The 57,671-nt window shown below is 39.7% G+C and carries 47 protein-coding genes and 2 pseudogenes (1 of these 49 cut by a window edge); 35 read left to right on the top strand and 14 right to left on the bottom strand.

Features of this window, described 5'->3' with window-relative positions:
• Window positions 1–14, bottom strand: the beginning of a protein-coding gene (locus BAA9072_RS02345) for a hypothetical protein (RefSeq protein ID WP_201713061.1). The gene continues 175 nt to the left of window position 1, outside the view; only the first 14 of its 189 coding nucleotides appear in the window; it begins with the start codon at window positions 12–14; the stop codon falls past the left edge of the window.
• Window positions 15–548: 534 nt separating this feature from the next.
• Between BAA9072_RS02345 and BAA9072_RS02340 the strand changes: the two genes are divergently transcribed.
• The 21 genes from BAA9072_RS02340 to vanZ-A all read left to right on the top strand — a co-directional run bounded on the left by BAA9072_RS02340 (window position 549) and on the right by vanZ-A (window position 22,198).
• A complete protein-coding gene (locus tag BAA9072_RS02340) occupies window positions 549–2,594 on the top strand; it encodes a sigma 54-interacting transcriptional regulator (RefSeq protein ID WP_230980738.1) in 2,046 nt (681 codons plus the stop codon).
• On the top strand, window positions 2,591–4,009 hold the full coding sequence (locus BAA9072_RS02335; RefSeq protein ID WP_201713059.1) for a CoA-binding protein: 1,419 nt from the start codon (window positions 2,591–2,593) through the stop codon (window positions 4,007–4,009). Before BAA9072_RS02340 ends, BAA9072_RS02335 begins: the two co-directional genes overlap by 4 nt.
• Window positions 3,984–4,670: a CoA transferase subunit A gene (locus tag BAA9072_RS02330; protein ID WP_201713058.1), complete on the top strand. Its 687-nt coding sequence runs from the start codon at window positions 3,984–3,986 to the stop codon at window positions 4,668–4,670. Before BAA9072_RS02335 ends, BAA9072_RS02330 begins: the two co-directional genes overlap by 26 nt.
• A complete protein-coding gene (locus BAA9072_RS02325) occupies window positions 4,657–5,313 on the top strand; it encodes a 3-oxoacid CoA-transferase subunit B (protein ID WP_201713057.1) in 657 nt (218 codons plus the stop codon). Before BAA9072_RS02330 ends, BAA9072_RS02325 begins: the two co-directional genes overlap by 14 nt.
• A 10-nt stretch (window positions 5,314–5,323) precedes the next feature.
• Complete coding sequence (locus BAA9072_RS02320) at window positions 5,324–6,313, top strand: TAXI family TRAP transporter solute-binding subunit (RefSeq protein WP_230980725.1); 990 nt, start codon at window positions 5,324–5,326, stop codon at window positions 6,311–6,313.
• Window positions 6,314–6,353: 40 nt separating this feature from the next.
• Complete coding sequence (locus BAA9072_RS02315) at window positions 6,354–8,324, top strand: TRAP transporter permease (RefSeq protein ID WP_201713056.1); 1,971 nt, start codon at window positions 6,354–6,356, stop codon at window positions 8,322–8,324.
• A gap of 12 nt (window positions 8,325–8,336) precedes the next feature.
• Entirely contained in the window at window positions 8,337–9,182 is an 846-nt protein-coding gene (locus BAA9072_RS02310) for a 3-hydroxyacyl-CoA dehydrogenase (protein WP_201713055.1), read from the top strand.
• Window positions 9,183–9,195: 13 nt separating this feature from the next.
• A complete protein-coding gene (locus BAA9072_RS02305; RefSeq protein WP_201713054.1) occupies window positions 9,196–9,975 on the top strand; it encodes an enoyl-CoA hydratase/isomerase family protein in 780 nt (259 codons plus the stop codon).
• A gap of 13 nt (window positions 9,976–9,988) precedes the next feature.
• Window positions 9,989–11,149: an acyl-CoA dehydrogenase family protein gene (locus BAA9072_RS02300; protein WP_201713053.1), complete on the top strand. Its 1,161-nt coding sequence runs from the start codon at window positions 9,989–9,991 to the stop codon at window positions 11,147–11,149.
• Between the two features lie 3 nt (window positions 11,150–11,152).
• Window positions 11,153–12,343, top strand: coding sequence for a thiolase family protein (locus BAA9072_RS02295; RefSeq protein WP_201713052.1), 1,191 nt, complete (start codon window positions 11,153–11,155; stop codon window positions 12,341–12,343).
• A 29-nt stretch (window positions 12,344–12,372) separates the two neighbouring features.
• Window positions 12,373–13,383 (top strand): NAD(P)-dependent oxidoreductase, encoded by a 1,011-nt coding sequence (locus BAA9072_RS02290; protein ID WP_201713051.1) that lies wholly within the window; start codon window positions 12,373–12,375, stop codon window positions 13,381–13,383.
• Window positions 13,380–13,793: a PaaI family thioesterase gene (locus BAA9072_RS02285; protein ID WP_201713050.1), complete on the top strand. Its 414-nt coding sequence runs from the start codon at window positions 13,380–13,382 to the stop codon at window positions 13,791–13,793. Before BAA9072_RS02290 ends, BAA9072_RS02285 begins: the two co-directional genes overlap by 4 nt.
• On the top strand, window positions 13,790–14,755 hold the full coding sequence (locus BAA9072_RS02280; RefSeq protein WP_201713049.1) for an NAD(P)H-dependent flavin oxidoreductase: 966 nt from the start codon (window positions 13,790–13,792) through the stop codon (window positions 14,753–14,755). The genes BAA9072_RS02285 and BAA9072_RS02280 overlap by 4 nt, the downstream gene beginning before the upstream one ends.
• Window positions 14,756–14,759: 4 nt before the next feature.
• Window positions 14,760–15,521 carry a 3-oxoacyl-ACP reductase FabG gene (gene fabG, locus BAA9072_RS02275; protein WP_201713048.1) on the top strand — a complete coding sequence of 254 codons (762 nt, stop codon included), beginning with the start codon at window positions 14,760–14,762 and terminating at the stop codon, window positions 15,519–15,521.
• A gap of 13 nt (window positions 15,522–15,534) precedes the next feature.
• The gene (locus BAA9072_RS02270; protein ID WP_330999258.1) at window positions 15,535–16,632 is read left to right on the top strand and encodes a tartrate dehydrogenase; all 1,098 of its coding nucleotides are present in this window, start codon (window positions 15,535–15,537) and stop codon (window positions 16,630–16,632) included.
• Window positions 16,633–16,688: 56 nt separating this feature from the next.
• Window positions 16,689–18,032 carry a hypothetical protein gene (locus BAA9072_RS02265; protein WP_201713046.1) on the top strand — a complete coding sequence of 448 codons (1,344 nt, stop codon included), beginning with the start codon at window positions 16,689–16,691 and terminating at the stop codon, window positions 18,030–18,032.
• A 176-nt stretch (window positions 18,033–18,208) separates the two neighbouring features.
• The gene (locus BAA9072_RS02260; protein ID WP_201713045.1) at window positions 18,209–18,706 is read left to right on the top strand and encodes an LURP-one-related/scramblase family protein; all 498 of its coding nucleotides are present in this window, start codon (window positions 18,209–18,211) and stop codon (window positions 18,704–18,706) included.
• A 206-nt stretch (window positions 18,707–18,912) separates the two neighbouring features.
• Entirely contained in the window at window positions 18,913–19,611 is a 699-nt protein-coding gene (gene vanR, locus BAA9072_RS02255; RefSeq protein ID WP_201713044.1) for a vancomycin resistance response regulator transcription factor, VanR-F/VanR-M family, read from the top strand.
• Entirely contained in the window at window positions 19,604–20,725 is a 1,122-nt protein-coding gene (locus tag BAA9072_RS02250) for a HAMP domain-containing sensor histidine kinase (RefSeq protein ID WP_201713043.1), read from the top strand. Before vanR ends, BAA9072_RS02250 begins: the two co-directional genes overlap by 8 nt.
• A gap of 86 nt (window positions 20,726–20,811) precedes the next feature.
• Window positions 20,812–21,678 (top strand): VanY-A/VanY-F/VanY-M family D-Ala-D-Ala carboxypeptidase, encoded by an 867-nt coding sequence (vanY, locus tag BAA9072_RS02245; protein ID WP_201713042.1) that lies wholly within the window; start codon window positions 20,812–20,814, stop codon window positions 21,676–21,678.
• A gap of 34 nt (window positions 21,679–21,712) precedes the next feature.
• Window positions 21,713–22,198: a glycopeptide resistance protein VanZ-A gene (vanZ-A, locus tag BAA9072_RS02240; RefSeq protein ID WP_201713041.1), complete on the top strand. Its 486-nt coding sequence runs from the start codon at window positions 21,713–21,715 to the stop codon at window positions 22,196–22,198.
• A gap of 200 nt (window positions 22,199–22,398) precedes the next feature.
• Here vanZ-A and BAA9072_RS02235 read toward each other — a convergent pair whose 3' ends face one another.
• A complete protein-coding gene (locus tag BAA9072_RS02235) occupies window positions 22,399–22,572 on the bottom strand; it encodes a hypothetical protein (protein WP_201713040.1) in 174 nt (57 codons plus the stop codon).
• Window positions 22,573–23,453: 881 nt separating this feature from the next.
• Between BAA9072_RS02235 and BAA9072_RS02230 the strand changes: the two genes are divergently transcribed.
• Both BAA9072_RS02230 and BAA9072_RS02225 read left to right on the top strand, forming a co-directional pair.
• Window positions 23,454–24,452: a thermonuclease family protein gene (locus tag BAA9072_RS02230; RefSeq protein WP_201713039.1), complete on the top strand. Its 999-nt coding sequence runs from the start codon at window positions 23,454–23,456 to the stop codon at window positions 24,450–24,452.
• 112 nt (window positions 24,453–24,564) lie between these two features.
• Window positions 24,565–25,052 (top strand): annotated as a pseudogene (locus BAA9072_RS02225) (LURP-one-related/scramblase family protein).
• A 131-nt stretch (window positions 25,053–25,183) separates the two neighbouring features.
• Here the strand turns inward: BAA9072_RS02225 and BAA9072_RS02220 are convergent.
• The 6 genes from BAA9072_RS02220 to BAA9072_RS02195 form a co-directional block, all read right to left on the bottom strand.
• Complete coding sequence (locus BAA9072_RS02220; protein ID WP_201713038.1) at window positions 25,184–25,711, bottom strand: hypothetical protein; 528 nt, start codon at window positions 25,709–25,711, stop codon at window positions 25,184–25,186.
• A gap of 163 nt (window positions 25,712–25,874) precedes the next feature.
• Window positions 25,875–27,104 (bottom strand): MFS transporter, encoded by a 1,230-nt coding sequence (locus BAA9072_RS02215; protein WP_201713037.1) that lies wholly within the window; start codon window positions 27,102–27,104, stop codon window positions 25,875–25,877.
• 182 nt (window positions 27,105–27,286) lie between these two features.
• On the bottom strand, window positions 27,287–27,973 hold the full coding sequence (locus BAA9072_RS02210; RefSeq protein WP_201713036.1) for an alpha/beta fold hydrolase: 687 nt from the start codon (window positions 27,971–27,973) through the stop codon (window positions 27,287–27,289).
• Between the two features lie 338 nt (window positions 27,974–28,311).
• The gene (locus tag BAA9072_RS02205; RefSeq protein ID WP_230980724.1) at window positions 28,312–28,959 is read right to left on the bottom strand and encodes a nuclease-related domain-containing protein; all 648 of its coding nucleotides are present in this window, start codon (window positions 28,957–28,959) and stop codon (window positions 28,312–28,314) included.
• Window positions 28,944–29,147: a hypothetical protein gene (locus BAA9072_RS02200; RefSeq protein WP_201713035.1), complete on the bottom strand. Its 204-nt coding sequence runs from the start codon at window positions 29,145–29,147 to the stop codon at window positions 28,944–28,946. Before BAA9072_RS02200 ends, BAA9072_RS02205 begins: the two co-directional genes overlap by 16 nt.
• Window position 29,148: 1 nt before the next feature.
• Window positions 29,149–29,763, bottom strand: coding sequence for a hypothetical protein (locus BAA9072_RS02195; RefSeq protein WP_201713034.1), 615 nt, complete (start codon window positions 29,761–29,763; stop codon window positions 29,149–29,151).
• Between the two features lie 112 nt (window positions 29,764–29,875).
• Between BAA9072_RS02195 and BAA9072_RS24120 the strand changes: the two genes are divergently transcribed.
• The 8 genes and pseudogenes from BAA9072_RS24120 to BAA9072_RS24115 form a co-directional block, all read left to right on the top strand.
• Window positions 29,876–30,976 carry a DUF6946 family protein gene (locus tag BAA9072_RS24120; RefSeq protein WP_230980723.1) on the top strand — a complete coding sequence of 367 codons (1,101 nt, stop codon included), beginning with the start codon at window positions 29,876–29,878 and terminating at the stop codon, window positions 30,974–30,976.
• 93 nt (window positions 30,977–31,069) lie between these two features.
• Complete coding sequence (locus tag BAA9072_RS02185; RefSeq protein WP_201713033.1) at window positions 31,070–32,173, top strand: DUF4145 domain-containing protein; 1,104 nt, start codon at window positions 31,070–31,072, stop codon at window positions 32,171–32,173.
• A 23-nt stretch (window positions 32,174–32,196) separates the two neighbouring features.
• Window positions 32,197–32,865 carry a hypothetical protein gene (locus BAA9072_RS02180; protein WP_201713032.1) on the top strand — a complete coding sequence of 223 codons (669 nt, stop codon included), beginning with the start codon at window positions 32,197–32,199 and terminating at the stop codon, window positions 32,863–32,865.
• A 45-nt stretch (window positions 32,866–32,910) separates the two neighbouring features.
• Window positions 32,911–35,010: a DUF262 domain-containing protein gene (locus BAA9072_RS02175; protein ID WP_201713031.1), complete on the top strand. Its 2,100-nt coding sequence runs from the start codon at window positions 32,911–32,913 to the stop codon at window positions 35,008–35,010.
• Window positions 35,011–35,222: 212 nt separating this feature from the next.
• Window positions 35,223–37,637: a UvrD-helicase domain-containing protein gene (locus tag BAA9072_RS02170; protein WP_201713030.1), complete on the top strand. Its 2,415-nt coding sequence runs from the start codon at window positions 35,223–35,225 to the stop codon at window positions 37,635–37,637.
• Window positions 37,615–40,113: a hypothetical protein gene (locus BAA9072_RS02165; RefSeq protein ID WP_201713029.1), complete on the top strand. Its 2,499-nt coding sequence runs from the start codon at window positions 37,615–37,617 to the stop codon at window positions 40,111–40,113. Before BAA9072_RS02170 ends, BAA9072_RS02165 begins: the two co-directional genes overlap by 23 nt.
• Window positions 40,100–41,767 (top strand): UvrD-helicase domain-containing protein, encoded by a 1,668-nt coding sequence (locus tag BAA9072_RS02160; RefSeq protein ID WP_201713199.1) that lies wholly within the window; start codon window positions 40,100–40,102, stop codon window positions 41,765–41,767. Before BAA9072_RS02165 ends, BAA9072_RS02160 begins: the two co-directional genes overlap by 14 nt.
• A gap of 18 nt (window positions 41,768–41,785) precedes the next feature.
• A pseudogene (locus tag BAA9072_RS24115) lies at window positions 41,786–41,989 on the top strand (YdbC family protein); the annotation flags it as partial.
• Between the two features lie 494 nt (window positions 41,990–42,483).
• Here BAA9072_RS24115 and BAA9072_RS02150 read toward each other — a convergent pair.
• The 4 genes from BAA9072_RS02150 to BAA9072_RS02135 form a co-directional block, all read right to left on the bottom strand.
• The gene (locus BAA9072_RS02150) at window positions 42,484–43,683 is read right to left on the bottom strand and encodes a restriction endonuclease subunit S (protein ID WP_201713027.1); all 1,200 of its coding nucleotides are present in this window, start codon (window positions 43,681–43,683) and stop codon (window positions 42,484–42,486) included.
• Between the two features lie 3 nt (window positions 43,684–43,686).
• Complete coding sequence (locus tag BAA9072_RS02145; RefSeq protein ID WP_201713026.1) at window positions 43,687–45,240, bottom strand: type I restriction-modification system subunit M; 1,554 nt, start codon at window positions 45,238–45,240, stop codon at window positions 43,687–43,689.
• Window positions 45,227–45,841: a restriction endonuclease subunit S domain-containing protein gene (locus BAA9072_RS02140; protein WP_201713025.1), complete on the bottom strand. Its 615-nt coding sequence runs from the start codon at window positions 45,839–45,841 to the stop codon at window positions 45,227–45,229. The genes BAA9072_RS02145 and BAA9072_RS02140 overlap by 14 nt, the downstream gene beginning before the upstream one ends.
• A gap of 121 nt (window positions 45,842–45,962) precedes the next feature.
• Window positions 45,963–48,716 (bottom strand): type I restriction endonuclease subunit R, encoded by a 2,754-nt coding sequence (locus BAA9072_RS02135; RefSeq protein ID WP_201713024.1) that lies wholly within the window; start codon window positions 48,714–48,716, stop codon window positions 45,963–45,965.
• A gap of 349 nt (window positions 48,717–49,065) precedes the next feature.
• On the opposite strand from BAA9072_RS02135, the gene BAA9072_RS02130 reads away from it, so the two are divergent.
• On the top strand, window positions 49,066–50,883 hold the full coding sequence (locus tag BAA9072_RS02130) for an ATP-dependent nuclease (protein WP_201713023.1): 1,818 nt from the start codon (window positions 49,066–49,068) through the stop codon (window positions 50,881–50,883).
• Window positions 50,884–51,061: 178 nt separating this feature from the next.
• On the opposite strand, the gene BAA9072_RS02125 is transcribed toward BAA9072_RS02130, so the two are convergent.
• Both BAA9072_RS02125 and BAA9072_RS02120 read right to left on the bottom strand, forming a co-directional pair.
• On the bottom strand, window positions 51,062–51,253 hold the full coding sequence (locus BAA9072_RS02125; RefSeq protein ID WP_201713022.1) for a hypothetical protein: 192 nt from the start codon (window positions 51,251–51,253) through the stop codon (window positions 51,062–51,064).
• Between the two features lie 40 nt (window positions 51,254–51,293).
• Window positions 51,294–51,578 carry a helix-turn-helix domain-containing protein gene (locus BAA9072_RS02120; RefSeq protein WP_201713021.1) on the bottom strand — a complete coding sequence of 95 codons (285 nt, stop codon included), beginning with the start codon at window positions 51,576–51,578 and terminating at the stop codon, window positions 51,294–51,296.
• Window positions 51,579–51,763: 185 nt separating this feature from the next.
• On the opposite strand from BAA9072_RS02120, the gene BAA9072_RS02115 reads away from it, so the two are divergent.
• From BAA9072_RS02115 to BAA9072_RS02105, 3 genes are all read left to right on the top strand, one after another.
• Window positions 51,764–52,087 (top strand): nucleoside triphosphate pyrophosphohydrolase, encoded by a 324-nt coding sequence (locus BAA9072_RS02115; RefSeq protein ID WP_201713020.1) that lies wholly within the window; start codon window positions 51,764–51,766, stop codon window positions 52,085–52,087.
• A 202-nt stretch (window positions 52,088–52,289) separates the two neighbouring features.
• Window positions 52,290–54,857, top strand: coding sequence for an MrcB family domain-containing protein (locus tag BAA9072_RS02110; protein ID WP_201713019.1), 2,568 nt, complete (start codon window positions 52,290–52,292; stop codon window positions 54,855–54,857).
• Window positions 54,858–54,859: 2 nt separating this feature from the next.
• Entirely contained in the window at window positions 54,860–57,328 is a 2,469-nt protein-coding gene (locus tag BAA9072_RS02105; protein WP_201713018.1) for a DUF2357 domain-containing protein, read from the top strand.
• Window positions 57,329–57,671 lie beyond the last annotated feature (343 nt).

Genomic DNA, 57,671 nt, shown 5'->3' with positions numbered 1-57,671 from the left:
ACTATGTATTTCATTTCAGTCACACCTTTCTAGATTGTAAATAAAAGCATGATGCTTGTTGACTATGTCGTCGTTCCCAGTATAAATCATTTCATTGGTTTCGTTCTATGATTTATTTCTCATTAAAGCAAGTACATTAAAACTGATGATTAAGAGACCCTAAATCCCTTCATTCTCTTGTTATACAATTTCTCAAGGAAGAGCTAGGGGGTCCTTGGCTCAATTTTATTAGCAATAAGTAGAAGCACCGTCTCCATACTCCTAATCTTCTAACGAATAAAATTAGTAAACTGTTGCTCAAACGCAACGGTTTTTTTATGAATAAAAGACATATAGGTCTTTTTCCTATTTTTCGACCTTATTCTCTACTGGATGATGGCACTCACGCAACACTTGTTGCGCTATTGCAACATAATAGGATCTGTTTTATAGTTTAAATATTGTAAAACATTAGAATAATCAGTATTTTATGGTCTTTTTAATGTTGGCACACTTCTTGCAATAGTAATAAATGAGTGGATCACTCAGAGGGAGCGAGCGCATTGTTAGTGAAAGATGCAATGACTAGTACTTCAATAAAATATTTTGAAAACGATTACATTGAAGCTGTTGCAAATCGTTTACTAGAATCTCGAGTGAAGGGCGGGTTGGTTTATAACATTAAGGATGAGCTGGCGGGGTGTTTCACAGAGAATGATCTTTTAAGTGGATTACTAAAAAAGAAAAGAACACTATCTGACATTCATATAAAGAACTTTCATTTTCTAAAGGAAACAGATGAATTAAAACATATAACAGAAGTGGATCACGATATTTGGCCGGTAATCAATAAGAACGGTCAGATTTCTGGGTTTTTGACGAAAGATCAGTATTTGGCTTCCTATGCAAAGTTCTCTCAACTGGAAGTCAGCCGTTGGGATGCGATTTTCAAGTCGGCCCATAATGGTATCCTCTCAATTGATCTTGAAGGGAAAATCACATCGATCAACCCTCCTGCAGAAAAAATGGCCATGACGTCAAAAGAGAAAGCAATCGGCAAATTTTTGACGGATGTCGTAACACCGAGTGGCTTGCTGAATGTCATCCGAACTGGTAAAGGACACACGGAAAAATATCGTGTGGGAAGAAGAATGTATTTAACGCACCGAACACCACTCTATGATGGTGAAACCCTTACTGGGGCAGTAGGCGTCTTTCAGGATATTTCAGAAATAGAATTTGTTTCGAATGAACTTGAATCCGTTAAACAGCTCTTAAGGGAGCAGGAAAGTGTACTGGAAAACTCAACCGATGGAATCTGTATTACAGATGGAGAAGGAATGATTATTAAAAGTAATCAAAGCTTTTGTTCTCTTTTTAATCTCGATTCCGACACACATGAGACACCAGACTTTATTAAAGAGATCGTCAACAAAGTGATTGCGAAGGGCAAACGACATAATGTCATGGAAACAAGCGTCGGCAGCGATAATTCTTTAATCATTACCGCAAACCCCATTAAAAATAGTAGCAATCAAATGATCGAGAGAATTGTCATTTATGTGAAAGATATGTCTGAGATTGATGCGTTGAGGAGTGAGCTTGAGAAAGCAAAGTCACTATTGGAGACTTTACACTTATCTGAGAAAACAGGTTCCTTCATAGCAGAATCTTCAGAGATGAAGAGGTTGATCGAAACCGTTGAACAAGTGGCTAAAGTAGATGTCACCGTTTTATTAACAGGAGAATCGGGAGTAGGAAAAGAGGAAATAGCCAAATTGATTCAACAGGCCAGTCCAAGGATGGAACAGCCATTCATTAAAGTGAACTGCGGAGCGATACCGGAAACCCTTATGGAATCAGAGTTGTTTGGGTATGAGGGAGGAGCATTTACGGGTGCATTAAAAAAAGGGAAAGCCGGATTGTTTGAACAAGCAAACAATGGAACGATTTTTCTCGATGAGATTGGAGAGATCCCTACCCATCTTCAAGTGAAACTGTTACGGGTCCTTCAGGAAATGGAGATAACCCGGGTAGGTTCGTCAGCTCCCAAGAAAATAGATGTCCGTGTGATTGCTGCCACCAATAAAGACCTGCAAGAACTGGTCCAAGAAGGGAACTTTCGTGAAGATTTATTCTATCGGTTGAATGTTATACCGATAGCCATCCCTCCTTTGAGAAAGAGATTGGAAGATATACCACTCCTGGTCGATACGTATTCAAGAATGTTTGCTTCTAAATATGATAAGCATCTTAGATTTTCGACGAAAGCCATACAGGTTCTCAGCGACTACAGATGGCCGGGGAATGTGAGGGAGCTTGTCAATATACTTGAAAGATTATATGTAACAGCTACCAACCATGAAGTTAGTGAAAACGATGTACTTTCGTTGTTTAATAAAACGGATGAACGAAAAGCGGGTACTGACAAGGCGATTGTTGTGAATGAGATTTTACCACTGAAGGAAGCGATAGAAGAGCTGGAAAGAGAGCTTATTTATAAGGCGTCACTCACAGAAAAGTCTTACCGTGGCATAGCCCGGGCTCTTAAGGTGAATCCTTCTACCATTGTAAGGAAGGTTAAAAAATTAGAAGGGGGATCATTAAAATCATGAGAACACTACAACCCATCGTTTCCCCTAAAAGCATTGCAATCATAGGTGCATCTGAGAGATTTCATCAGAATGCCGGACGTGTGATGGTCAATCTTCAAAAATCAAAATTTGCTGGGGATATCTTTCTGGTGAATCCCAATTATGATTCGATTTCAGGCATGGCTTGTTATCCAAGTGTACTGGAGATCAAAGAAGAGATTGATTTGGCATGTATAATCATCCCTTTTATACATACCCCAAAAATAGTAAAAGAATGCGTAGAAAAACAAGTGAAAAATGTGATCATCCTAAGCTCAGGATTTTCTGAAAGTGGTCCGGATGGAATCACCAGGGAAGAAGAACTTAAAGCGATTGTAAGGGGTACAAATACAAGGGTTTATGGACCGAATTCACCTGGTTTCTATCATTTTATTGGCAATTGGGGAATCTCGTTTTCACCTCGATTCGAACCGAAAAATTTTCATAAAGGCTCCGTTGGTTTGATCAGTCATGGAGGGAGCATCGGTAGGGCCATACTGGATGCCAACGAGAAAGGTCTTGGCTTCTCCTATTGGCTTTCTCCGGGGAATGAGATGGATATCAACATGAATGATTGCTTTGAGTTTTTGATTCATGATCCTGATACAGAAACGATTCTATTGGTGATTGAATCGATTACAGAAGAAGAGCGGTTTTTTCGTCTGCTACATCAAGCTTATCTTCAGCGTAAGCCTGTTATCTTACTTCCAATTGGTCACTCGAAGATATCGAGAATTGCGGTGAAGCATCATCTGGGCAGGAATAATGATTATGCCATTCCATGGGAGATGGTCAATCATCCAGGGTTAATAAAGGCAGAGAGTATTGATGAAGTGGTAGCGATCTCCTGGCTTTTCGACTCGTACAAGAAAGCAAAGGGAGGACGAACCGTCATTTTCTCATGGGCTGGTGCTACTTCCATTTACTTGGCAGATTTATGCGATAAATATGGGATTGATCTGCCACCACTATCTGAGTTCTTGCAGAAAGAAATGATTCACATTACAGGAATCGATAAGGCCTTTATGAACCCTTTAGATGTCACCACGATTGTTTATGACGATCTATCCAAGCTGACTTCATGCTTGGAGGTACTACATGAATCAGGAGACTATGACAATATCATCGTTCCGTTTCCGTTCCAAGTAGACTATCAAAATGAAATATTATCAGGTCAAATCCAACAGTTGATGAAAGAGAGTAATTGTATATTTTTACCTATATTTATGTCACAGGGTTATAACGATGAGCTGGCGATCGACATTTTGAAGAAGACAAAGAAGCCATATTTCTTTCAAGAAAGTACAGCCATCAAATCATTTTCTGCCTATGTGAATTACTCGGCATCTCAAAAACAAGGGGAGGAACAAAATGAAGAAACGATTAAGTCTGGATGACGCGCTGCTTCACATTCATAGTGGAGACACATTGTTGGTCGGAGGTTTTGGTCTTTCCGGGACACCCCTGACACTGATCGATGAACTGGTGAATTCAGATAAAGACAATCTAACGATCATCAGTAATAACCTGGGAGAGGAAGGGCGTGGCCTTGGGAAACTCCTGATTGCCGGAAAGCTCAAAAAAGCAAAAGGATCCTATTTCACTACCAACCGGGACGCAGTCAAAGCCTGGTCAAAAGGTGAATTGGAAATTGAACTTATTCCCCAGGGGACATTAGCAGAAGCGATTCGCTGCGGTGGAGCCGGAATCGGTGGCTTCTATACGAAGACCGGTGTGGGGACGAAGCTGGCTGAAGGAAAGGAAGAAAAAGTGATTGATGGTGAAACCTACATCTTTGAAAAAGCAATCAAAGGAGATGTAGCCATTATCAAGGCACTGAAGGCTGATACGCTGGGGAATTTAGTTTATGACAAGACTGCAAGGAATTTCAATCCAGTGATGGCAACGGCTGCCAAGATCGTCATCGCCGAGGTGGATGAAATAGTAGAAGCAGGATCATTTGCTCCAGAGGAAGTCGTGACACCTCACTTATACGTGGATTATATCGTTCAAAACCGCCATGTGAAGGAAGGGGGAAGATACGTTGAGTCATTCTAACAGAATCACAATTGCTAAAAGGGTTGCTCAAGAATTAAACGAAGATGAAATCGTGAATTTAGGAGTCGGCATCCCCACTCTCATTCCGGATTATCTCGGAGATAAAAAAGTATACCTTCAATCAGAAAATGGACTGCTTGGTATGGGACCTACTCCAACTGGTGATGAAGTGGATATGGACTTAATCAGTGCGAGTAAAAAACCTGTTTCCATGGATATCGGTTCTTCATTATTTGACAGCTCTGATTCTTTCTTGATGATCAGGGGAGGGCATATTGATACAGCAGTTCTTGGTGCTTTACAGGTTGATCAAACCGGAGAAGTTGCCAACTGGGCAGTACCGGGTGAAACCATCCTGGGGGTTGGTGGTGCCATGGACCTTGTTGCAGGAGCGAAACGCATGATCATCGCTTCGATGCATTTGTCCAAAAATGGGAGTCCAAAACTTGTGAAAAAGCTTTCTTATCCAAGTAGCGGAGTGAGAAAAGCGGACATGATCGTAACAGAGCATGCGGTATTCAAGTTTATGGAAGAAAAGATGTTCTTGGTTGAAATTCTCTCGGACATTTCTGTAGATGGATTAAGAGAAATAACAGATGCACCATTTCATTTAATAGAAAAAACAAAAATCAAAGCAAAATAAGGGGGACGTAATGATGAAAAAATATTTAATCGTATTGGTAACCTTATTATTAATGACATTAGCAGCATGTTCTTCAGATGAAGCTGGCAGTACTAAAAAGGATAGCGCTGATGGCCCGCCTAAAGATATGGCTTTCGGGTCGGCTACAGTGGGTGGCTTCTGGTACACATTATCCGGTTCAATGGGGGAAAAAATGAGTGAAGTCTTCCCGGATTCATCTGTAACAGTGGTCGAAGGTGGATCTGTTTCCAACCTATTGGGGCTAAGTCAAGGTACATTTGCTCTTGGATTCAGTAATGGTCAGACGGTCCCGGAAGCTTTAAAAGGAGAAAATGCTTTTAAAGAAAAAGTGGACAATGTCAGCACCGTTGCAACCCTTTATCCGAATGTGTTCCATATCGTCGTTCGTGCCGATTCTGATATCAAATCTGTAAAGGACTTAAAAGGGAAGAAAGTAAGCCCTGGGATTAAAGGATATAGTGGAGAACTTGCCTTTCAGGATATTTTAAAGCTGAATGATATGTCCTACGATGACCTTGGCGGGATCGAGTATATTGGTACTGCTGACGGAGCAGATCTTCTTCGTGACGGTCATATCGATGCCATTGTAGGGATGGTGGCAGCGCCGGTCTCCACGTTCCAGGAACTTGATACGACACTAGGAATCCGCTTAATTCCTTTAGATGATGAAACGATTAAAGGTCTGCATGATAAGAATGAAGGCTATTTGGAATATACGGTTGAAGGCGGAACGTATTCCAATGTGAAGGAAGATGTCAACACAGTTGCCGGCTATACGGTTCTATTAGTCAATGATGACCTTATGGATGAAGAGACGGTGTATAAGCTTACGAAAATGATGGTAGAAGAAAAAGATACGTGGACAACGTTATCACCGATTATGAAAGACTTTGATGAAGAGTATTCAGTGAAAAACAATGTAGGTAAGCTTCATCCTGGCGCAGAGAAGTATTATAAGGAAGTCGGGGCTCTTGAGTAAGTAATATACACAATATATCCATGAAAAAGAAGGTGAAAGTATGGCTAAAAAGGATTCGTCACCAGAAATAGAAGCATCGGAAATAGTAAACCAATATGATGAAGACGGCAACCTTAACAGCAAGCTGCGCTCTTTAAAGGGCGCAGCAGCCAAGATCATTTCCATTGTTGCTGTCCTTATGTCTTTGTTTCATTTATACACGGCATTCTTTGGCGTATTTGAGTCGATTCTACAGCGGTCTGCCCATTTGGCGTTTGCTCTGATCCTTACATTTGCGATTTATAAGCCAACCAAAAAAGCAGTGAAAAATGAGAGCATTCCCTGGTATGACTGGCTGTTTATGATTTTGTCGATTGCTTGTTATTCCTATTATGTGATGAACGCACAGGTGATCTCGTCACGGATGAGTTATATTGAACCGCTCACCATGCTTGAAATCACGATTGGGATCGTATCAGGGTTGTTGCTAATCGAAGCGACCCGCCGTGTGATAGGGAATACGCTGATCCTGATTATTTTCATTTGTTTGGTGTACGGGATATTTGGACATCTCATCACAGGTGAACTCTCCCATCGTGAATTTACCGCTATGTGGATAGTGGATCACCTATTCTACACAGTGACTGGCATTTTCAGTGTCCCTCTTGGAGTATCAGCCACGTTTATCTTCCTGTTCATCTTATTTGGGAAGTTTCTGGAGGTTTCCGGAGCAGGACAATTCTTCATTGATTTATCTGTTGCAGGTATGGGGAAGTATCGCGGAGGTCCTGCCAAAACAGCCATTGTGGCTAGTTCTATCTTGGGAACCATTTCTGGAAGTGCTGTAGCCAACACGGTGACAACGGGTGCCTTCACGATTCCATTAATGAAGAAGACGGGATATAGAAGTCATTTTGCAGCTGCTGTGGAAGCGGTTTCTTCGACAGGAGGACAGATCATGCCTCCGATCATGGGAGCTTCCGCTTTCATCATTGCTTCCTATTTAGGGGTTCCTTATATGGATATAGCAGTGGCTGCCATTATACCAGCAGTTCTATATTACTGCTGCTTATACTTTCAAGTTGATTTACGAGCGAAGCGACTGGGACTGAATGGCTTAAAGAAGGAAGATCTGCCAAAGGTTTCAACCGTATTAAAGACGGGATTTATGTTCTTTGTACCGTTAGTCGTGATCGTCGTGATGCTGGCATCAGGTACTTCTCCTATGCGAGCCGGATTATTTTCAATCGGCGTGACGATCGTCGTGGCAGCTTTTAAAAAGTCTACAAGACTATCATTCTCAAAAATGTATAAAGCTCTCGATTTAGGGGCAAGGGCTGCCGTTGAAACCGCCGTTGCATGTGCTGCGTCAGGTTTTATTATCGGGATTATCGGCTTGACTGGAATTGGGCTGAAATTCAGTGGGATGATCATTGATATCTCAGGTGGGATTTTAATTGTGACTCTTATTTTCACTATGATTACGAGCATTATCCTGGGGATGGGACTTCCGACGGTTGCAGCTTACATCGTTCAAGTACCTCTCACCATTCCAGCGTTGATTGCACTGGGTGTATCACCGCTTGCTGCCCATATGTTCGTGTTCTACTTTGCCGCTTTATCTGCGATTACACCACCAGTGGCATTGGCCGCATTTGCTGCAGCAGGACTTTCTGGATCGGATCCGATGAAAACAGGAATGACAGCTGTCAGACTAGGGCTTGCCGCCTTCATCGTTCCGTATATGTTTGTTTATGGAGAGACATTGCTCCTTGTAGGGGATGCTCCTCATATTATTCTATCAGTGATCACATCCATTATTGGAATCATAGGGGTTGCTTGTGCGGCAGAAGGATGGCTTCTAAGAAATGCGCTTTGGTATGAGAGAATCATCCTATTCATTGGGGCAATCCTCATGATCAATCCGGGGATTGTAACGGATATAATTGGATTCGCCATTCTGGCACTCGTATTCTTCTATCAAAAATTCAATCCGAAAAGCACGACTGTTGAACATACTATATCCAGCTAAGGGGGCTTTTAGGTGCAAACTATTACAGTGGTAGGCTCGGGAGTCATGGGAAAAGGAATTGCGTATACCTGTGCGGTTTCGGGTTTTAATGTTTACTTGAATGATATAAATGAAGAAATCCTGGAGAAAGCAAAGAACGATATCTTTAGCCTTTTGGAAGGCAGCTTACAAAAAGGATTTATTTCAGAAGACCAATATGGGAAAGCAAAAGACCGTCTTCAATTTGAAGCAAATTTGGAATCAGCGGCAAATAACGCCGACCTCGTTATTGAGGCAGTGCTTGAAAAGATGGAATTAAAGATTGATATTTTCAAAAGGTTGGATTCGATTTGTTCTGAAGAAACCATTCTAGCCACTAATACGTCTACCATGAGTCCCACAGAAATCGGGGCTCAGACGTCACGCCCTGATAAAGTGGTGGCGATGCATTTCTTTAATCCAGTTCATAAAATGAAGCTGATTGAAGTCATCCGGGGCTTGGAAACGTCAGATGAAACAGTGAAGACTGTGAAGGAAGTCGGCGAGAGACTCAAGAAGGAAACGGTCGAAGTAAATGAATTACCTGGGTTTGTGACTTCCAGGATGAACTGCCTGATTGGAAATGAGGCCATGAATATGCTGATGGAAGGGGTAGCATCGGCTGAAGATATTGATAAAGCATTGAAGCTTGGACTCAATCATCCGATGGGGCCACTTGAGTTGGCTGATTTAGTAGGGTTGGATACCCGGCTTAGGAATATGGAGTACTTACATCAGACACTGGGTGAAAAATATCGACCTAGTCCTATCTTACTTAAATACGTAAAAGCGGGCCGGTTTGGGAAAAAGAGCGGAAGTGGTTTCTATCACTACACTTAAGGGAGATGAGAGCGTGCATCAATATGAGAATTTGCTTGTTCAAATCGAACAGGGGGCGATGTGGCTGACGATCAACCGCCCGGAATTCCGGAATGCCCTCAACCTTGAAACCCTTCAAGAGATGGAGGATGCTTTCGGATGGGCAGAGGCAAGCGATGAAGTAAAGGTCATCGTGGTGAAAGGGGCAGGGGAAAAGTCGTTCGCTGCAGGAGCGGATATTAAGCAGCTGCAGCAAAAGAATATGCTGGATGCCCTGATACCAGGGATGCAGGGACTTTATAAAAAAATACAACAATGCAGCAAAGTGACGATCGCAGCTGTAGAGGGCTATGCACTTGGTGGAGGATGCGAGCTTGCTCTAGCCTGTGATATACGGGTTGCTACAAAAAGAGCAACGTTCGGTTTACCTGAGCTCAACCTTGGAATCATTCCCGGAGCAGGAGGGACGCAGAACCTGTCCAGGATTATTGGGAAGGGACGGGCACTTGATATGATTCTCACCGGTAAGATGATTGATGGAGAGGAAGCAGAAAGGATCGGCCTTGTTTCCTATCTTGCTCCTAATGGTGAATTGGATAGGCAAGTAGAAGAGGTGGCCGCTCAGATTTATAAAAAAGGTCCGGTTGCTATTAAACTGGCAAAACTAGTTGTTCATAAAGGCTTTGATATTGATCTCGAGACAGCGATGCTGATGGAGAAGCTTTCACAGGCGGTAGCATTTGGGACAGAGGATAAACAGGAAGGCACTTCGGCATTTTTGGAAAAACGAGCAACGGAATTTACTAATCAATAAGGGAGAGGTACAGATGGACTTTAATTTTTCAGAAGATATAAAATTTTTAAGGGATAATGTACGGAAGTTTGTGAAAGAAGCAGCAGAACCTTTGGCGATGGAAATTGAAGAGAAAGATATGATCCCGGAGAAACTGGTTGAAATGTCGAAGGAAATGGGACTCTTCGGTTTGAGTATCCCGGAAGAATACGGTGGCCTGGGACTCGATATGGTGGGGAAATGCGCCATATATGAGGAGCTTGGTAAAACACATAATGGCTATACAACTCTGATCGGGGCTCATACGGGAATCGGGTCCGTAGGGATCGTTGAGTTAGGGACAGAAGCACAAAAGCAGAAATACTTGCCTAAAATGGCCACTGGAGAATGGATTGGTGCATTTGCCTTAACCGAACCAAGTGCAGGCTCCAATGCAGCATCGTTGAAAACGACTGCGGTCAGAAAAGGTGATAAATACATCCTGAACGGTTCCAAGCATTATATTACCAACGCAGTCGATGGACATGTATTTACAGTAATGGCTGTTACAGATCGTGCCAAAGGAGCGAAGGGGATCACTTCCTTTATCGTAGAAAAGGATTTCCCAGGCTTCGTATTAGGAAAGGTAGAACAGAAAATGGGGTTGAAGGGATCTCATTCAGCTGAGCTTTTCTTCGAAAATATGGAAGTTCCTGCAGAGAATGTCCTTGGAGCAGAAGGGCAGGGCTATATCAATGCGTTGAAAATCCTGGCGAATGGTCGCGCGGGTCTTGCGGCAAGAAACCTTGGTTCCTGTGTCAAGCTCCTTGAACATTGCCTGCAGTATACACAGGAACGTGAACAGTTCGGCAAGCCGATCATCGAAGTACAGGCCGTTCAGCATATGCTTGCAGAAATCAGCATGCAGATCGAGGTTCTTCGATCGATGACATATCGAGTTGCCTGGATGACCGATCAAAAGATGAGGGTAGTGAAAGAAGCGGCCATAGCGAAACTATTTGCGTCGGAAGTATATAACAAGGTGGCGGATTTAGCGGTCCAAATCCACGGTGGAATCGGATATATGAGTGATTATCCAATTGAGCGTTACTACCGTGATGCCCGAATTACAAAAATTTATGAAGGAACGTCTGAAATTCAGCGCAACATCATCGCGAATGAGCTGAAGCGCGAATCTTCATACGTGGGGGTGTAAGGAATGAATCAGCCATATATCGTTGAATCGGTCCGGACGGCGATTGGAAGAATGGGAGGAACGATAAAAGGTGTTCCTGTAGACCATCTTGCTGAGAAAGTCATTAGGGAAGTAATGAATCGAAGTCAGTCTGAAGTGGAAGTAGATGAAGTCATTCTCGGTCAGGCAAAGCAAAGTGCAGATACCTCAAATCTTGCCCGTCTCGCTGCATTGCGGGCGGAGCTCCCGATTGAGGTTACAGGCTATACCGTCCATAGACAGTGCGGATCGGGACTTCAAGCGATTAATAATGCGGATATGCAAATTCGGCTTGGCTATTCGGATGTGGTCGTAGCCGGGGGAGCGGAAAGCATGAGTACAGCCCCCTACTATATTCGAAATGCCCGTTATGGTTTTCAAGTCGGTAACTCGCAGGTACTGGATCCGAATACGGAAAGCCAACCGTGCTCCCAGCCAATCGAAAAATACGGCAACTTAACGATGGGTCTGACAGCAGAAAACCTTGCTGACAAATATAACATCAGCAGATCGGAGCAGGATGAGTTTGCTCTCAGAAGCCAGGAACTTGCTCAGTCTGCCATCGAATCCGGCCGATTTGAAAAGGAAATTGTTCCAGTTGAATATAAGGAAAAAAGAAACACTCTTCAATTTAGTACAGACGAACATCCCCGGAGTACGACCATCGAAAAGCTCTCAAAGTTGAAGGCGGTCTTTAAGGAAAACGGCACCGTGACAGCCGGTAATGCGAGTGGAAGGAATGATGGTGCTTCCGCGATCCTCATGATGAATGAAGAGAAAGTGAATGAGTATGGGATAAAGCCGAAAGCCAAAATCATCGCCCAGGCGGTGAGCGGAGTTTCTCCTGAAATCATGGGAATCGGGCCAGTGACTTCAACCTTTAAAGCTTTAAAGCAATGCGGACTATCGATCAATGATATGGGTCTGATCGAGCTGAACGAAGCGTTTGCTGCACAGGCGCTGTCAGTAATTCGTGGATCAGGGATGGATATCAACAAAGTGAACGTCAATGGAGGGGCCATTGCGTTGGGTCATCCAATTGGAGCGACTGGAGCGATCCTGATGACGAAGCTTCTTCACGAAATGGAACGTAGGGGTGAAAAATACGGATTAGTCACGCTTTGTATTGGTGGTGGTCAGGGAATCTCGACTATCATTGAGAATCTTCAAGTCTAAGAGGTGACGTGTCAAAAGGGAGTGATGAAATGAATAAGCCACATATCGTTCAAATCCTGCCCATGTACCATCCGGATGGGGAGGAGCGATTGAACAAATACGCCGAAGTAAAGAAGTTCACGGAGTTTAACGAAGCGGAAATATGCGATTACCTTCACCATCATTATGTGGATGGAATCATCCTCCGGGCTCCTGCCAGGATCACACCTGCAATTTTGGATCGTTGCCAGCAAGTAAAAGCCATTTCCGGGGCGGGTGTCGGACTTGATAATATCGATGTGCGTTATGCCACGACAAAGAGGATTCCCGTTTTACATGCACCAAAGCTGAATAGTACGGCAACCGCTGAACATGCGGTGAGCCTGCTATTGGCGGTCATGAAAAAAACAGCTTTTTTTGATAGAGAAACCAAAGTAGGAAACTTTCAATCCAGGGATGGAGAATATACCCATGAACTGGAAGGGAAACATTTAGGCATTGTTGGATTCGGCAGCATAGCTCAAAAAGTTGCTAAGATATTAGTACATGGTTTCGGAATGAAAGCGATGGCGTATGTAAGGAAAATAGACGAAGTGAAACAGCAGGCTGCTGATCAAATTGGGGTGGAATTAACCACTTCCTTAGAGAAAATATTCTCCGAAAGTGATGCAGTGAGTTTACATATCCCTCTTACGAAAGAAACTGAAAAGCTAGTAGATCATCGATTGCTGACGCTTATGAAAGAAACGGCCGTCCTTATTAATACAGCCCGGGGCGGTGTGGTGAATGAGGCGGATTTAGTAGATGTTCTGAAACGGAAGCAGATTCTTGGAGCGGGAATTGATGTATTTTCCAATGAACCGCCACCTGAGGACCATCCGTTCTTTCATTTGAAACAAGTGACGATGAGCCCGCATATCGGGGGTATCAGCCTTGAGGCAGCCCGTCAGACTTCGATCCTGATTGCAGAGAATCTGATCCGTGTGATCAATGGAGAAAAGCTTTCAGTCATTGCCAATCAAGATGAACTTTCAGAAGCCGGAAAGGGTGCTTTTTCATGACAAAAGAACATTTACAGATAGTAAGATCAGACTTTGAAAATAGCCCATTCTGGAATTTTATCGGATTGGAACTCAAAGAATTGAAAAAAGGTCATGTTTTACTGGCTCTTCCCATCCAGAAAGAGTTTATTAATGTGAGGAATTCAGTTCATGGAGGCATTTATGCGTCGGTACTTGATACAGCCATGGGCATGGCTGGCAGGTCACTGGGTTTTGATGAAGTAGCAACGCTCCATTTAGATATTCAATATCTCAAGTCAGTCATGGACGGGACGGTTTATTCAGAAGCATCGATTATTCATCAAAACCGGAATACGGTCTTCATTGAAGGAAGGCTGAAAAATGAAGATGGTGAACTCCTTGGCCACTGTACTGGAACATTTAAGCTCTCAAAGGGTGAACGAATATGATGAATACAGCAATAACAAAGATGTTTAACATTCGCTATCCCATCATCCAAGGCGGGCTACAGGGACTTGGGACCTCGTCGCTCGTTTCCGCAGTATCAGAAGCAGGGGGGCTCGGGCTCATCACAGCAGGGAGCTATTCGTCCAAGGAAGAGATGCTGGAGGATATCGCAGTTGCCAGAAGACTCACCTCTAAGCCATTTGGAGTCAATATTGCCATCGGGATCCGTAAACCGATGGATGAATTCGTTGAGGCTTCCATAGAAGCACGTGTACCGGTTGTCTTTACTTCAGGGAACAATCCTGAGAAATATATGGAGAGTCTGAAAGGAAACGGGATCAAGGTGGTCCATGTCGTCCCATCCGTCAGGTTTGCCAAAAAGGCGGAAGCGATCGGCTGTGATGCGGTGGTGGTGGTTGGATATGAGTGTGGAGGCCACCCGGGAAGAGAAGACGTCACCAGTCTTACGTTAATACAGAAGGCTGTGGAGGAACTTTCCATACCAGTCATTGCAGCAGGAGGATTTTCAACAGGGAAATCCGCTCTTGCTGCTTTTGCTTTAGGGGCAGAAGGCATCCAGATGGGTACAAGGTTTCTAGCTTCAAAGGAAGTGGTCCTCCATGAATCGATTAAAAGAAGATTACTCGATTCACAGGAAACCGATACCATCCTTGTCAAAAAATCGATTGGAAAAGCCATGAGAGTGATGAAAACCGAACGGGCCGTTGAACTGGTAGAAAAGGAGAGAGCAGGAGCCACGCTTGAAGAGATCTTCCCTTATATTAGCGGTGAATCTTATCAGGAATTACTCTCTACGGGAAATGACCATTCAGGCGTCATTTCATTGGGCCAGACAATCGGATTAATCAACGAAATTAGAAGCGCCAAAGAAATCATCCAGAATATCGTGGGAGAATACGAGCAGCAGCTTGAACGATTATATCAGAATCATAGAGGGGAGTGAGGTCATGGTGAAATTAGAGAATCAGGTAGCCATCGTAACTGGTGCAAGCAGGGGCATCGGCAGGGAGATATCCAAAAAGCTAGCCTTTGAAGGTGCCACAGTTTATTTAGTAGACATACAGGAACAGGCTTTATTGGAGACATATAATCAGTTCACGGAAGAGAATTTTTCAGTTAAGGCCATAACCGCAGATGTCACCAATGAAGCGGAAGTGGAAAAGCTATTCGCCGAGGTAGAAGGGGATCACGGGAAGGTAGATATCGTCATTAATAATGCCGGGATCATTCGTGACAATCTATTATATAAAATGAGCTTAAGTGACTGGGACGATGTAATGAATGTTCATTTGAAAGGGACGTTCCTTTGCAGTAAATATGCCCAGAAATCAATGGTGAAAAATCAGTATGGACGAATCATTAATCTATCTTCCGTTTCAGCACTCGGGAGCAGAGGTCAAGCGAATTATGCTGCAGCGAAGGCAGGTATACAGGGTTTTACAAAGACGTTAGCCATTGAGCTTGGGAAATATAATATCACGGTTAACGCGATTGCTCCCGGCTTTATCATGACAGACATGACCAAAAGAGTAGCAGAACGGCTGGGGATCCCTTTCGAAGAGCTGATAGAAGCCAAAGTAAAACAAATCCCGGTCAACAGAGCTGGTACACCGGAAGACATCGCACAAGCAGCAAGCTTTTTTGCGAGCCCTGATTCTTCCTTTATAAACGGTCAGGTGTTATATGTTGCCGGGGGACCAAAAGCATAGGAGGTCAAGGATGATGAAACAGAAGAATATTGCCCTTATCCCAGGGGATGGGATAGGACCTGAAGTCGTAGCGGAAGGTGTAAAGGTACTAAAAATGATTGAGGAAGTCGATTCACGAATCTCTTTCAGCTTTACGGAGTTCCCTTGGGGATGTGAGTATTATGTGGACACCGGGAAGATGATGGCTGAAGACGGGATCAGTCAATTGAAGGAATTCGATGCCATCTACTTGGGAGCGGTAGGATACCCGGGGGTTCCCGACCACATCTCCCTTTGGGAATTACTATTGGAAATACGCAAGAAGTTTGATCAGTATGTAAACCTCAGGCCGATTAAACTCCTACATCCTGATTTAACCCCCCTTAAGAATAAAAGTGAAAAAGAAATAGACTTCCTGGTGATCCGTGAGAACAGTGAAGGGGAATATGCCGGAGCGGGTGACTGGCTCTTTAAAGGAAAGGCGGAGGAAGTGGTCCTGCAGACGGGCGTCTTTTCCCGGAAAGGGACGGAACGGATTATCCGCTATGCTTATGAAGAGGCACGAAAACAGAAGAAGACACTGACGAGCATCAGCAAAGCGAATGCCCTTAATTATTCCATGGTATTCTGGGATGAAGTATTTAACGAAGTAGGCAAAGAATATCCTGATGTCCAAACGTATTCATATCTTGTGGACGCGGCTAGCCTTTACTTCGTCCTTCAGCCGGAAAGGTTCGAAATTGTCGTGACATCCAATCTTTTCGGAGATATCCTGACGGACTTAGGTGCGGCCATTACAGGTGGACTTGGTTTGGCGGCTGGGGCCAATATCAACCCGGAACGAACGTATCCTTCCATGTTCGAACCCATTCACGGCTCCGCTCCTGATATTGCAGGCAAGGGACTTGCCAATCCCCTGGCTGCCATATGGTCTGTCAGTCAGATGATGGATCATTTTGGTGAAGAAGAATGGGGGAGTGCGATTTTGTCGAGCATTCAGGAGATTCTTTCCCGGAAGGAAACTCTCACCCCTGATCTCGGAGGCGGGGCAACGACTGAACAACTCGGGAATGAATTCAGGAATCGATTAAAGCATCATGCCCCTCTTCCGGACAAAGTACAAAGGGGATAAAGACCCGGTATTTTGCAGTAGTAGATTGTTAGAGACTTAAAGAGAGAAGGGACAACATGTTACGTTTTTCTCTCATCATGAGCATGTGTTTTCTTTATATTGTCGAGGCTTTTATGCCAAACGTGTATATTGGTTTGGTTTTTAACATAGTGGCCACTGCCGTATTTTTACTATTCCTTCCTTTATTAGAATGGAAAGGACGGATATTCACACTGGGTCTGTTTACTGCAGGGGGAATCATTCACTATACAGTTGGAGATACAGGCTTTGATCTGTTCCAGGGAATCACGCAGAATATGCCCCTGTTATCGATCCTCATTTTAGCTCCACTTCTGTCAGTGCCATTGAGAAGAGAAGGAATCATTGATTCTGTTATCCTCTATTTGAACGAGTTGAAGAACAACCCACGAAAAACGTTTTATGGAATTAGTACATTTATGCTGACCCTGGCACCTATCTTGAATATGGGTGCCTTAAGGATTGTTCACGGGTTTGTGGAAAGTATACACCTTCCGTCCAAGTTACTATCGAGATCCTATTATGTAGGCTTTACCCCGGCGGTTATTTGGTCACCATTCTTTGCTTCTGTAGGGATTGTACTATTTTATTTAGATATTACCTATCTCTCATATGTCGCCGTCGGAGTCATGTTTGCCGTCATTCAAATGACGGTGGGGCTCGTTCTTTTCCGACCTAAAATCGCAGAAGAGACTGCTGCTGCCGAGGAAAAAAACGAGATGATATTACATGATAAAGCACCTAAAAAGGATATGTATCTCCTCTTAGGTTTTGTCCTTGGATTGGTTGTACTGTTGATTGTCATGGAGCAGGTCTTTCAAAAGTCCATGCTACTCCTGGTCAGCATCATTTGTTTTCTGGTTCCTATGGCCTGGGTGATCTTCCGGAAAAGGAAATCGATCGTTAAGGAAGAAGTCATTCTCTATAAGAACAAACTCCACTCGCAAAAAATGGAGATTTGCCTCTTCTTAAGTGCAGGGATGTTCGGGAATGCGGTGTCCCATACACCCGTCAAGGAACTATTGGAGAGGTCCATACAGTGGTCGGCCACACAATCCATTGGCGTTTTGTTTCTCTTCATCATCCTTTTGGTAACCTGCATGGCATTTCTCGGAGTGCATCAGATTATCGTAACACCGTTAATTCTAACCTCGCTTGATTTCGGGGAAATGCCTAATGTAGCGGTCGCCAGTGTAGCGTTTATGTGTATATTTACCTGGATGCTCTCATCCGCCATCTCGCCGCTGAATGCTATGAATATTATCATCAGTCAGTGTGTTCAGAGAAATGGGGTCACCGTTGCCTTTAAGTGGAATGGGGCGTATTTTCTTTCGATCACAGGTTTGGCATTTGTGTATGTGTACGTTTTGAATTGGATATGACGAAGCACGGGGACGGTTCTCGTGCTTCTTTTTATAATAATAGGAAGCAGCGGAACCGTCCCCGTGCTTTTGCCCGTGCTTTTGGCAGGTTAGTGCTTCTGGAATAATACTGAAACCAAATCCCCCCTCAAACGTAAATAAAGGAAAGACCTAAGTAAGCCAAGGGAGGAATCATCATGAGGCAGCTTTATATCAAACAAAAGGTATTCAGTCTCAGTGAAAAATTCACGGTGAAGGATCAGGAGGAGAAGGACACGTATTATGTCGAGGGAAGCTTTATGCGGGTCCCGAAGACGTTCTCCATCATGGATACAAGCAGGGAAGAAGTGGCCCTTATTACGAAGAAGGTATTCAGCTTTTTACCGAAGTTTTTTGTTGAGGTGAATGGTCAAGAGGTATTGACGATCAAGAAGGAATTCTCCTTTTTAAAAGCACGCTATTCGATTGATGCGGCAGGCATTGAAGTGCAGGGAAACTGGCTGGATATGGACTTTCAGGTTTTACACAATGGGAGAGTCGTAGGCGAAGTGGGCAAGGAGTGGTTCAGTTGGGGCGACAGCTATAGGGTTGAGATACTGGATGAAGAGATGGAAACGATTATCATTGCCCTTGTTATTGCGATTGATTGTGTAAAGGCTGATCAGGCGGCTGCTTCTTCGGGAGCGTCGGTTTAAGGAAGAAGGAAGCATAGGGAAGCATGGGGACGGTTCTCATGCTTCCTTTTTCTATATAAAAGAAGCAACAGAACCGTCCCCATGCTTACCTTGAATAATCAAAGGAAATAGTAGAGAATAAAGTACAGGTTTTACATTATGCGGTGTTCCCCACCAAGAAATGGGGCTATGATAATCGAAGGTGACTTGATATAGGAGTGGGATAGATGAAGAGTATTTCGATTTTGGTTGCGGATGATGAGGAGGAAATAGCGGACCTGGTTGCCATCCATCTGGAAAAAGAAGGATACGATGTTGTGAAAGTACATAATGGGCAGGAAGCCATACGTGTGATCGAGACTCGCTCGATTGATTTGTTGATTTTGGATATTATGATGCCGGAGATGGATGGGTATGATGCTACTCGTTTGATTCGGGAACGGTATAATATGCCGATTATTTTTTTGAGTGCGAAAACGTCTGATTTTGATAAGGTCCATGGGCTGGTGATTGGAGCGGATGATTATATAACAAAGCCGTTTACTCCCATTGAATTGGTTGCGCGTGTGAATGCGCATTTGCGACGGTTTATGAAGTTGAATCAACCTAAGGCATCTGGTAAGAAAGCGACGTTGGAATTTGGTGAAATCGTGATTTCTCCTGATCAGCGTACGGTTTTCCTTTATGGTGAAAATATTGAGCTGACGCCGAAAGAGTTTGATATTTTGTATTTATTGGCCAGTCATCCAAAGAAGGTTTATAGTGTAGAAAATATTTTTCAGCACGTATGGGATGATGCATACTTTGAAGGCGGCAACACGGTAATGGTGCATATTCGTACGTTACGGAAGAAACTTGGGGAAGATAAGAGAAAGAACAAGTTAATCAAAACGGTCTGGGGAGTGGGGTATACATTTAATGGCTAAATTTATACACAGTTTTCGCGCCAAAGTCCTCGTATTATTTGGTTTAAGTATGCTTCTCGGCGGTGTGATTACTTACATCCTTTTTAGAGGATTACAGCTTTATTATCATACGGTGGTCCGTCGTGGAGAACCATTGGCCCAACTCCGTCAATTCATTGACAGCATTGGAGATTTTAACGTCTTTTTTATCCTGTTTATTTCCCTTTCGCTCTTATTTTTCTATATGCTTACGAAGCCGATTTCTACCTATTTCAGTGATCTATCAACGGGAATTCAGTATCTCGCCAGTGGCGACTTTAAACATCGGGTGAATATCGAGTCAAATGATGAATTTGGTGATATTGCGCAGGCCATTAATCTCGCAAGTGAAAAGCTGGAAGAAGCGATACAAAGAGGGGATTTCTCAGAAAATAGTAAAGAACAGTTAGTGGTGAATTTGGCTCATGATTTGCGTACGCCCCTCACGTCTGTTTTAGGTTATTTAGATTTGATCCTTAAGGATGAGAAGCTGACCAAGGAACAGGTCCGACATTATTTAACGATTACCTTTACGAAGTCTCAGCGATTAGAACGGCTTATTGACGAATTATTTGAAATAACGCGAATGAATTATGGCATGCTGCCTTTAGATAAGAAGCAGATTAATTTATCGAATCTTCTTAATCAATTGAAGGAAGAATTGTATCCTGTTTTCGAAAAAAATCATTTGATCGCCCGAATGACGATTCCGCCCCAATTGCCTATTTGGGCTGACGGTGAGCTATTGGCCCGTGTGTTTGAAAATCTTTTAACCAATGCCAATCGTTATGGATATGATGGTCAGTTTGTAGATATTAACGGGTTTGTCGATGGAGGAGAGGTGGTCGTTCAGGTTATGAATTATGGAGACCGGATTCCTCCGAATGAACTTCCCTATCTTTTTGATATGTTTTACACCGGTGACAAAGCCCGAACTCATCAAGAAGATGGCACAGGGCTTGGTTTATTTATTGCAAAAAATATCGTAGAGCAACATAATGGGACGATTACGGTGGAAAGCAGTCTCATACGGACGGTATTTGAAGTTCGTTTACCACAGGAAAACGTTGAACCTGACCAAGATTCCATTTCATAAAGGATTTAAGAAAAATTTAAAATTTACCCCACTCTTTTTTTAAACAGTTTTTCCTATTCTATAGTAAGAATAAGGAGGAACGTGAAATGAAGAAGTGGGGATTTTTATTGTTATTGGCATTATGTTTGGGTTTCACATTTGTTTATAAGGAATCAACGATTCAAGATCAAGTAGAGATTCATCGTAACGATGATCAGGTAGAAAATAGCGGGACGTCTGAACCCTTTCAAACGATCGAGATAAAAGAAGAACAAGTCTTTCAAGGGGATTTACTCTTGGTGAATAATGAATATCCGGTTCAGCAGGAGAGTATAACATCAGACGTTGTCAATTTATTTACCCATGAAGAACTGACAAAGGGATACGGATTGTATGATACCAACATAACATTGTCAGAGGATGTTGCACATAAATTCTCCGAGATGACCGTGGCTGCCGGTAAAGACGGGGTTAGACATTTCATCATCAATAGCGGCTTTCGGGGCTTTGAAGAGCAACGTGCACTTTACCAGGAAATGGGGTCCGACTATGCCTTGCCTGCAGGCTACAGCGAACACAACTTGGGCTTATCACTGGATGTAGGATCCACTCAAAGGAAGATGGAGCTGGCCTCAGAAGGAAAGTGGATCGAAGAAAACGCGTGGAAATACGGCTTTATATTACGGTATCCAAAGGATAAAACAGACGTTACGGGAATCCAATACGAACCTTGGCATATTCGCTATGTTGGATTGCCCCACAGTGTGATTATGGAAGAAAAGAACTTCGCTTTAGAAGAATACTTAGCATTCCTAAAAGAACAAAAATCGATTTCAACGACGATACAGGGCGAAACATATGAGATCTCATATTACCAATTCACCAAAGATACGACCATTCGTGTACCATCAAACCATCATTATGAAATATCAGGCAACAACATGGATGGTGTCATTGTAACGGTGTTTCCCTAAACTCACCGGAAACACATAAATGAGAGGAGATAACATGGAAAAAATAATATCTAGAGGATTACTGGCATTCTATTTAGTGATACTAACCTGGCTAGTCCTATTCAAATTACAATACAATATTTTGTCAGTATTTCATTATCACTATACTAGTTTAAACTTGATCCCATTTGCTGCACCTGGAAGTACCAGAGAGATGGTAGATAATATCCTTATCTTCATTCCATTCGGTCTGCTTTTGGATGTCAATTTCAAAAAAGTGGGCTTTTCACCTAAGGTTGCCCTTATATTGGCTCTAAGTCTTACTTTTGAATTCGTTCAATTGATATTCGCTATTGGAGCGACAGACATAACCGATGTCATTACCAATACTGTTGGTGGGTTGCTTGGGCTGGAATTATATGGAGTGTGCAATAGGTTTATGAATAATAAAAAATTGGACTGGGTTATTCTTTTGGTGGGTATACTTTTGCTTGTTTTGTTGGTTTATTACCGCACTCATTTGGTGATTAGATATTCTTAGGGAAGCGAGGGGACGGTTCTTGTGCTTTCTATTTTACGATTCTCTTTCAGGTTTACTTAGAGGATGATGATGTGAGTGACGTGATCTCTATTCAGCCGAAAGAGTTAGATAATAGAGAAGAGACGGAAGGTTTGTTACACAGAATGAACAAATGGTGGCTGGCATTTCCTTGATTACATCGGAAACCAGCCACCAATTCTTTACTTTGACTGATGTCTTCGTGAAACATAGAGGACAGATGCAAGATATAAAATCGCAGCTACAATTCCCATCTGATAAGATTGTTCAGGCGTAGAAGATGCTGAACTGACTACGATCACAACGATTAATCCAAGAATAAATACAGATGCGCCTGATAGCAAATCTTTGGCCATTGATATCACTCCCTTTTTCAAATAATTCGTTCAATCATCCAATATATTGGAACGTAAGATACCTTCTCCATCTACCAAATCCACATCATACCACACTCCATTTTCAAATCAATCGAATAAAGTTGAATAATGTAGGGATGGTTCCCATTCTCCTTAATAAAGAAAACGTCCAGCAACAATCGAATCACCAATGAGCACGGAAGTTGTCATTGTGCTTTTTTAATCTTTGAAAGTATTAGAGCATGAGACTGTGAGCCAAGGGGCCAGTCCCTATGGCATGATCCAACATATTACTATACTCATATAAAAGTAAGAAAGTAGTAATTAATTGTATAAATAAATAATTAATCAGCACAAATCCATAATAAGTTATTATATAGTTAATTCATCACAAAAAGGGTAAATGGTAAATGAAAAGAACGTTAAAACTCTTATTATTGATATTATTATTGTCTGTGAATGTAGGCCATCATTCTCATGCGCCAAGCGAAAGCCACAAGGACACTTCTTACAGCTCTTATAGTTCTATAGATGTGATTCATCCTGATAATGAAGAGGAAGATCCTGGGACGCTGAGTTAATGAAAGAAAGAGATTGTTGATGAAAAATTTTTAGCAAGTAGTGGACGCAAGGGTAATTGAATTGTTTTAAAGAAAAGCATGAATGGTAAGGAAGTCTATGATATAAGAAAGCAGCAGCTTACTCTTTCGTAAGCTGCTCTTTTTTTTAGCTCCCACAGAAAAACCTTCACTGAATTGCGATATTATCTGATAAATAAGCAATTTTATAATACAATAAATATACAAATCTGTTAGAAATTTTTCGGTCAGTCAGAGGGAATCGAGACCGGTTTTAACGAAAATATGTGATGAGGTGCTGAAATGAAGGGATTACCTATGACCTTAGCTACCACTGCCACCACTTTCACCTTGCTTATGGCGATGATAACGCCTGTAGCATGGGTTGGACTATTGATCGTGGTGTTTGGTTTATATCAAACTTCTCAAAAGAGAAAAGGCAGAAGCATGTTCTCCAACGGGTTGATAACACTTGGAGTTCTGGGGGTCCTCATCGGGGGCTGTGCGGCTCCTTCAGATCAAGTGGATAAAGCAGCCACTGCGGAAGCTGAAAAGGAAGCCGATCAACTGGTGAAGGCTGAGGAAGAAAAGAAGGCGGAACCTGAGAAAGAGCAGCAGGAGCTTGCCGACACATTCGGACTGGAAGAAGTGATGGTCTCCCGCGTGGTCGACGGTGATACGGTCGAATTGAAGGATGGAAGAAAAGTACGATTTATCGGCGTTAATACCCCCGAGTCGACAACGAGAACAGAAGAATACGGAAAAGAAGCAAGTAATTACACGACCGAGAATTTAGAAGGCAAAACGGTCTGGCTCCAAAAAGATGTGTCTGAAACGGACCGTTATAATCGTTCCCTGCGCCTTATCTGGCTTGAAGTCCCTAAGGATGACATGAACGAAGAAGAGATCCGGACCAAGATGTTCAATGCCGACCTGGTATTAAACGGATATGCAGAGCCATCCACCTACAACCCGGATGTGAAGTACAGCGACTACTTCGTGAAATTCGCAAGGGAAGCAAGGAAGAATGAAACTGGGCTATGGGCATACGGTGAAAATGGGACCACTAAAGGGGATCTGGATCCAAAGGAAGAAAAGAAGACAACGACAGCATCCACACCGAAATCCAGTTCCAGCGCGAGCACAACCTCAATGGAAGAACCGGCAGCTGCCCAGCAACAAGAATACTATCAAAACTGTACCGAACTGAGAAAAGTCTATCCAGATGGAGTTCCTTCCAATCATCCTGCATATGCATCGAAACATGACCGGGATAAAGATGGCTGGGCGTGTGAGAGATAAAGCGGGAGTATGGGCCATTCCTTTGTAAGGGGTGGTTTTTGTTTTGGGTTTCTGGAACTTAAACTCAACTCAATCTTATATAAAGGAAAGACGTAAAGTGGGGGGCGCTACGATGAAACAGCTTTACATCAAACAAAAGGTATTCAGTCTCAGCTAAAAATTACCGTGAAGGATCAGGACGAGAAGGATGTCTATTATGTCGTGGGAAGCTTTATGATGTTCCCGAAGACATTCTCCATCATGAATCAGGACAGGGAAGAAGTGGCTCTGATCACGAAAAAGGTGTTGAGCTTTCTGCCGATATTCTTTGTTGAAGTGAATGGCCAAGAGGTCTTGACGATCAAGAAGGAATTATCCTTTCTGACGGCCAAGTATTCCATTGATGCGAGAGGCATTGAGGTAAAAGGGAACTGGATGGATATGGAGTTTCAGGTGTTACACGAGGGAAGGGTCGTAGGAGAAGTGGGCAAGGAATGGTTCAGTTGGGGCGACAGTTACAGGGTGCAGATAATGGAGGAAAAGATAGAGACGATAATTCTGGCGCTTGTGATTGCGATGGATTGTGTGAAGGCAGATCAGGCGAATACCGCGACGTTATAAAGAAGCACGGGAACCATCCCCGTGCTTCTCCTAATTAGAAGGAATATAAAAAGGTAATTTAAAAATAGGTTAAGTGTGAACGTAAAATACTCACATCTAATTTTACTGAATAAAGTTAAATGATACTTCCTTCAAAGATCAAACATCTTTCTAAATGTCTCCATCGTTTCTTCCTGCTCTTTTCTTGAACTTACAGGGGCTGTATCTTTCATGAATTTATCCATTAGGGCATTGTAACGGTTAAGCATCGTCATTTGCTGCAGAGCCATATGAGTATGAATAGTGCGTACATTTTCAGCTTTCATTCGTAACCCGGAGTTGAAGTTTTTGTTCGCCATGGACTCGGCAGTAGTAGCGAGTTCTTTTAGGATATTCTCCTGGCTCATGCTTGTATATTTTTGTTGACAGTTAAATTGAACAGGATCCCATTTATGGAGGTCTTCAATGCTTATTGATTCATTTTGAACAGGATCCATAAGAGCAATCATGACTTTCACATGGTTTTGCATCATCATGTATTGTTCCGTGGCTGCCTGCTTGATTTCTGAGTCTTGAATGGTACATATATACGAGGCTAACTTATCCAATTCAGCTTTATGAACCGGCAGGTGTTCAGCCATTAAACTTAAATCAATCATCTTAAGAATCATTCTGGTCATTCCTCCTCCCCATCATATGTATTCGTATGGGTTGGAATAGTGACCTAATTAGAGGTAACGGTTCATTAAAGTGTATAACCCATTGCGTAGGTGGACGAAGTGTCATCGTTCAGCAAGCTTTTCAAGATCAACTCTCACTGAAGGAGGGACCTATCCCTATGGCTCAATCTACCTTAATATATCTAATCCTTTTATTGAGAAAGGCTATAACAGCAGATATAAAAACAATTGAGCCAGCTATAATAAACATATATGTTACATTGATAAACTCACCTAAAATTCCCGCAGATATATTGGCTATCGGAATGATCAAAACAGACAGACTTGTTATGAGCCCGATAAATCGCCCTCTAAGATTAGGTGGTGCACCTGACATAACAATGGTTGAGATACTTACAGCTCCAAGAGTGATCCCGAACAATTGTATAGTGGATAAGAAAATGGTTAAAAAAACAGATTCCGAAATTCCTATTCCTATAATACAAATGGAAGATAATCCCCATCCTATGGAAATGAGTTTTCCGGCTCCAACTTTTCTATCTAAAAAACCAATAGATAATCCAGCTGAAATTGATCCTATTACTCCTGCTGCTTGAATATAACCATATAAGGAAGCATCTCCATTTAGTTTTTCAGTAACTAGAGCAGGATAAAAAGGACCTAAGAAAGACGCAAAATTAATAAAGATGCTAATACATAAAATGGATTTAATCTTTTTATTTATTTTTATTTTTTCCCAGCTTTCTTTAATGTCTTTAAATAAACGAACTTTATTTTGAATTAGTTCTTGCCCATTTAAGCTTTTAGATCGAGGGAGTGTTAAAAATAATATAAATATGGATACGATAAAAAACGATAAAGAATTTATGAAGAATGCCCATGCTATACCAATGATCCCGATGATCAAACCTGCAGAAGCATTTCCAACTAATGAGGCAGCATTGTTTACGACAGAGAATGAGCCATTAACAGAAGCTAATTTGTCCCTATGTACAAGATCTGGAAGGATCGAAGACCTTACAGGATTTATAAATGCAGTAAATCCATTTAATATGAAAACTAAGATTAGAGCTAATAGAAAAGGAATATGATTATAGATGCACATATAAATGACCAATAAAAAGACAATGGACCCAGCTAAGATATTTGTACCTAATAATAATTTCTTTCTTTCCCAGCGGTCAGCAAGGGCTCCAGCTATAGGTGACATGATCACATCAGAGATATGCCACATAGCTCCTATCATGGCAGTTTGGAAGGTAGAAGAGCTCTGAGAAAAAACTGCCCACATAATTGCTATATTAAAGAACGTATCCCCAATCGTTGATACAGCTTGAGAGGATAATAGTAAGTTAACATTCTTATTTTCCTTTTTGCCAAACTTTTTCCACATGATTACTCTCCCTTATCTGACACACATTTTATCCTAGATCCAGAACTACTTAACTAATTCCTCATTAAGTATTGGATAAACCATAAAAAGGTAATTTTTTCTTCAGCTAGGGAGGTTCATGAGCACAGGTCCCTTGGTCCAGTTTGACATATCGTGCCAAGGGACCTGTCCCTTTAGTTTACCTACGCAATACTATTAATAAACTCCAGGGTCATTCGGTTAAACATCGAAGGGTTTTCCGTGTTTGCTAAGTGTCCGCAGTTTGGAATGATTCCTGGTGTGATGAGGTTGTTCAACGATGAAAGATGGTGGACCGAATCCACTTCATGTTTTTCGTTTCCGCCATTTATGAGTAGTATAGGGATGGTTAACTTCTTTATTTGCTCATCAGATACTGCCGGATAATGATAAGTGAAACACTTCACCACCCTGTGTAACGTGGTTTCCCAACGTGGGCCATGGTGAAGAAGATAGTCTTTCGCTACTTCAGGTGCTTCTGCTTTGATGTTATGTAAAAAATGATATTGTCTTTCCATGATCGCGTGCATGTCTTCGGGGATGCTTGGAACATAGCCTGTCAGGACAATGCCTTTTGTCAATTCGGGATATCTGATTGCTGCATGCAGGGCGAAACTAGCTCCCATTGAAAGTCCAATCAAGATACCAGGCTCTCTTTTCTTGAGTTCATTTATAAGCCATTCAAAAGTATGCTCGAAAAAGGGGTCATCAGCATCCCTGCTATTCTGACCGTGTCCCGGCAAATCAATTGGAATAACAGTGAATTCCTCACGTAAAGCACCTAATTGCTCCTTGAAATGCATTTCTCCCGTCCCCATTAAACCATGAATCAAATAAATATTCTTCGTCACTTTCGCCACTCTCCTCATTCATATATACCGTATGTACTAAGTTTATAGAGTAAAGCCATTGTTGAGAATGAGCCTGAGGTGGACTTTTGTATAGGTCTTAAGACTTATGGGAGGAGAGGGATATGTCCCTTGGCTTTGTCTCTAAGGTACATGTGAACCCTCTCTTGCTAGATTGATAAAAAGACAGTTCTATTTTCCAACACTCTTTTGATGTTCATAACAATAAACCTTCCCATTAAAAGTAGGATTCGATAAACAATAAGCCCTAACCTTATTAGAAACAGATTTAACACAAATCTCACATTTCGAAGTGGAACTGGTCTTTTTGTCAGGTTCATTCAGTGCTTGTGTATGTTCTTTTCTAACCTTTGGGTCAGGGATATTGGCATACTCTCACTTAAAAGGGGTTCTTTATGTTGGATCTTCAACACCGATTCTTTCCGATGGATAAATTCCGACAACTCGATGTCATATACAATCAGTTCGTTAGAAGCGATTTTACGGTAATCCGGGTCAACTTTAAATGTAGAGCGTTTTGTAAAAGAAACCATGGAAACAAATAGGTTGTGGAACTTCTCATCGATCAATGAAGAGAGTGCTTTCAGGTGCCCATAGTTTTGTACAAAAGGATTCATCATTTTGAATTTCCCATTGACCAGCCATGTGTTCCGGTCTTTCCCGCCATATATGGTACCCTGATAGTTTTTTGTCTCAATGACAAAGATCGCGTATGGAGTGATCACCACATGGTCGATTTGTGAATAGCCGGACTTCGCTTTTGGGTTGGGAATGAGGAGATCGCTTAGGTGGCGATAGTCCTTTGGGAGCTGATCCAGTTGGATATCAATTTTGTATTCTCCTAATTCTCCTTTTCTAGTGGCGATTTGTTCATTGGTTCTTTTAGGTTTTGATGGGGGTGGAGTAGCAGATTGTTTTGGTTTAGGTTCAGTTGTTTTCTTTTTTAGGAAGTTTAGGAATAATAGCATGAGTTTCTCCTTGGTGGTTTGATATGGTTATTATCGTACTTATTTGCGAAGATTTGAGTGACAGGGATCAGGAAGAGACAAATCATTCCTTTCAGAACGGCCATGGGCTTTGCATACGAATTCTTAATATTGACGAAGGTCCGTCCCTTAGCATGATCATTCCTTAAAGACGGACCTTTTTTGGTCATCCTACTCCAAACTCCTCGAATAATGATCCTTCACCCAATACGTCAACGTCCCATCCTGCTCAATACGATAACGCAGATCAGCTTTCTGCAATCCTTCAATCATCAATGGACGTAGGTCACTCATCATTTGATTGCTTTCTTCTATATAAGTAGAGAGTATTTCAGAATGATAGGTGTTCGCATTTGCTGCTGACATCAGATAATCGACTGCTGCCTGTTTGGTAACGTACAGTTCGACGGTTTTGTTATGTAGCTCCTTAAATTCCTGCGGTGGATTGAGCTCAATCAGCTTCTGATAATTTTGAGTGAGCATCATGTCAGTTTCATTGATGTTGGGTGTCAGGGATGAAAGGTTTTCGTTGGCAGCATTGATCTTGGTCTGCAGCTGTTTGAAGCTTTGATCGCTAGAACTGAAGTATTGCTCACGCTCCTGCAGATAGCTTCGTATCTTTTGTTCCTGTTGAATCGTGATTTCATTGTAGATTTTCATGGGTAAACCGCTGGCGAACAGCGCCAGGAAAATAAACCCGATAACGCCCCATGACCATTTGGGCGCTTTCTTACTTTTAGGTCGATATCGATCATCTTTCCAGTAGTCTCTCTCTGCTATATGCATAGTAGTTCCTCGCTTCATTCGATACTAGTAAAATACTCCTCATATGTTACCATAATATTACACATGAATAATAATTAATAATGAAGTTTTTTACTTGCAGGAGGAGGTAATCATGGAAAAATATTTCGTTCCAACAAAAGGGATAGATTCTTGGAAGGAGCTCTTATCCGATCCAGATAAACAATGGAAGCCATCATATACCCCATATGAATTAGCAAAGTCTTGGGAGGGTGCTAACAATCTTCCATCCAGTGTACAAAGAGCATTTGAACAAAGTGATATTCCACTTCTTGAGAATGTGAAAGTCCTATATGGATTTCCTGAATACAAAGTTTCACTTCCAGGAGGTGGGGCTCCATCTCAAAATGATCTTTACCTGCTAACAAATGCGGGTGGTGTATTTCTGCCAATTATGGTTGAAGGAAAAGTGTCTGAACCATTTGGTGAAGAAGTGAAGACTTGGAAAGGAGAAAATCCAAGTATAGGGGAGAAAAATAGATTCCATTCAATTCTGGAATTGTTAGGACTCGATGAAGATGAGGTTTTGAACAAAAGGTATCAGTTATTCCATCGGACAGCTTCAGCAGTAATTGAAGCCAGAAAAATTCATGCCCAACATGCGTTAATGCTTGTTCATTCCTTTAGTCAACAAGAGAAGTGGTTTGAGGATTACAAGGAGTTTGTGAATCTATTTGGCGTAAAGGCGAAGAAGGATACTGTGGTAGGGCCAGTAGATGTGAATGGAATTCAATTGTACTTTGGCTGGGTTACTGAGCCGATTCCAATGAAATCAAAAGAATATTATTACAGCTTGTTTAAGACAGAGAAAGCCAGGTCTTTGGCAAAAGAAATTGATCATTACGTATACGAAAAAAGTACATACAGATATGAGGTAGAAGATTATCATGAACGTACTAATAATGGTGTTCGTACAGATTGTATAGGATATGTAAGTAGAAGATCTCGTTACAAATTCGCTACTATCACGTCTGCAAGGAAGGCATGTTTTGTTCTCCACCTTGGTAAAAGACTTGAGACAGAAAAAGCAAAGAATATGCAGAAAGAAATTGATGAGCTGCTGGGTCATGTGTATGAAGAATCGGATAAAGGAAGACTCACGCCGGGTGAAGTATATATAAGGTTGGAGTGGGTAGATACCTTAGGGCAGATAACTAGATTTATTGATGAGGCGTATAACTTAAGATTGCAATAGTAACCTAGTCTTATAAATTAATCTAACATTTGTACCTCCGTTCTTTGGTAATATTTATATAAGCATATACTAAAAAAAGGGAGATCTCAGGCTATGAACCATAAATACTTTTATCAATTCCTCGAACCACTTTCCAACGAACTGGCACTACTGGGAAAAGAACTAGAACACAGTGTATTCACAAGTCCGCGCACCATGTTAACTCACTCTAGAGTATTTATTGAAAACATACTTAAAAGTGTCATGAAAGAAGAGGGGCTTTCAGAGGTTCCTCTAATGACTATAGTAGAAAGAATCAATTTTCTGAATGAACAAGGGATATTAATTAAAGATGTCTTAAATGATCTTCATTCCATCCGTATGACAGGAAATCAAGCAGCGCATCAAACACGAATGTTTCGTTACTCCGAGTCTTTAACGTCATGGGAAGCTCTATACAATGTTATAAAGTGGTATATCGAAAGTTATGGGCCAATCAGTACTACGGTTCCTGAATACAAAGAGCCATGTCTTCCTCGTGACGAGCAATTAGATCTTGATGAATTGTTAGCACGTTTAGTGTCACTGGAAAAAACACTATCAGCAAAAGAAACCCCAACGATGCAAGCAGCTCATGCAGAGGTAGCCGCTACTATTACCGATGAAGGAGATCCAACAACTGAGGGATACTCAACCATCAGAAGAATATCATATATGGATAAGCATGTGGATATTCCATTCTTCTTAAGGGATGCATTTTTACTTCCACAACGATTCCAGAAGTCTGAAACATTCCTAATAAGATTAGGGGAAGTACAGCAAGCACGATTTGTAAGTGAACTACCACATGATCTGGTGGATCTCCACAAACATGTGAAACGATACAATGAAAAGAATGACAAAACTCTTTTTGAAGAATTATCTATCTTTGTTCAAGAGGAGCTTACCAGAAGAGAGATTACTCACAGACGTCGGGGAGAATTGTTATTCTTCTATAAATCTGACTATATAGTGGTGACTGAAGAATTATCTGCGATTCCTTTAAGCCCTGTAGAGTTTTCCGGTATTCACAGTTTGCTGAAACAACTTAAGCAAAACGGCATTTTGACTGTAGGACAATTACCTAAAGAGTTAGTAAGTTTAGCGAAGTATGCTAATGTCGGGACTTTAACGATAGAGAAATTGTTTGATCAAATTAAAGGAAAACAAGCTAGATAAAGGGTGTAAGTGAGGGACAATTGTTGAATCTAGATAAGATACTGAAAGAATACACAAAAAAATTCAGTTTATTCTCGTTGATTAAAGATAATATCCAAAGAAATCGTTGGTTAATTTTATATCTATTATTAATTGTGCTAAGTGGTGTTGGAATATTTGTGAGTTACTTCTTCATGAATTTAAAGTTTATAATAATTAGCCTTGTTGTCTTCGCCGCGATAACAATTGTTAGTTATAAACATCAAGAAAAAGTAAGGGATCATGATCCATCGGTTGAGAGGGAGAGATTGAAAGGGTTCAGGAAGTTTCTTAGAAATCAAAAATTCGCTTCTAAGGAACAACTTGAAAGTCTAGATGCATACGTAACCAAAGAAATTGACTACTTAAGCAATTCACCAGCAGCCTATAACCATCCTTACATTAGATCATTGGTTGTAGCATTATTCACTTCAGGACTGCTATCTTTCAGCTTTAAATCATTATCTGACGGTAACACAGAACAAGCTAAGCTCTTATTAATGTTGTACTTATTAATTATAGGGATACTAATGATTTTAATCTCTTCTGTATATATGTTTCGTGAAAGCTTTTCTAGATTATCAAAATTGAAGAGTTTATCTCTAATTCTATCTAGAATATTAGTAGAGATTGCTTTACAGCAACCAGCGTCAGGTTCCAAAAAGAATAAATGATACCAAGTGAAAAAATTCAACTACCTAACAAGGGGAGGATTTAACATGAAAGAGTTAGAATCTCTAAAACAAATATTTAAAGATCGTATCTTCAAAATCCCAGATTACCAACGGGGATATGCCTGGTCTACAAAACAAGTCAAAGACTTCTGGGAAGACCTTGTTAATTTACCTTCAGATAGGTTTCACTATACAGGCTTATTATCCCTTAAAGAAGTAAGTAGAGATGGTTGGAAAAGTTGGAATGAGGAAGGGTGGTTAATAGAAGACAGAGGCTTTAAGCCATTTCATATTGTGGATGGACAGCAACGTCTTACTACGTTTGTTATCTTTATTCAAGGAATCGTCGATCTTGTTAAGGGTTTACCTGAAAATCAAAACAAAAAAGACGAGGAAATTTATATTGGGACCTTTAGCTTGAAACAAATCAAGGAAGAGTATTTAGTCATTCAAAAGCCACCACAGTTTATTATTAATACATACAAGTTTGGCTATGAGACGGATAATCCTAGTTTTAAATATCTGCGTCACCGTATATTCGGGGAGCCCAATAGTGGAAGTATAAAAGAAACGTTCTACACGCTGAATCTGGAAAATGCAAAGAGGTTCTTTAAAGAGAACCTACAAAATTATTATGATAAGTTTGGAATTTCTGAGATTGAAACCCTATTTAAGAAAACGACTCAAAACTTGATGTTTAATATTCACGAAATACAAGATGATTTTGATGTTTTCGTTGCATTTGAAACGATGAATAATCGTGGAAAAAGGCTTTCCAACCTGGAACTTCTAAAGAATCGTCTCATTTACCTCACAACTCTTTACGAGGAAGATGAATTAAAAAATGATGAAAGAAAGAGTCTACGTGGGAAAATCAACGATGCGTGGAAAGAAGTTTATTATCAACTTGGTCGCAATAAGCAGAAACCCCTTTCTGATGATGATTTTCTTACAGCGCACTGGATCATGTATTTCCAATATACAAGGCAAAAAGGCGATGACTATATTCGGTTTTTGCTGGACGAAAAGTTCACTCCGCATAATATTTTTAATAAAACGGAAGTTAAGGCTTCAACAGTCTTTGCAGTGGAGGAAGTACGTGACGAGCAAGCGGTCGATGATCAGGACGAATTAGAAGTAGATAGTATCGTGAAGATATCTAAGCTCTCTCCAAAAGAAATAGAAGATTATGTGGGAAGTCTTAAGTCAGCAGCGGTACATTGGTACGATACATTTAATCCATTAAACAATAACGAATTAACCCTTGAAGAGGCAATGTGGTTGGATCGCTTAAATCGTATCGGAATTGCCTATTTCAGACCTTTAGTGACAGTTTCCTTTATTTCACCTGATGTAAATTCAGCTGATCGAATTAAATTATTCAAAGATATAGAACGATTTATTTTCATTGCCTTTAGATTAGGTCGTGCTTTCTCTACGTATCGAAATAACGAGTATTATAAGACAACTAGATTGCTTAGAAACGGAGAAATATCGGTTGATGAGATTTGTGGAATGTTAAGAGAGAGAGTAGAAGAGTGGTTAAAACCAGAGAGTGGATTTGACTATCAGCCATTCAAAACATATATTCAGCGCCTATATAAGAATGGGAATGGTTTTTATGACTGGAATGGACTGAGGTATTTTCTATATGAATATGAAAGCGAGAAGGTTCACCAACTTGGAAATCAAAAAATTGATTGGAACTACTTTGTGAAAAGCGAAAAAGATAAGGTATCAATCGAACATATCTATCCACAAACCCCTAGTAAGGATTATTGGGTGAATGTATTTAATGAATTTACGTTAGAAGAGAAGCGTACCCTGGCAGGTTCGTTAGGAAATTTACTTCCTCTTTCTAGTAGTATCAATTCAAGTTTACAAAACGACAGTTTTCCTGACAAAAAATCAGCTAAAGTGAATGCACAAGGTCTTAAGCTTAGAAGGGGTTACTCAGAAGGCTCTCATAGCGAAATTGAAGTATCAACCTATTCAGATTGGAACGCCGAGAATATACTGGGTCGTGGGTTAAAGCTACTTGAATTCATGGAAAGACGTTGGGATATAAAGTTCGAAGATGAAGAGCATAAGAAAGACCTTTTGTTTTTATCCTTTGTTGGAAATGAACAATATAGTGGACAATAATAAGATTGAAGGGTGTGTGCACGGGTTTCTGTGCTTACACTCTTCTTTTTATGTGTAGACCCATCTCTTTTTTTGCACGGGTTATTAGCTAAAATATACTAAAAATGGGGAGTTGGTTACATTTTCTACCTTTAGACTCCTTACAAATTATAGTAGAATGGTAATAGTGATGTAACAATGTAATTAAAATGTAAAATAAAGGTGTGGAATACATGAACGAAGCACTCTATTCAGTACTATGGTTTGTCCCTGAAGTGAATCGAGAAATCATGGATGCTGTAAAAAGATACATAATGAAAGGAAATAAGGTTTTCCTATTATCCTTTGATGATCCTGCAGAGGTGATTACCGATCAATACTTAAATCAAGCATCTAAGAAAAAACTAGTTAATACATTTCAAATAAAGTACAACCAAGAATTGAATAAAGAATTGTTGATATATGATGGAAAAGATACTCATCATAAGTGGTTAACATATTTTGACCATACTAGCTCATTTAATTTGTCACAGTACATACTTGAACACAAAGAAGCTAGATCTCACTCTTTAGTGAAGGCAGGAGCCGGAACTGGTAAGACGACGACGATGATCAATCGTATTGCCTTCTTGAAACACCTTCACCAATCTTCAGTGGATCTAAAGGAATTTGTATTGATTACATTTACAAATGAAGCATCGATTCACATGAGATCTAAACTGATGGAGAAGTTTAAGGATTACTATGAATTGACTCGTGATAAGAAGTACCTTGAATGGCTGGAAGAGATGAGTTCGATGTTTATTGGAACGATCCATGCTTTTGCGAGTTATTTTCTTGCGCATGAGGGGAAATCATTAGGGTTTCCTCATTTAATTGAGATTAGAAGTTACCGTCATGAGCAACGAAAACAGATTGAGAAGGCGATTGATAAATTTGCTTCTGAATACCCAGATGTCTATCAGGCATTCAAGAGAGTCCCACATCATCAGATGGTTAAACTGTTTTCTCAAATGATGGAGCAAATCCACAATAAAGCGATTAGTCACAAAGACATTTTGAGGATTAATTATGGGCTGGATGAAAAGCAGTTTCACTTTTATGCTCAATTTATTATTCGGCATGTGACAAGTTCACTCCTTCATTTAAAGCAGCGTGAAGGAACGATGGAAGTTCATGATCTGATTAGTCGGTTAGATGAAGTTCGGTTCCTGAGAGAAAACGAATTGACACTACCGTTGAAGTACGTCTTTGTGGATGAATTCCAAGATACAGACGAGTCACAGGTGCGGTATGTTAGCTGGTTAGCTAGTAAATATTCAGCCGAGCTGTTTGCCGTAGGAGATGTGAAGCAGAGCATTTATCGATTTAGAGGAGCAGATTATACCGCATTTAATCAGTTGATCTATCAACTCGAATTGAACCAGGAACCATATATAGAATATTCCCTTCAGAAAAACTATCGATCTACTACTCTCTTGTTAGCACAATTCAATCAGCTCTTCGAGAAATGGGATGAACGAGTGAAGCGGTTTACTTATCAAAAAACAGATGTTTTGAAGCCAGTTATAAAGGGTGAAGACTCTGAAGGGATGAATACGATCCGATTAGACGACACATCGCTAAAGCCCTTGTTAAAGAGATTGTATGGAAACGAAGTCGCGTTTCTAGTTCGTTCTAATCGCCAGGCGACAGAAACAGTGAGAAGAATTGAGAGGGCCGGGTATTTCTGTGAGGCCGATCTTTCAGGTTCATTTTACCGTTCTGTTCCGGTTAGGGAATTTTACATGTTAGTAAGAAGGTTCACTCATTCTAAGGTTCCAAAGGATCGTTTTGCTTTTCACCAATCTTCATATGGAGAAAATAGAATAGACATAATGACTTTTATTAACCAGCTTGATTATGAAAAAAATACGACCATAAACCTTTTAGATGAGGTAGAACAACATCCCGATATGAATAGCAGTGAAAATGCTCTGCAACTTTTAGAAAAAATCGTAGAAACAACGGATCCTGCAGACATTTACCGTAAGCGCTTTTATCAGGAGAAACGACTGGAGTTTCCCAATCAGGACACTTCTATTATTAAAGATGAGGCGATCTTACGATATGAGGAATACAAAGCGAACTTAGAGCATTTATTATTTATCCTTAAGAAAGAATTTAGTGATATTACGTCTTCCATTTATGATATAGAAAAATTTCTGTCGATTAAGGTCGCGACGGATACGTCAGAGAATGAATGGAAAAAGAGAGACGAGAAGCTACACCGCTTTAAAGTAATGACTGTTCATAAGGCGAAAGGGTTAGAGTTTGATTATGTGATTCTGCCTTCTACGGAGATGTCATTCCTTCACGATCACTTTACGAACCACTTATTGGTTCAAGAACAAGGGAACTGGAACTATGGATATGATGTGAAGTGGTATGGAATGAATTTTCAAAATAACCTCTTTAATATGAATATTACAGATGAGAATGCAGAAACCATCGGGGAAGAAACAAGGCTCTTGTATGTTGCGTTAACACGAGCGAAAATGTCGGTGTTGGTTCATGGAAGTGATCATATGAATGCATCGAGAGTTGAATGCTGGAATGACTTAGTGGAAAGTGGGGAGAAGTTACATGTTCAAAGTACATTATTATAAACATACAAAAAACTTCTATCAGGATTTCGTAACTTCTGAAAACGAAATACACCTTACACAGAGTGCCAGCTTTGCTCAATATTTAAGGCAACAATCCAACACTGACCGAGTAATTGGATATAAATCCTTTACGAAAGAGTTATTCCCTGAATGGAAAAGCCCACAAGTAGAGATCTACATACAATCTAAGGTCAGATCATTTGTAAACGAGCGATTTCCAGCGCTACAAGAAAAACAACGAGAAAAAGTAATCATTGATTACGTAGACTCTATCCTCTTCCTAATGAATATGGGCGGATTGAAATTAATTCCTTTGGAAGGACTCAACGTTGAACAAAAAGCCCTTATAACATTATTAGAGAATCTGATGACTGAAGACGTCATTATTGATTGCTTTAGAAGTAGAGCGACACTGTCTCCAGATACTTTAAAGGAAACGTTTCAGCGGTCTGAAAAGATAACCAAATTATATGTTCATCACTTCGACTATATGGATGTAGAAAGAATGAGCCTGTTCCATTTATTCCAACGAATCGGATTAGAGGTCATCTTTTGTATTCCTTATAATCCCGATTTTCCAGATCTCTATAAAAACTGGAGAAGTATATATGAAAATATACTAGGGGTTTCAAAAGACGAATGGGTCTGCGCAGAGGAATCGGTACCTGAAAAAGGGGCAAAATTCGCTCAATACCTTGATCAAAACATTCACGATACTTCGGGTGACACAGTTAATATCGATTTTCAATGGTATGAACATCCAACCAGCTTTAAAGAGCACGTCAGGAATAATCCTATTGTGGAGAATCAATATGAGATCTTTGCCATTTTTGATGAAAATTTAAACATCTATTCGTCGTTAACGAGTAACGATTCTTTCTATTCAACGAAGTATGGTCAGTTCTTTCTATCACTCCAGAGCTGTGAGAAGAAAAGTGATGGGATTCATTTCTCTTATGACCATTACGTCAACATGATGACTTCCGGCTGGGTGGAATCTGGAGGAATGAATGGTGAACAAGCACTGACCCTATTAATTGATATGCGATCGTATTTGGAAGACGTTGAAACGTTTCCCGAGTTAATGAATCGTCTTCAGGCTCTGGTTACCTTTCAAGAAGTCGGAGATATTTTTGATGAGGTAGGGAAAGAACAGGCAGGACGGAATCGGATGAAAAGGTATCTTACAAATCCTTGGAGAAGCTTTCCGATTCTGCACAGATCAAGATATTCCATCACCATCAAACAATTAATCGAGTGTACGAAAGACTTGGCAAGAAAGCTAAATAAGCTGCTGATTGAAGAGGATAGACAAGTGAATGTCTCCGAATACTTTCAAACATTAAAAGGGGTTTACGAATCGGTCAATAGTTCATGGCCTGACGATCTAAAGCTAAGATTTGAAAAGGTGTTTAAAGCACCTATTAACTCGCATTGGGAATATGGAAAAGAAGAGATCTTCGCCTATCTTTCGTTGTACTTGGGTTCCAAGAGCAAGGATCAAGGTGTTATTCGAAACTTTGACCAACTTGCTGGTAAAGTCTTGATGACGGATCACATTCATGTTACCGGGCTTTCCTTCAAAACGTTTCCTTGGAAGTCGCCGGAACTACCAAGCTTGTTGAATCATACGTGGTTAAAGAAGAGTATATATGATCAATACATATCGATTAATCGGGAGATCCGATTAAATGCCTTACTGGTTGATTACTACTCACGACGCGTCACAAGAAGTACTGCTCTATATAACATTTACCACTTGCTCGCTTTTGGGAATGGAATGACTACGTTTAGTTATATTGAAGGGTTAGTAGATAGAGATGGTCCGAGTATCTACCTGTCTATTTTGCAAGAGTTATATTCAACTGATAAAGAACCTGGAGAAAGTAGTCAAGTTGAATTTGACTGGGATGAGCCAGAAACTTCCGATAAAGAAATCGATAAAGATCGTCTTTCTCAAGTTCCAGACTTACTCTGGCTGGATAGCGACTTTTGCAAAAAGAAATTCTTCCTTAATTCCTTTATTGAACAGCACCCTATTTATGAGCAATCTTTTCACCAACAACAGGTATTTGCAATCGTAGGGAAATTGCTTGCTGAGCAAGGGGAAGGTAGAGAGGAAGTAAGGGAGACCGTGTATCCAATGTTTCCCCATTGGACGAATGCATTAAAAGAAAACTTAATCGAAACATCCTCTGCAAAGGGACTAAGAGAATACAAGTCTTACGAAAATATCTATTATCCCCAAGCGATGGATCGTGTTCAAAAACTCTTTAGTAGCAATAAAGTAACAGAGAACTGGAAAGCGAAACATCAATATGAGAACAATTCCTTTAAGCTAGAGTCACATTTGGATGAACTTGCACAGACCATTAAAGGAACTAAAATATATGCTCACAGTGGTAAGCATTGTAGAATGTGTCCATTCTTAATGAGTTGTCAGGAAGGAGAGTATGCCGTTGATGCCAATGACTAGTTTAATTGAGAAGCAGCGAACGTTCGCGAAAAGGTCAGCCAAAGCCTGGCAAAACTACTTTGATGCACAAGGGCTGCTTCCAAATATTCAATTAAGTCCAGAACAAATTTCCGTGGTCCAGCAAGAGGAAGAGCACTTACTGATTAATGGATCAGCAGGAAGTGGGAAAAGCTTAACGCTTCTTTACAAACTACTCAAGGTAATGGATCAGGAAAATGATCGTAAGCGTATCCTTTATTGCTCGTATAACCAAACGTTAATAGAAGATGCACGGAAACGGATCCAACAATCTTCTAAATTTCAGGATATTAAAGACAAGCATACGGTTCACTTAAAGACCTTTCACAATGCAGCGACAGATATCTTAAAAGAGATTGGATTTGCTAACGCTCGACATTTGAAAATGAGCTTGCGAAACATTAAGAATGCAGAAGAAATGATTACCCGTAGAACTATGGTGCTCGTAGATAATTTTATTACTTCACCAGACTATGAAAAGCTCCCCTCTGAGCAAAGGTTGTATAAAACTCATCAAGGGAAGTTCTTAATGGATGAAGTGCTATGGATGAAGGCAAACGGGTTTATTACATGGGAACAGTATGCTGAATGTGAACGTGCGGGAAGAGGGGCCAACCCTAGACTGACAAAGGAACAGCGAAACACGGTCTTTACGTTGTATAACCAATATCGTGACATGCTAAAAGAAAAATTCCAAAATCATTTGGATTTAGAAGACTATGCGCTTCTTTTGCTGAAGCATCTGGAAGAGATACCTGAATCGTTGAAGTATGACTATATTTTTGTTGATGAGGTTCAGGATCTACAAGCAATGCAATTAAAATCGCTCATTGCTCTTCAGAAGAAATCGATTGTCGTATCAGGAGATCCTAAGCAGCGCATCTATAAACGCAGTCCTTTCTCCTACAGAGAATTAGGGTTAAACATTGAAGGTAGGAAAAATCGAACATTGAAAACGAATTACCGGTCTACGAAGCAAATCATGCAGCTGGCCGGTCGTATCCAATTTGATGACGAAGAGAACGACCGTTACGACGATCAGCACTTTGTTCGTGAAGGGGCTGTTCCGATCATTCGCTATTTCTCTCAAACAAAATGGCAAAACCGTTATTTGCTAAAACAAATTAAAGACATTCATCAAAAAGATCCAGGCGCTTCTATCGCCATTATCCACCGGCATGACTACGACGCAAATGCAGCAAGAGATTGCATGGTGTATGATATGTTAAGAAGAGAGTTCAATGTCATCCAAACCAATGACTATGCAAAGCGGTTTGACTTTAATCAAGCGAGAAAACCGATCTTCTATACAGATGCTTTCTCCGTAAAGGGGCTGGAGTTTGACTACGTATTCGTCATTCACTTTGATCGTAGTCACTACCCGAACCAAAAAAGAATAGAAGAATTAAAACAGAGATGTGATGGTAAAACAAATACTGATAGCTATGATAAAGACTTTAATGACATCTTTAATGATGAGAGAAAACTACTCTATGTTGCCATGACCAGGGCAAAAAAAGAACTGCAAATGCTGTACACAGCATCCAAACCGACTATGATCTGCCAAATGGTCCGCGACTTTAATACAAAAGACTACGTAGCAAAGGATTTCAATAAATCCATCTACAAACAGTAAATCAAGGAGGACTTCCAAATGGCCAACATCAAGTACACAATCCAAGAAGAAATCGCAACCCTGTCCGTCAACAACATAGGATGGAAAAAACAACTCAATCTTGTCAGTTGGAATGACACCAAACCGAAATTTGATGTCCGTACGTGGGATGAGACGCATTCCAAGATGGGAAAAGGAGTTACGCTTTCGGAAGATGAGATGAGAAAGCTGTATAAATCGCTTCAGGCTTATTTTGGTGAAGGTGAAGTGGTGAAAACTCCCCAGAAGCCAAATATAGAAGAGCGGTTTGAACAGTTGAAAATGAATGCGCCTTTGTTTATTCAGGAGTTGAAGAATGTTCTTTTATATATGGAAGAGCAGCGATTGAGCTTGTGGGAGAAAAAGGAATTGCTATTGCAGAGTGACGAAGGTAAACATAACAATCATATATTAAATGAGATTGAAAGTTTATCAACTATTTATCAGGGGTTTTATGAGGAATATTCTATTCTTATTTTAGAAGCGGATGACGAACAATTCACAAGATTTATTATTTTATGATTTGATATTCAATTTTGTTGTATGAAGTATTACAAAAGAAAGCTTCTCTTTACATCAGTGTATGAAGAAGCTTTCTTTTTACTTGATTATCTATATAATTTTATTCACTTCAAAACTCCAAAATTCAGGGGCGGGTTCTTATTAGTATAATGGTACACCAGTTATTTGGTTTTTTGTTAGAGGAACATTTGCTGCATGAAGGCTTTTTTTTGAATGTTAAGACCTTCTAAAACTTGTTCTTCTTTAAGAATTTTGGAGTCTAACTTCATTAAGAATTGTGCTATCTTTTCCTGTTCTTCAAGACAAGGTAATGGTATTTCAATGTTAGCGAAATTTTCATAGAATAAGTATTCACGCACGCTACCTTCGGTGTTTCTAATAACATCTTGATTAAAGTATCGAGAGTGCATATAAGCTTTTAGAAATGAGTTTAACAACTCAGGTAAAGTTTCAAATACTACATATAATGAACTTACAATTGCAGTGTCGGTTACGTTTTGAAAACCAAAAGAACCTACATTGATTCTCGCTGGATTATAAGCAAATTCATTTTTATGAACGAGTTTATATGTTTTTAAGTCAACATTCGTATTAGAATAATTACGATCAGCTTCAAAAGTAAATCCCTTTTTATTACTAATAGCAGCGACAGGGTACTTAATCCCTTTTGAATTTTTTTTACCAGTTCTTTTGGTTAACCTTGCAAGTTTTACTTTTTTCCAGGCTGGATAATCTTCAATATCCTCACTTTTAAAACGTAACTCATGGCTAAAGATTTTCTGCATATATCCTTTTTTCTGTTCTCTCAGTAGTTCAATTTTTTCTTGTTGGAGTTTAATATTTGAATCTATTGCTTCAAAGAACAATGATATTTTTGACTGTTCTTCTACAGATGGTATTCTAACCAGGATTTTAAAGAAATCGTTAACTGAAATATTCAACAACCCGTGATTTCTTGCCCCCTCAACTGCAATCAATGAAATTTGTTTATACCATTTGTCAGATTCGAAATAGTGTTTAATAAAATCTGGAATTGTGTTTTTGTTGATGGAGAAACAAATGTATAGAGTTGATAATACACCTTTTTCATAATTATCTAATCTTTTTATAGCTCCCCAAGGATAATTTTTTGAATAGCTCTTATTATAAGCAAATTCCCCTTTTTTTATTAAGTAATAGGCACTTAAATCAGTAGCGGATACCTTTTTGTTGAAATAAGTGGTTTGATCGACTAAACCGAATTCCGCTGAAATAGTTAGGGGAATAGTGGACTCTAGTTTAGTATTTTTTCTAGTAATTCTTGTGACTATATTATCTATACTTATTTCTGACCATTCATCCTTGAATTTTTTAAATCTTAGCATTGGTTTTTCCATAAATTACACTTCCAAATCTTTAAAGTACTTATCGAGTTCAAGATCAATTTCCTTAATTTCTTCATCAATTTCTTTCAAACGATTAGTAATTGCACTTAAATCAATCAGTACTTCTTCTTCGAATGTATCGACATAACGAGGAATATTTAAATTAAATTCATTTTTTCGAATTTCATCTAAGGAGGCTGCGTATGAATATTTGTCCTTTACTTCGCGTTTTAAGAAAGTAGTGATGATTTTTTCAATTTGTTGATCAGATAAATGATTTTGATTTTTTCCTTTTTCAAATTCATTAGATGCATCAATAAATAACACATTTTCGTTATGGTTACGGCATTTCTTAAATACAAGAATACAAGTTGGGATACTTGTACCATAGAAAATATTTGCAGGTAATCCGATTACTGCATCTAGATAATTCTTTTCTTCAATTAAATACCTTCTAATTGTTGCTTCTGCTGCTCCACGGAAAAGGACACCATGTGGTAATACGACAGCCATAGTCCCATTATCATCTAATTGATGAATAAAGTGCTGTATGAAAGCAAAGTCTGCTTTTGATTTTGGTGCTAGCTTTGCATAGGCACTAAATCTCTCATCTTCCTTGAACCTATCATCCGCACTCCATTTTGCTGAGTATGGAGGATTAACAACGATTGCCTCAAAACGTTGCTCCAAATGTTGAGGCTCTTCTAAAGTATCTGCATTTTGAATATCAAAGCGCTGATATGGAACATCATGAAGTAACATGTTCATTCGGGCTAAGTTGTATGTTGTGGATACTTTCTCTTGGCCGTAATATTTGTGAACTTTTGCTTCTCTACCTACTCGAAGAAGTAACGATCCTGATCCACAAGCCCCGTCATATACATCACGAATTTCTGTTTTATCAGCTGTCACAATCTTAGCTAAGATTCTTGATACTTGTTGTGGAGTATAGAACTCACCAGCTTTTTTTCCTGCATTTGCTGCAAATTGAGAGATCATATATTCATATGCATCTCCTAAAATATCAATTTCCACATCATCCTGGAGGAAAGGAATCTCGGCAATATTGACAATTACCTTACTGATTAAGCTTGTACGGTCTTTTACAGTACGCCCTAAGCGTGATGAAGTTAAGTCCATATCATCAAATAGATTTTGAAAATCTTCTTGGCTTCTTGATCCTAAAGTAGACGACTCAATGGCTTTAACTCCGTTTTGTAGCATTTCGACGTCAAAGATACCGTTAGCTCCTTTCTCAATCTCTTTCAGAAATTGAGAAAATAAGAATTGCGGCTCAACGACATAACCTAATTCATCTATCAAGTACTCTGCCAAATCTTCTCGATATTCTTCATTTTTCCATGCCTCTGCGAATGAAATGTTATCTTCTTTTAGTAATGCGTTGGCGCGAGCTTCTACTTTTTCTGAAAGGTAGCGGTAGAAGATTAACCCTAAAATGTAATCTTTAAATTCACTGGCATCCATCTGACCTCTTAAGTCGTTTGCCATAGCCCATAATTTTTTATGTAGTTCAGCTTGTTGCTGACGTTGTCTTTCACTTGTTGTCATTTTTGCTTCCCCCTAAATTAGTGATGCTTTGTATCAAATTTTGCTGTATATATAACTGTTGTAATCTGTTTTTTTCAGCCATCAATGATTTTTTTCTTTTTTTAAATTGTGCAATTTTGCCAATAGTAACTTGTTGTTTAAAGAGCGGTAAATCAACTTCTAAATTTCTTAAATGAGAGAGTTTTAATGATGAATTGGCAGTTCCTTCACATAATACAGTTAGCTGTTTTTGGACGAACGGATGTTCATTAAAGTACCATTCAAAAAAAGCTTCATCTACATAACTTGTTAATTGTATTTTTATAAAATTATTTGTGATTAATAGCCCAGTATATTGCTCTGGTAACAAAGCTATCTTTTGCGTATGTATATTTAGGATAATACTATTTGTATCAGTCAATAAGTTAGGCGTTAATTTTTTTTTTGCGACAAATATTTCGGCATTTTTTTCTCTTGACATTCGATAATTCAGTCCAAGTGTTTCATTAAATTCCTTTAATGAAAGAGGTTTAACTTTAAATAATTCATTCTCAGAAGAAGAGTTTTCTAAACGGTTTATAAAAGCACCTTGAGTAAATTCAGCAATTTCATAAAGTTTCACGGCACACCTCCTTGATATTTTTAAATGTAACACTCCGTTTAGTTTAATGGATATAATTTCATATGGCAATTGATATTTTTAAAAATATCAAAGGAGAGCGCTGGGTTTGCGCTCTCCAAAGTTATGCACCATACTTTTCAGAAAAATCATGAATAAAAGAGGTGATTGCTTTGATTGCTTTGTTCTTTTTTAAGAAAGAACCTGGTAAAGAATCCATAATTACATTTTTTTCAATTAAATTGGAGTACTCATACGTTGAGACCTGTTCTCGCAAGACACTGTCTTCGATATCAACTTTCTTTGCGAATGATTCGAGTTCCTGTTCGCTCATTGCTTCTTCGTAACGGTTGTAGGCATCCATAACAGAATCACTTGGAGTAAGAGTTGGAGCGATCTTATCCAGGAATCCTTTAATCAATTCAATCTTCAGTCGTAATTTCGGATCTGAGGCATGATCTAACTCTTGTTTAATAAAACGAATCTCTTTGTCTCGTTCCTTGTTATTCTCAGTGTTGAGGGTCGCAATCAGGTTCAAGATGTAACTGACATTAATCTTGTCTGTATGCATTAGCTCTAACTCAAAATCGATGTCATGTAAAATCGATTCTTTTGGTACTTCACTCCGTTTAAAGTCTTCATATACTTTGAAGTATTTACTTTTGAAATCTTCATAGGATTGCTGAGAGATTGTCAGTTCTTTTTCATCAAACTCAAAGTCTGAAAACGACTGTAACCGTTGAAGGAATTTCGTCACACTTTTAAATGCAATGATAAATTTTCTTTTATCTTCTTCTCGCTCTAGCTCGTCAACTTCTTCTGGGATGACAGCAATGCTTCGAAGATTTTTCACAGCATTCTTAAAGGCTTTTAAATATTCCTCATAGCTACCCATTAGAACAGTATCTACATTGTCTGTTCTAGAGAATAACTTAATGGCTTCATCTGTATTGTCTTTTAGGTTTCGGTAGTTAACGATGTTTCCGTAGGGTTTAGTTGATTTCTCGACTCGATTTGTACGACTATAGGCTTGCACCAAATCGTGATACACCATGTTCTTATCTACATAAAGTGTATTGAGAGGCTTACTATCAAATCCAGTTAAGAACATTTTAACGACAAGTAGAATATCAACCTTAGCATTTTTTACTTTTTTGGATACATCGGAAAAATATCGATCCCATGTTTCAGTAGAGAAGTCGGTTTCATACATCTTGTTATAATCTGTAATCATACGATCTAGCGCTTCACGAGAATGTTCACTCATTCCGTCACTATCCTCATTTTGCCCATATGAATAGATACCAGCAATTTTAAGGTCGTGGTTCTTCGACTTGAGAATATCGTAATACTTTATTAATGTTGCAATGGAATCTACTGCGAACATTCCACAATACCCTTTATTCTTAGAACGTCGTTGGTGATTATCAATAATATGATCAGCAACAAGGTTTAAACGACGTTCGTCGTGCCATACTTCATCCGTGTTTATAGCATGTACTTCTGTCTCATCTGATTCATCGATGTTTGCGTTGAAGGTGCGAATATACTCGACTGAAAATCCTAAAACATTCCCATCACGAATCGCATCCTTAATAAGATAATGATGCAGGCACTTCTCAAATAGATCAGCTGTTGTACGTCCGTCTTGGCTCTTGTTCTCAACAAAGCGCGGCGTTCCTGTAAAGCCGAAGTACTGTGCACCTTGGAAGTGCTGATCAATTTCCTTTCTCATATCACCAAATTGGCTGCGGTGACATTCATCAATGATAAAGACAACTCGCTCCTGTTTGTATGGTGCCATGATCTTTGCATATTTAGGGTTCTTAATCGCATTATTCATTTTTTGAATTGTCGTCACAATGAATCGTTTCATTGGATTTTGAACTTGTTCAATAAGGATTTCGGTTTTGTCTGTCCGGTCTACCGCACCCTTTTGAAACTTGTTGAATTCTGAGATCGTTTGACTGTCCAGGTCTTGGCGATCAACTAAGAAGAAAACTTTTTTGATGCTTTCTTCATCCGCTAAAATTTGGCCAGCTTTAAAGGAAGTAAGTGTCTTCCCCGACCCAGTAGTATGCCAAATGTAACCGTTGTTCTTCGTCTCCGTCGCGCGTTGTACCAACGATTCTACAGCATATACTTGATAAGGACGCATTACCATCAACGCCTTATCCGTGTCATTGATGATCATATAACGACTGATCATTTTGGCTAAGTGGCATGGTTTTAAGAACGCACTACTGAACTCTTGTAAGTTTGTAATCAATTCATTCTTCTCATCTGACCAGAAAAACGTAAACCCAAACTGAATGTCATAATCCGAGTTAGAAAAGTACTTCGTATCTACTCCGTTACTCACAACAAAGATCTGTAAGAATCGATATAGACCGTTAAACGTATGACGGCGGTAACGTTGGATCTGATTGAACGCCTCTTTGAAGTCTAACCCACGACGCTTCAGCTCAATTTGAACAAGAGGCAAACCATTAATAAGAATCGTCACATCATATCGATTGGTATAAGTACCTTTAACCGTCGTTTGAGTCGTTACTTGGAACAAGTTCTTGCACCAGTCTTTAGTATTCATGAGTTCTACATAAAGTTGTGTACCATCTTCACGCTCAATTAATAGCTTATCTCTTAGTATTTTTGCGGAGTCGTATATGCTTTTACCTTCGATTAAAGTAAGAATTCTCTTGAATTCAACATCGGACAATGGTTGTCCATTTAATTTATGTTCATTGAAAGTGTTGAGTTGTTGCTTGAAATTTATTAATAGAGCTTCGTAGTCTTGGATCTTAACAGGTTTATATCCTTGATCTACTAGCTGCTTATGTAAATTTTTTTCGAGTTGTGCTTCCGGTTGATAGCCCATCCTTTAAATCTCCTTTATTGCTTCTTTTCTTTATTATACTGTAAATATGTAGGAGGAGGGGTGTGGGTGTGAATATTTACATGGGAATATTGTAATGTTTTCAACTATGGAAATAAAAGAATTTCACCTGCTTTTGGTACTCCCATTGTACTTCTATTATGACTCTTAGAACTTTGTATGCGGTGTTGAAAAAAAGAGAAAGATATTAGTGATATCATAATCTCTTTAAAACTCTTTATATATGTAAAATAATTACAAATAATGGATTTTATGTTAGTCTAATAGTGTCAGGTATTGCCATAGTTTAAGAGGTTACTTGAAAAATTTTAATCTAAAGGAGGAAATTCTGTTGGCTAAAAAGAAGAGTGAGACAGAAGTGACTTTAGAATCCAAAGATCCGAATGTTCCTAGACCGCGGTTGAGTAAACTAATAATAAAAAACTTTAGGTGTATTGGAAACGAACCCGTTGAAATTGAATTGGATGATATTGTTGTTTTAGTAGGTTCTAACAATGTAGGAAAGAGCACTATACTTAAAGCTTATGAGGTTATAATGTCTCATGGATCCAATGCATGTAAGTTAACTCTGGATGATTTTCCAAATAGCCAAATTATTGAAGGCATATATTCTGAGATGGAATTGCATACTATTGTCCATGATAATAGTCCAGGGGACCGTTGGATTAGAATAGATGATAATACTCAGGAAAAATATGTTCGAGAGCAATGGATTTGGAAAGATGTTGGTCTTCCAATAAGAAGGGGTTACGATGTTGAACAAGGGAAATGGTCAGATAATGTACCTTGGGGTGCTCCTAATGTAGCAAATTCTCAAAGACCACAACCTCATTTAGTGGAAGCATTTGAGAATCCTGAAAGACAAGCAAATGAAATTACAGAAATTCTTTCTTCAATTATTTCAGAAAAAGTTAAAAGTATGTCAACTAAGTCAGGGGATGGAGGAGATGATCAGACTGACTATGAAAAATTATTAATTAAAATTCAAGAAATGCAAGAACAGATATTAATTGATTCTAAAACTGAAATAGAAGAAGCAGAAGGTCAATTATCTAGCCTTATTAGCGATGTTTTTCCGGGATATGAAGTTAAATTTGATGCTAGGCCTCATGAGGAAATTGAAAAAAGCGTGAGTTTATTTAAGGCTAAATCTCAGCTCTTAATGGGACCTGAGGGTGGATACCAAAGTTCAATTGCGAAACAAGGTAGCGGGGCTAGAAGAACATTGTTATGGGCTGCACTACGCTTTGTTAATGAGACAGAACTCAAAAAGAAAAAGAAAAATGAAAGACCTCATGTGTTACTTTTGGATGAACCTGAGCTATGTTTACATCCCAGTGCAATTAGGGAAGCCTGTAAAAGCTTGTATGATTTACCTAAGAACAATAATTGGCAGGTTATGGTTACTACTCATTCGCCTGCATTTATTGATTTAGCAAGAGATAATACGACGATTGTTAGAGTAGAGCGTAGTGGAAACGGAAATATAAAGGGAACTACATTATTTAGACCTAGAAGAGCTTTACTTGATCAGGAAGATAAGAAGAGGTTAAAACTCCTAAATATGTTTGATCCGTATGTAGCAGAGTTTTTCTTTGGTGGCCATTCTATTATTGTAGAAGGAGATACGGAATATACTGCATTTAAATATATTTTGGAGACTCAACCTGACCTTTTTAAAGGTGTTCATATAATACGAGCGAGAGGGAAGGATACCATTGTATCTCTGGTAAAGATATTAAATCATTTCGATTCCTCTTATTCAGTACTTCACGACTCTGATAGACCTTATTCAAATAAGAAGAAATTAGATGGTGAGCCAAAGAAAAACAAGGCTTGGTCTTCCAATGAAAAGATTATAGATACAGTTAGGCTGCATACTGATTCAAGTAAAGTAAGACTTCTAGCATCTGTGCCGAATTTTGAAGAGGCGTATTTTAATGAAGTTGTGAAAGGAGAAAAGCCTTACAATGCATTAATGACTTTGACTAAAGACCCAACAGCGTTTGAAAAAATTAAGAAGCTGCTTTTATCTCTGATTGATCACTCTGCACCTACTCCAGAAGGATGTATAGAATGGGAGAACACATCAGAACTTTTAACGGAACTGGAAAAAGTAGATTCAGAAAAAAAGTTTGAATCCAAATAGTATTCATAGAGGTGCTTTTATGGTGCCTCTTTTTCTTTGTGATTCATAACAAAAGTTTAGCCATTTCTTATTTAGACATTCTTGATGATGGGGTTAAGATATTGGGAGTAAATACTAAAAAAGGTGACACAATTGGTGTCACCTTTTTTAGTGCATAGTTAAGGTTTAGTAAAGGTATCTAAGTTAAAGAGTTAATCTGCTTTTTAGCTTCTTTCAACGTTTGTTGTCTATTAAATCCTCTAAAAGCGTAAGTTGTTGAGTTTTTGTCTCGAATAAATACTTCTCCATATCCGTCCTTACAATTAAATCCCATAATCGTGTAGCGGACGGTATCTTTATCTTTAATGACGTAAAATTCTTTTTTATTCATGATACCTCCCTAGTTAAATAGAGATTAATATAATGAAAGTTTACCTCTTCTTAATTGTACGATTTTTCACTTCTTCTTGAAAGTGAGGGTAAAGATCTTTAGTGGCTTTGGTCAACAAGTCAGATGGATCATTAAGGTTTAACGCGGCAGCTACATTGAAAAGGGTGACGATAGTAGTATTGACATTTCCTCTTTCAATGTCTCCCATGTGGGTGTGATGAAGACCAGCTAGTTCTGCTAATTCATCAATCGTTAAATTCTGAAGTTTTCGTTCTTTACGAATCTGCTTGCCAATAATGTTGTTTAATCCGTTATGTATATCCATCTCTCACTACCCACCTCTAACTCTATTATTCAAGGGGGAATCGAGAGTTAACACAGACTAAACGCCACATTTTGAAATAAAGTGTGACGGAATAGTAGATTTGTAAGTGGCAGACTTAAAGTGTTTTTATTTGCAACTATATGTCGTGTTAAAATGTTAATATACATAAAATAGGAGGTCGTAATATGCCAACGTACAACAAACTAGTCAGAGATAAAATTCCACAAATTATTGAGAAGACAGGAAAAAAGTTTTCAACAGAATTCTTAAATGATCAGGATTACATAAAATATTTAAAAGAAAAAAGCTATGAAGAGCTGGACGAGTATTGCACAGCTGAATCGAATGGAGAAGCAGTAGAAGAACTGGCGGATCTGTTAGAGATTATTCATGCTTTGGCTAAGCATCATGGATCTTCTATAGAAGAAGTTGAAGCGGTGCGTAAAGAGAAAGCGGAGAAGCGTGGTGGGTTTGAAGAGAAGATCTTTTTGATTGAGGTAAAGGATTGATTGGTTGAGTTCGATTGAATTGATTACCTCTCGGTTAGGCTAGGATATAATAGTCAGTAGCACTATGGGGAAGACGGTTTACGTCATATAATTGGATACGGAATAAGTTATTTAAAACTTCTTTGCATATTGCAGAGAGGCTTTTTTATTACATGGAAATAATTGTGATAAACTATAGAAAATGACTATTTAGGAGACAACTATGATAATAGAAATCATAAAAGCATTGGCAGAACAAACAAAAATGATAGAAACCTTATCGATAAAGAAGAGGAACTACATTAGAAAAATAGATGAAAAAGGGATTTATGTAGAGACCGAGTCATCATTGGAGAAATTTCAGCGTGGAGAGAAAACTACTTCAATTGAATCCATTTCTTTTGAGTTTCTACAACAAGCATGGGAAGAGTTTTCCTCGATTCGAGTGGCTACTAAAGAGGATTTTGTAAAAACGAAGGGGAGAACTTCTTTTATAATGTCTTTCTTCTCAAAGCTGCCTTTTGTAAAGGTAGTGGAGAAAGGGCAAAAGACAGCGATTTCATTTATTGAGTTTAAAACAGATGACTTGCCGAATGAGCAGATTCATAAAGTAATGACCTTTTTAGAGGAGGTTATTGAGGGTACGTATCATCCTGTTAGATTAAGTGAGCAACTGAAAGGTAATGAGTATCGAATTAAGTCGAGAGCGCGTCAGGACTTAAGGTTGTTAGGTTTCCTGGATAAGGATCATCATCAAAACGAGGAACTCTTCGATAAATACATTCGCTCATCTAACAAGATAAAGCTATTACGGGAACTTATGTTACATAAAGAGTATTTTAAAATCGCAATAGAAATTTTAGGTTTATTAAAAGATCATGGGCCAAATGAGAAAAAAAGAGCATTAGTTGAGGTAGGGAAATTAATAGTAAGGAATTCACTTGGGGATAATTTAATGTTGGATAGTGTAGCGAGAGAAAGAACAACGAACCTCCTCAAATGGCTTCAATATGTAGATTTAATAATCGATGATGAGTACACCCCGAATATTCAAGTCAATATACTAAAGGAGCACCCAACTGTGAAAACCTCGATACGTGAAAAACTCTTATATATCATGAATAACTACGTTCAAGCGAAGGCCCAACCCTTTGGAGGGAATGAGCTTGGATCATATGTAAGAAGCGATGTCCCTAAAGAGTTCAAGCAGCTGCATTGTTTAAATGATCAATATACTGTTACTGGCTCGGTGGGTCAAGGGAACTGGGCGTCTGTTCCTTGGATTGCCATTATGAATAAAGTAATTACGACTTCTACTCAAAGAGGCTATTATATCGTTTATTTATTCAGTGAAGATATGGGTAGACTTTATCTAACGTTGGCACAGGGAGTAACAGAAACGACAAGAGAAGAAATGTTGAAGCGTAAGCAGGAAATCCGTGATCATGTTGAAATGAAGGCTTCGGTAAAGAAGGATAATGAAGTATATCTAGGAGAGTCAAGTAAAGCGAGGGGGTATGCATTATCGACCGCAGCTTACATAGAATATCGTAGAGACGACATGCCTTCTGAAGGAGAGCTTGTGGACGATCTAGAGAGCATGATTGCCTATTATGAGAGATACATAGAGTATTCTAATACTCAAGGTGAAACAGATGAAGTCCTGCCTGAAGTAGAGGGAATCCAAGTCGAGTTTCAGAAGGATGATGAACTAATTGATCATATCCATAATTATATTTCTGCTAAAGGATACTATTATGATCGTAAAGATATCATCAACTTATACCTTTCTTTAAAGACAAAACCATTCGTTATTCTGTCCGGTATTTCAGGTACGGGTAAAACGAAGATTGTTCAATTGCTTGCTGAAAGTCTAGGTGCAACGGCTGAAACTGGGCAGTTTGCCCTAATCCCAGTACGACCTGACTGGAGTGACGGATCGGACCTTATTGGATATCGTGATATTAAAGGAGAGTTCCAGGCAGGACCGTTAACAAAAGTATTAATGGAAGCAAATAAGCCAGAAAGCCGTGACAAGCCTTATTTTTTACTGTTGGATGAGATGAATTTAGCACGAGTAGAATACTATTTTAGTGACTTGTTGAGTGTGATGGAAAGTCGTGATCGCCAGGATGGGGAGATGGTTTCTGCTCCTGTTGTGGAGGAAGAGGAAGTAGGGAGACTTCTTTTACGAGATAATTTCTACATTATTGGCACAGTGAATATGGACGAGACGACTCATCCATTCAGTCCAAAGGTGTTAGATCGGGCGAATACGATTGAATACAATGACGTGGTGTTAGATCATTTTGGGTTTCTAACAAAGAATTCGATTGCTAGACCAGTAGCTATAGACAATCAACAAATGGCTGGAAGGTTTCTAAATCTGAAGGATGCTTTCTTTGGTCATGAGGATCTTGTGAGAGTTGTTACTGGGCTGCTTGTTGAAGTAAATACAATATTGGAACCGATCAAGGCTCATTTCGGCTATCGGGTGCGAGATGAAGTTTGTTTTTACATGATTTATAACGACGAAGGACAGCTGATGGAATTTGACGAAGCTTTTGACTACCAGCTGGTTCAAAAGGTTCTTCCTAGATTAACAGGGAATGATCTGAAAACAGAAGAAGCATTGAAGAAGCTATTCCTATTCTGCACAAGTAATGAGTGGGATGAGATGAATACAGCCTCGAACGTGGAAGAAGCTCGTTTCTCAAAATCAGCCGAAAAGCTGTCTAATATGATTCCTAAAATCATGCATGATGGTTTCACTTCCTTCTGGGGTAGTTAAGGATGAATGGATCGGAAACGAAAGAGCTGCTGTACATTGAGACCGAGGATTTCTCCCTTTATATCAAGGGAATGCCGTATAATGCGAGATTTGAGAGTTTATCACAGTATCGAAAGCATTCTGCTCTTGAGAAGGAAGCGATGGCGTTTACCTATAGTGGTGAGAGCGTTCGATCGGTTGAACTGTATGATGTAGAAACGGATTCCCTCGAGGAAGTTCAGGGTCAACCTTTTTCTCCTATTTTCTTTGAAAATGGAGTCTATCAGATTGTGATTTCTCCTAAAACGGATAAAAGCCTGTCCTTTTACCATGAGCATCCAGGTTTGAGGAATGCGGTTGAACCAGTAGGTAGGGGAAATCATCCGATCCTTATGGGGAATTTGCAGTTTATGAATGAAGTGGGATATACGAGCTTTTCGATTAGGCATCATGAGAAGACATTGCTTGAAGTGAAGCTTGAAATTTTCCCAACGAAATTAAGCTATAAAGATGATTATCGGAAGCTTCTAGAGGAAGTAAATGATGAAGTGTATAATCTTGCTTTTCATTTTATTAAGAAGACGTTTCTCGGGGCTTCTAACCACTTATCGGAGAATCCTTCTTTGGCGGAGTTTTATCGATTGATTGAGTTCTATTTTAAGAGCTTTATTAAGTCGATTCAACGTATTGAGGAACAGCCTCATCACCAGCTGCTGACGGAGCATCAGATGGTGAGAGGGGAACGGATTAAGAGGTTAGATAGCAAGGGACGTAAGCATTTACGAAGCAATCCTCAGTTGTTTATGGAAGCTGAAAATGGACTCGTCCTGCATGATAAGCCCATTTTTCCTGTTAAGGGGTTAAATGCTCGAAAGACGATTACTTATGATACGTTAGAAAACCGATTTGTGAAGTGGATGATGGAGCGGCTAACTCATAAGTTAGCGGATCTTGCTGCTAAGATAAGCAGTCAATCAGGTAGGTATGAGCGGAAAGTAGATGAAGAGTTGCTGCTCAAGGTCAAAGGGATGCAAGGTACCCTGAAGGTTTATTTGAATAAACCCTTTTGGAAAGGGATTAGTAGTGTGGATCGAACGGTCACAAGCATGGTGATTCAGAGGAAGATTGGTTATCGGGATGCGTATAAAATCTATCTAGTTGTGACCAGAGGGTTGATGCTTGAGGGTGAGCTTTTCAAAATGTCGGTGAAGGATGTCGCGACGCTTTATGAGTATTGGACGTACTTGAAGATGGGACAGATATTACGAGCTAAGTATGTTCCAGAATATCAGGATGTGGTCGCGATTCGTCATGGTGCGTTGTTTGTTGATCTTGATCAAACTTCGAACGCGAAGCAGATGTTTACCCATCCTCAGACTGGGGAGCGAATTGTCCTTTCTTTTCAAAAGAGAGAAGGGAAGGTACCTACAGTCACGCAGAAGCCTGATATTATGCTTGAGGTGGAGAAGAAGTACTCACATAATCTCTATCATTATGTGTTTGATGCGAAGTATCGGATTGATTTCGGATTCGGAACTGATCAGGCAGAAAAGGTTGGGCCGTTGGAAGAGGATATTAATACGATGCATCGTTATCGAGATGCTTTGGTGAAGAAGCATCATGAGAGGGATAGCTATGAACGTTATTCGTTTGGTGCGTATGTGTTGTTTCCGTGGAATGAAGAGCAGGCTTACTTAGAGCATCCTTTTTATAAGAGTATTGATGAGGTCAATATTGGTGGACTGCCGTTTTTGCCGAATTCGACTGTGCTGGTGGAGACATTAGTGGAGCGATTAGTGGAGAGTAATCCTGAGGATCTGCAGGAGGAGGGTGTGCTGCCTACTGGTGCTTGGAAGCATTGGGAGTCTTCTTTGGATGAGAAGGTGCTTGTTGGAACGGTGAATGACAGGGTGGATTATCAAGAGTATAAGAGGGGCATGTATTTTGAACTGGACTCATCTTCTTTGAAGAGAGGTTGGCAGGAGAGTTTGTATGTAGCCTTGTATGTGACGAGTGAAGTGAGTAGTGAGGCTGGTCCTGTGAATGGGATTCAGTATTATGGGAGAGTTGAGGATATAAAGGTTAATGGCGGTAAGGTGAGGTTTGTAGTGGAGAGTTGGCAAGCCTTGAAGAAGGTGATTCGACCTGTAGGGTATGGAATCCAGTCTAATATGATGACGACGATGTCACTGCTGGAGCAGTCTGAGGAGCTTCCAGAGTTGTTTATGAAGTCTGGGGAGGAGATTAAGCTTTGGCGGATGTTGCGTCGATTAACTAGTAAGGTGTTTACTAGTTTGGATGATGTTTCGGTGGATCGTGCTCGGAAGGTTTTGGCTTATCAGATAGGGCATGTTGAGGTTTTGTTGAATAGGGTTAGTGGACGGATTGAGGTTTTGCAGGATGGTGAGGTTTTGGAGGTTGTTTCTTTGGAGTTGTTGAGGAAGCAGCCGGCTCGGGCTTTCAGTTTGATAAGGAGTTTTGTGTTTAGTTAGTAATCTAAGAAGGTAATTTGTCTGACGTTCAGTACGTTAATGTTTTAATGTACTGGGGTCAGGCACCATTTTTTAAAAATGAGGCGGTGAAGCACTGTGGAAACTATTTTTAATGGAAAAATCATTCGTAACTCCGAATGATTTATCTTTTCACATGCATCCCATGCATAACATATTGATCCTCCAAATCATGCAATTGATGAGGGTTATTTACCTACTCATAAGTAAGCTTAACCTTATTAAATTCTCTACATTCTCTCCGTCATCCGCCTTTTTAGATCCAGAAAAAACTAATTATCTCATTTTTCTTTCTTTTTAAGTAAGTCTTCTCCTCTAACACTTC

This window comes from Rossellomorea arthrocnemi (assembly GCF_904424705.1).
In the GTDB taxonomy this organism is placed as follows: domain Bacteria; phylum Bacillota; class Bacilli; order Bacillales; family Bacillaceae_B; genus Rossellomorea; species Rossellomorea arthrocnemi.
Note: the sequence above shows the minus strand (reverse complement) of the source record. Positions and strands in the feature narration are given on the sequence as shown.

Bases quoted from the DNA above. Each gene is read 5' to 3' on its own strand.
- BAA9072_RS02335 (WP_201713059.1), top strand. From the start codon at position 2,591: ATGAGAACACTACAACCCATCGTTTCCCCTAAAAGCATTGCAATCATA.
- BAA9072_RS02330 (WP_201713058.1), top strand. From the start codon at position 3,984: ATGAAGAAACGATTAAGTCTGGATGACGCGCTGCTTCACATTCATAGT.
- BAA9072_RS02320 (WP_230980725.1), top strand. From the start codon at position 5,324: ATGATGAAAAAATATTTAATCGTATTGGTAACCTTATTATTAATGACA.
- BAA9072_RS02315 (WP_201713056.1), top strand. From the start codon at position 6,354: ATGGCTAAAAAGGATTCGTCACCAGAAATAGAAGCATCGGAAATAGTA.
- BAA9072_RS02300 (WP_201713053.1), top strand. From the start codon at position 9,989: ATGGACTTTAATTTTTCAGAAGATATAAAATTTTTAAGGGATAATGTA.
- BAA9072_RS02295 (WP_201713052.1), top strand. From the start codon at position 11,153: ATGAATCAGCCATATATCGTTGAATCGGTCCGGACGGCGATTGGAAGA.
- BAA9072_RS02290 (WP_201713051.1), top strand. From the start codon at position 12,373: ATGAATAAGCCACATATCGTTCAAATCCTGCCCATGTACCATCCGGAT.
- BAA9072_RS02285 (WP_201713050.1), top strand. From the start codon at position 13,380: ATGACAAAAGAACATTTACAGATAGTAAGATCAGACTTTGAAAATAGC.
- BAA9072_RS02280 (WP_201713049.1), top strand. From the start codon at position 13,790: ATGATGAATACAGCAATAACAAAGATGTTTAACATTCGCTATCCCATC.
- fabG (WP_201713048.1), top strand. From the start codon at position 14,760: ATGGTGAAATTAGAGAATCAGGTAGCCATCGTAACTGGTGCAAGCAGG.
- BAA9072_RS02270 (WP_330999258.1), top strand. From the start codon at position 15,535: ATGAAACAGAAGAATATTGCCCTTATCCCAGGGGATGGGATAGGACCT.
- BAA9072_RS02265 (WP_201713046.1), top strand. From the start codon at position 16,689: ATGTTACGTTTTTCTCTCATCATGAGCATGTGTTTTCTTTATATTGTC.
- BAA9072_RS02260 (WP_201713045.1), top strand. From the start codon at position 18,209: ATGAGGCAGCTTTATATCAAACAAAAGGTATTCAGTCTCAGTGAAAAA.
- vanR (WP_201713044.1), top strand. From the start codon at position 18,913: ATGAAGAGTATTTCGATTTTGGTTGCGGATGATGAGGAGGAAATAGCG.
- BAA9072_RS02250 (WP_201713043.1), top strand. From the start codon at position 19,604: ATGGCTAAATTTATACACAGTTTTCGCGCCAAAGTCCTCGTATTATTT.
- vanY (WP_201713042.1), top strand. From the start codon at position 20,812: ATGAAGAAGTGGGGATTTTTATTGTTATTGGCATTATGTTTGGGTTTC.
- vanZ-A (WP_201713041.1), top strand. From the start codon at position 21,713: ATGGAAAAAATAATATCTAGAGGATTACTGGCATTCTATTTAGTGATA.
- BAA9072_RS02235 (WP_201713040.1), bottom strand. From the start codon at position 22,572: ATGGCCAAAGATTTGCTATCAGGCGCATCTGTATTTATTCTTGGATTA.
- BAA9072_RS02230 (WP_201713039.1), top strand. From the start codon at position 23,454: ATGAAGGGATTACCTATGACCTTAGCTACCACTGCCACCACTTTCACC.
- BAA9072_RS02220 (WP_201713038.1), bottom strand. From the start codon at position 25,711: ATGACCAGAATGATTCTTAAGATGATTGATTTAAGTTTAATGGCTGAA.
- BAA9072_RS02215 (WP_201713037.1), bottom strand. From the start codon at position 27,104: ATGTGGAAAAAGTTTGGCAAAAAGGAAAATAAGAATGTTAACTTACTA.
- BAA9072_RS02205 (WP_230980724.1), bottom strand. From the start codon at position 28,959: ATGCTATTATTCCTAAACTTCCTAAAAAAGAAAACAACTGAACCTAAA.
- BAA9072_RS02200 (WP_201713035.1), bottom strand. From the start codon at position 29,147: ATGACCAAAAAAGGTCCGTCTTTAAGGAATGATCATGCTAAGGGACGG.
- BAA9072_RS02195 (WP_201713034.1), bottom strand. From the start codon at position 29,763: ATGCATATAGCAGAGAGAGACTACTGGAAAGATGATCGATATCGACCT.
- BAA9072_RS24120 (WP_230980723.1), top strand. From the start codon at position 29,876: ATGGAAAAATATTTCGTTCCAACAAAAGGGATAGATTCTTGGAAGGAG.
- BAA9072_RS02185 (WP_201713033.1), top strand. From the start codon at position 31,070: ATGAACCATAAATACTTTTATCAATTCCTCGAACCACTTTCCAACGAA.
- BAA9072_RS02175 (WP_201713031.1), top strand. From the start codon at position 32,911: ATGAAAGAGTTAGAATCTCTAAAACAAATATTTAAAGATCGTATCTTC.
- BAA9072_RS02170 (WP_201713030.1), top strand. From the start codon at position 35,223: ATGAACGAAGCACTCTATTCAGTACTATGGTTTGTCCCTGAAGTGAAT.
- BAA9072_RS02165 (WP_201713029.1), top strand. From the start codon at position 37,615: ATGTTCAAAGTACATTATTATAAACATACAAAAAACTTCTATCAGGAT.
- BAA9072_RS02160 (WP_201713199.1), top strand. From the start codon at position 40,100: ATGCCAATGACTAGTTTAATTGAGAAGCAGCGAACGTTCGCGAAAAGG.
- BAA9072_RS02150 (WP_201713027.1), bottom strand. From the start codon at position 43,683: ATGGAAAAACCAATGCTAAGATTTAAAAAATTCAAGGATGAATGGTCA.
- BAA9072_RS02145 (WP_201713026.1), bottom strand. From the start codon at position 45,240: ATGACAACAAGTGAAAGACAACGTCAGCAACAAGCTGAACTACATAAA.
- BAA9072_RS02135 (WP_201713024.1), bottom strand. From the start codon at position 48,716: ATGGGCTATCAACCGGAAGCACAACTCGAAAAAAATTTACATAAGCAG.
- BAA9072_RS02125 (WP_201713022.1), bottom strand. From the start codon at position 51,253: ATGAATAAAAAAGAATTTTACGTCATTAAAGATAAAGATACCGTCCGC.
- BAA9072_RS02120 (WP_201713021.1), bottom strand. From the start codon at position 51,578: ATGGATATACATAACGGATTAAACAACATTATTGGCAAGCAGATTCGT.
- BAA9072_RS02115 (WP_201713020.1), top strand. From the start codon at position 51,764: ATGCCAACGTACAACAAACTAGTCAGAGATAAAATTCCACAAATTATT.
- BAA9072_RS02110 (WP_201713019.1), top strand. From the start codon at position 52,290: ATGATAATAGAAATCATAAAAGCATTGGCAGAACAAACAAAAATGATA.
- BAA9072_RS02105 (WP_201713018.1), top strand. From the start codon at position 54,860: ATGAATGGATCGGAAACGAAAGAGCTGCTGTACATTGAGACCGAGGAT.